Raw genomic sequence first — 53,488 nt, 5'->3', positions numbered from 1 at the left:
CACCCGGAAAGACGAGAAGAAACCCGCCTTGTTGCAAAAGCTATGTGGACTCTTTTGAGAAGACATCAACCAGGAATTATCACAAGAATAGCCTGGTATCTTAAAAACGAATGGACGCAAGATTGCAATCCAATTTTCACTCCTGCAAGGAAAAAGAAAGCAAAGTGGTTTAGGGAAAGTTTCCTCAAGGAGGTGCTGGCATGAAAGTATTAGTTCCACTTCACAGCGACCCTGCAATAGGTGAAAAGATAACTCTCTACGAGAACGGAAAAGAGAGAACCTACCTGGTGGCAAAGAAAGTGCCTAACAACTCTGAAGTTCTCTACATCCTGCCGGACGATTTCCCTGTCTGCATGGTCAAGGTTCTTTTTGGAGCGGAGGCAAGGATAGAAGAACCACCTAAAAGAAGAAAGAAGTGGCAAACAAAAATCACTGTGGAGGTATGAGATGGAAGTGAAGGAAATTAGCTACGGAACAGAGAGAACCCCTAAAAGGAGGGAAGAGGTGGCTTATTGTGATGAAGGAGTCAGGAAACTTTTAGAAAAAACACCGACCCCTGAAGGGATCGGCAGAGTAGAACAACAACAAATAAACCTGACTGACCTAATTAATGAGTATGAACAACTTGAAGCTCAAATTCAAGAGCTAAACGACAGAAAACAACAAATCAGAGGAATCATCTACGGAGAGCTTGTAACCCAGAACGTTGAAGAAACTTCAGTTATTACAGGGAGTGGAACAAAGTTTGTTCTCCGAATCCAGAAAACCCGTAGAGAAAGGGTTGATGTAAAGCTCCTTCGAGCAGACTTAGGAGAGAAAGCAGAAAAGTATATCACCGTCACTGAGTCTGAATTTCTATCAATCAGACCTGCTAAAAAGAATCAGAAGGAGTTGAGATGAAGTTCCTCAGAATTAATGCTATGAGGCTTCTTGAACTTAAACTTAACTCTTTAAAGGAATGTTTAAATCCAACAAGTGGAATCAGAAAAATTACAGGAGGTGGAAAGATGAAGGGTTTCGAAACACTTGAAGAGGCTGTAAAAGTTTGTAACGACAATCCTGAACAGAAGTTTACAAAGCTTGGAGAAGCAGAGAGGAACGGGAAGAAATACCACCTTGTTCTCACTCCCGTTACAAACGGAGAATACTTCGTAGAAGTTTACGTTGAAACAGAAGAGGGATTCGTTCCCTACAAACACTACCTTCCGCAAGAAGTGACAATGGCTCTCATCTATTGGGAGGAGAAAGGAATAGAAAGACTGGAAGATGAAAAGTGGAAAGATTACGAACTGAAAAAGCTCGAAGAAGAAAACAAATGGATAACTGAAATTCAAGACGATGAGGAGGAGTAATCATGGACAACAAAGCTATTGTCGAAAGACTAAAGCAACTTGGACTCCAGAAGGACATTCACTGGGTAATCCTGGAGGAAAACGGCAAACCCTATGTTACCCTTGACGGACTTCTCTATCTATCTCAGAACCATCCTGAACCCCAGAAAAGAACGAAAAGTATAGATGCAGAAGTTCTTGATCCGAAACTTCCAATTGTGAAGGTAACAGTAACTCTTAACGATGGTTCTACCTTTTCTGGACTTGGCTCAGCATCAGATGGAGAAGATACAGAAAGAAAAATTGAGCTTGCCGAAGGAAGAGCCACATCCAGGGCTTTAAGAAAAGCTTATGCCCTTGGAGTTCCCGTAAAAGAGCCAGAGGAGAGCAATGCCTGATAGAAAAAACCTGGCAAAGATTCATATTGCCAAAAGAGAACTTGGACTTTCAGATACCGAATACAGACGGATACTCCGCCTATGTTTCGGAGTCTCAACCTCAAAAGATTTGAGGGAGGAGGAGGCTACCGACCTCCTCTCCCTCCTCCGGGACATGGGATGGAAACCCGGAAACACAAGAAAACGGAAAGGGAGAGTGGAAAATGATTGATACCGAGAGAATTTTATCCAAACTCAACGGAGCAGAAAGAGACGTCTGTATAGGTCTTGAAATCATCATCAGAAGCCACTGTCGGCTTGACATGGCGGAAGAATCCTTAATTAGAGCGAAAAATGCCATTGTTGAAGCTAAGGAGCTTCTCATTGAGGCACAGAAGTTTCTGGAGGTGAAAGGTGAAAGTTAAATTCAAAGTTAAATTCATTCCAGAATCCATTTTTAGACGAAGATACGGAGTACCTCCATCAACTTTTTTCCGAAAAAAGAAGAGACTCACAGTTTTTTCGGTTAAGTTAAAACAAAGATTTGTTTTAGTCAGGGAAACCAGAGAAGGGAATATCGAACCCGTTCACATAGACGAATTGAAAGGATATCGTCTGCCTTGAAGTGGTAACCTTACCACCTGCCATCTTCCTTTGCTCTATACTGAAAAAAACCTGTGTTGCGAGGAAAGGGAGATGGCAGAGTTCTTGCACGGAGTAAAGGTCAAAGAAAAACTAAAAGGCGTAATCCCCTTTGTAGAAGTTCCATCTGCAATAATAGGTCTTGTAGGAACTTCTCCACTGGGAAAGAAAGATGAAATTTTTGTAGTAAGAAATTGGGACGAAGCCCTTGAAACTTTCGGAGAACCTAACTCAAACTCAACAATTCACAAAGCCTTAAGAGCCTACTTTGACCACAAAGATTGCACCTGTTTAGTGGTAAGCGTTGGAGAAAATCCTGAAGAGACCGCCGACACAGATGTAACCGAAGGACTACAACTTTTTGAAAAAGCGAAAAGCACCTTCGGATTCTTTCCGAAAATTCTTGACGTTCCCGGCTTTTCCGATAAAACCACCGTAGCTCAAGCTATGTCTGCTTTAGCAGACAAGATAAGAGCTGTAGCTTTCATCAACGCACCCGCCGATGCCTCCCCAGAAGAGGCACTTAGCTTTAAAAACAACTTCTCTTCAAAGAGAACTTACTGTCTCTATCCGAGAGTTAAAGTCCTTGACCCCGCAACGGGGAATGTAATTTACGACTGGCTTTCAAGTAGAGCTGCCGGTTTGACAGTCAAAACAGACTTTGAAAAAGGTTTCCAGGTTTCTCCATCAAACAAAGAACTTAAAGGAGTCGTAGGACTTGAAAGAATCCTGACCTACGTTCCAAACGATCCATCAAGCGAACTTCAATACATAAACAGTCAAGGAATAATCTCCGTCAAAAGAGATAGAGACGGCTTTAGACTTTTCGGAAACTGTTCAACAGCTTTTCCAGCCCATACCCATCCGGCAGAAGTTTTTATAAACTGGGTAAGGGTTTCAGACATTCTTGACGAAACCATTGAAGACAACCTCGTTCAAACCCTTGACGAAAACATCATAGACAACCCCAATGACCCTACAACCTCAATCGTTTACAGAATAAGGGAATCCGTTGACGATATCCTAAATACCTGGAAAGCAAAAGGAATAATCATCTCTGGAAGTGCCGAAGTTCCTCTTGAACTTAACACTCCCTCAGAACTTGCCCTCGGTCAGGTTCACTACCGCATAAACGACTTTGCCGTTTCCTCACCGCTTCAGGGAATCACGATTGAAAGGGTAGCCAACTCCGACGCAATAGCAGAAGTGTTCCAAAAGCTATTTGGAGGTAACCAGTAATGGGAAACAGAATTATCTCCTTTGACCAAAATAAAGCTTGGGTTAACGGCAATGAGTTTTTCGGACTTGTAGAAGAAGGAAGCGTAGAAGCCAAAAGAAAGATGCTTGATTACGACGGTTTTGCCTTACCTGCGGGCGTTAAAGTTCCGGGAGGAAAGTTAGAGCCGATAACTGCAAAGCTTAAAGTAAAAGTCAACGACCCACTGGTTTTGAGGGAACTCAACAAAAACAGGGGATTCATACAGCTAAAGCTAAAGGGAAGAGCCACCGTTTACACCTCCACTCAAGGTGTAGTTGAAGACCAAGACGTTTCTACACGAATTAACGGCTTTTTAGAAGAAGTTCCCACTCCCGATTACAAAAACGGGAACGAAATCTCCAGCATGGAACTAACGATTCACGTTCACTTCCTTGAAGTAGCAGTTAACGGAACTGTGGTTCTTAAAGTTGACACAACGAGTGGAGAAGTAGTTCCGAGAGACCTTATCTAAGGGGTGAATGAATGGTTAAGCAAGGCGTCATAATCGTTTGTGAAGGTATAAAAAGAAACGGGCTCGTGGTAACAGAAGAAATCATAGACCAAGTAGTAGAGACCTTTTCTTCCCTTAACTACAAGCCCCCGATAGTTCTTGGGCACATAAACCAGTATAAAGACGGAGACCCGGCAGCTGGACGGGTTCTCGCTTTAAGAAAAGTAGAACACAACGGAAAAGCCTGTATCTCCGCAGACCTCCTTATAGCCCCATGGATAGAGCGGAGCGTTGAGTCCGGTGAATACGATGGGTTCAGCGTAGGTATTTACGTGGACCCAGAAAGCGGCAAATACTACCTCCACCACTTGGCTCTTCTTGGAGCAGTTCCGCCGGCAGACCAGTCTGCAGGGCTTTCCGCTGGAGAAGTGAAACTCTCTGTAAAGCCAGAAGACCTGATAATCCTTGACTTTCAAGGAATGAAACTTTCAACCTGCTGTGAAGGAGGAGAAAAGATGGACGTTAAAGCGATTGTCACCGCACTCGTTGCAAGTGAAGAGTTTAAAAAGGAGCTTGCCAAGGCGGCACAGGAAGCCGTCAAAGTAACCCTTTCGGCTTCCCAAGAAAAACACCAAAAAGAGCCAAACGAACTTGAAAGACTCTACAAGGAAGAGAAGATAGGGAGAATCAAAGAGATTGCTCTATCCGTTGGAATGAGTGAGGAGGGTGTAAAAGCCCTTGAAACCTTAGGTAAGTTATTCAAGCCCGTAATTGAGCTGTCAAGCGGAGAAAAACTCTCTCCCTTTGACCTTCTTGAAAAAGCTTTAAAAGAGATAAAGCCACCAGACAAAGACCTCTTAAAGCCTATAACCCTCTCAGCTTCAGAGCAAAAAGAAACCGACATCTTTGACCCGTCAATCGCCAAAGTCTTTACCGTAGGAGGTGAAAGATGAATGGAAAGATTGCTACATACGCAACCCAAGAGGTTACAGTAGTAGCAGAAGTTCCCCATAAACCTGTAATCCTCACAAAGCAGCTCAAAGCCGACCAGGGCGTTTTAGAAGCCGGAAGCGTAATAGCAGAAGATGCGGACGGCAATCTCGTCCTATACGACCCTTCAAACACAGACCACAAGGTAGTTGGCGTTCTAACGGGAACTGTTGACACGAGCAAAAACGTTAATGCCCTCGTCCTCGTTCACGGAGTTGTAAACGGCAGATTCCTTAAAACAGTTTCCGGCGAAGCAGATGAAGCCACCATAAAAGCCCTTGAAGAAAAAACGATTTGGACGATTTAGGAGGTAAGAGATGGGATTTCAGATTGACCTTTCAAAGTTTTTAACCCCTGCAAAGGTTAAGGATTACATCAAACGTTCCCCTGTCAATCCGAGAGTTTTCACAAAAGAACTCTACTCAAAAGACGTTGATACACATCCCTCTCCCGTTTACAGCATGGCTGAAATTCAAGAGGTTACCGGGAACGTTCCTCTCGTTGTGAGAGGCGGTGAACCCGTAAACGTTGCCGGAGATAAGCTTGCCTTTAGCTTGATTGAACCGCAACCGATTGACATTACAGACACTCTGAGTGCCGTTGACGTTATGAACATGATGGCTCTCGGAGACGTTGCGATTGAAAAGCTGATACAGGAGAAAGTCAACAAGTTCAGAAGGATTGTCCTTAACACCGTAGAAGCCCTTGCGATAGACTCCCTTGACGGGAAAATCAACTACAAGATGAAAGTTCAAGGAGGCTACGACACCTTTGAGGTTAACTTTGGAAAAACAAAGAGGAAGGATGCCTCCGCAAAACCTGAAAAGCTTTCTGAGTTTTACAAGCTATTAACCGCTATGAAGCTGGAGCTCCAAAAGGACGGCTACGGTAACAACGTAGTTACTTATGCCGGCGTGGACGTCTACGGACTTCTCCTTGACCTTTCAAACAACTACACAGGAAAAGCCATAAGGCTTGAAATGGCAAACGGTGGAATCATGGTAGGCGATGTTCTCGTTAAACCCGTTAACTCTGTCTATACCGACCCCCAAACAAAAGCCGTTGTGAAGGCAGTTCCTGACGACCAGATGGTGATGATAGACCTTGACGCACCATTCAGACTCAGATATCTCGCAATAGACGACTTAAGAGCTTTAAAACAGGCAAGAACCGCAAGCGCAATAGCTACTCCTCTCTTTGTAACCTATAACGACAAAGGCAAGAACATAGAACTTGAAGCCCAGAGTAAACCTTTTGTCATTCCTGTTCCGCAAGCCATTTGCTGGAGCAAAGTAATCGTATAACTTCCGGGGGCTTCCCGCCCCCAGTTTTAAGGAGCTCCCATGACGGTAGAGGAACTTAAAAGCCTTATTACCGTAGAAGAGGTAAAAAGTTACGTACCCAAAGACATTTTAGAGAGCATAACCTTTAGCAGTGAGTCTTTTACTGTTGACGATTCCGTCATAGAAAGAGCTATCAACATTGCCGCTCAAAAGCTTTTTCTAAAACTTAGAAAATGCGGAAAATCAGAACTTACAAGTGACGAAAAAGAGATTGCAAAACTTTACTTGCTAAAGGACGCCATTTACCAGCTTTATGCAATGAATGAAACGGAAAACATCTCAACAGACAAACTTCAAGAAGCGCGACAAATCTTAAAAGATTGGCTCGGAGACTGCGGAAACGAAGAGCCAAAAAAGATTACTACCATCAAGGTGGTTCGCTATGAAAGAAAATCCCCTTTCTGATAAAAAAGTTAGCAATATAAGGTCTTTAACAAAAAAGCTAAACATTGGCGACGTTCTTTTTGTGAAAAACTTCATAGAAGCACCTGTCAAACTATTTGAGAAGCCTGCAACCGAAGAGTACTTTGACCTTATAGAATACATGCTACTTGATTATCAGATAGAGACAGCCCTTGAAACAAGAAAAGCAGCAGTTCTCTCCATTCCCCACTTTTTTGACGGAGATGAAAACGCTGTTGATGTTGTAAAGAAAGCACTTGAAGATATTGACTTTGAACAGGATTTAAAACTCTTTTTAGACTTTCTACCCTACGGCTGTTATTTCTTCATAGTAAACTGGAAGCTTGAAAATGGCTTCTACAAAGTTTCTTCAATAGACCCAGCCCACCCAAGGTATTTCGCCTTTGATAGGACTACTGGAAAACCTGTCTTAAAAACGCTTTTGGGTTATAAACTTTTGCCAGACCGCCGTATTCTCTACTTCCGCAGAAACCCGACGCCCGAAAACCCGTGGGGACAGAGCATTTTAAGAGCATGCTATCCTATGTGGAAGCTAAAGTATGAAACGATTTACCAGCTCTACCTATACCAAGACAAATTTGCAAACCCTCCCGTTGCGGCAATAAAGAAGGAAGGAGACATCCCGGAAGATAAGATAGAACAGCTAACGAAAGACTTGGCACAACTTCAAAGTGGAGCTTCTGCCTTCTTCCAAGGGGTAGATGAGGTTATTACAATAAACCCCGGTAACACATCAGATTTCTGGACAACAATAGAGAAGTGTGATGCCGCAATTTCCAAGGCTATAACAAAACAGACTCTTACGATGAACAATGCAGAAGTGGGAGCTTACAGCCTCGGTAAGATTCATCAGGAGACCTTAGAATCCGTTGCCATACTTGATGCCCAATATCTTGCCCGTAAACTCAACATTACTCTAATAAAGTGGATACTTGAACTCAATAAAGTAAAAGGAGAATGCAAACTCAAATTTGAAATTCCTAACGAAGCAGACCTCAAAGATATTTTTGAAGCGATAGACAAAGGACTAAAAGTTCCAGCAAGTTACCTATACCGTCGCCTTAACATCCCCGAGCCTAAGGAAGGAGAAGAGGTTATAACTACTATCCCACAACCTATTTCTCTCTCAGGAGGTAAGCCCGTAAATTTTTTTTAAGTAACGAAGAGAAAAGCCCTCTGGAAATCCAGGGGGAACTTGTAGATAACTTCCTCTCCATAGTCAATGAAATCAAAAAAGAAAATACCGACTTTCTAACAAAAATCCTTAAAGAAAGGCTTGAAAATCCACATATCAAGGAAAAAGAAATTCAAACATTTACCGATTTTCTCCACATAGTTATGACCCTTTCCTTTCTCCTTGGACACTACCACGGAGCAAAACTTACAGGAGAAATAAAGCTATCAGACCACTTCACTCTTCCCTACAAAGAAGCAATTACTTACCTTCGCTCAATGATTCCAATGACAAGAGAGGAATTTAACGAGCTTAGTGATCACCTTAAATTCAGAGCTTTCACAATCGCCTATGTTTCTTCTGAAGACCTTATCAACAAACTAAAAACCATCTACGAAAAAGGACTAAAAGAAGGGAAAACAAAAGCCGAAGTTCTTCAAGAAGTTAAAAAACTCCTACCAGACCTTACCTCTGCACACTTATCTACTCACTATAACACAAATGTAATGACAGCCTACAATGCAGGTAAGCAGAGCTATTTCAGGAATAGCAAGTCCGTTCACTATCTTATGTATAACGCCATCCTCGATGGACACACCACAAAACTCTGCAGGAAACTCCATGGGACCATAAAACCGAAAGACGATCCGTTCTGGGACAGGTTTTACCCACCTAACCACTACAACTGCAGAAGTACCGTTTACCCTGTCCACCGAGGTGAACTCGGAAAGAAGTTTACCACCGTTGAGTTTACAAAAGATGGAAAGCTCCGTAAAAGAGAAATTGTTTTAAAGCCCTCAAAGCTAACTGGTAAATTCAAAGACCCACAGATTCTCAAAGAACACCAGTTTAAAGGAAATCCAGAAAAAGCAATCTACGAAATTCCAGACTCATTAATAGACAGAGCCTTAAACTACGGCATCTTAGAAGACCTAATAGAAACGGCAAAAGGTATATTCCAAGAACTTACTGAAGAGAAGCTTAAACAAGCCTTTGGATTTACTCAGCCTAAGACCCGTGAATTTATGAACTGGATAAAGAAAATAATAAAAAGCGATTGGAAACCTAAGGGAGAACTTAAAAATGTTGGTTGGATAGAAAAGGAAATACGAGAACTTGTAGAAAAGCTGACAGGATTTAGAATTAAAACTCCAGTGATAACTGTAAACGACAAAGGAATTCTCCACATGATAAGAAATGCTAAAAGTAGCCGAGGAGCAGCCATTTCCGTTAAGGATCTCTATCGGATACCTAAAACCCTTAATTCTCCAGAAGCGATACTTCTTGATACAAAAGATAAATCCGGAAAACCTGCTCTCCTTTTTGTGAAAAGTGTTCCTGGTAAAAAAGCTAAGTTTGTAGTTAAACTGGAGACTCCTGTAAAGATTAAGGTAGAAGGAAGGCGAAAAAAGATATTGGTCAATCTACTCAAAACTGCAGGACTCGTGGAAATTTCCGACTTAAAGCATTCTCGCTATCAACTGCTAAAAGGAAAGCTGGAATAAAGCGGTGGTGGGAGGACGCCCACCCCCTCCATAGATGCCACTCCTAAAAGGAGTGCCACCAGCCAGCCAGGGCGACTTTCTGGCTTTCACCACCGCTTACTAATGAAATTTAACCTGAATTTGACAGGATTCAACTATTAGCATAGCCTAACAAATTTCTCAACTTTTTCTTGAAAAGTAAAGAAATAAATGAGAAATTTCCGAGAACAGCCAAAAATTTCTCATCTTTTTCTTGATTTTTCCTTTTACACCTTTTTACGTTTCCTTACGCCTTCTTACGTTTTTCTCATTTTTTTCTTTATCATTTCTCATCTTTTTCTTTACTCCAGACAAAGGCATATCCAGAGTTAGTAAATTTCAGGTCATCAGGAAGCGAAAAAAATTGGTCAAATTTTTTAGCAAGGTTTTTTTGAATAGATGTGAAAAAGGAAGCAAAAGCCCCAAGTCCCCAGGGAACATTTTCTACAAGAGTTTGAGTATTTTTAATTTCATCTCTCACAATAACATCTACTCTCGGAGTGTAAAGAATTCCTACAATTAAAACACCTGCGATCCAGGTCTTCCACGGAATTGAAAAGTTGTTTCCCTCCCAAAGTGCATGCCAAAAAGAAACGAAAAGGCTCAGAGTAATAACAAGAGTAATCAGTCCTTTATAGCCAACATCATCCATAACTCCTTTAACAGCCATAATTATTTGTGTAAGAACATCTCCGTTTCCAAATGTGAAAACTTCCCAGGCCATTACTGCCCCCTCTCCATCCTAAGCTGGAACAAATAGTTATGCAGGAGATTGTGCTGTTTTAAAGCTCTATAAAGAGCAAGCTTTAGTTCAAGTTGTTTCTGGAGAAACGAACCATACTCAGATCTTACTTTGTGGAGTTCATCTGTGTATCTCTTATACGCTTCTCTTTTGAGTTCATCCATTCTGTTTTTCAGTTCTTCAAAGTAAGGTTTTGCTGCTTCTGGTAGAACCAGCTTACTGACCTGATTCTGATAGTTATCGAGAAGTATTTTTGCAAGCTGGGTTATCTTTGAAAAAGAGAGATAAGCTACCTGTAAAGCTACAACATTTGTAAGTTTACTTAATGTTTCTTGATAAATATCATCTTGATCAAGAACAATTGAACTTTTCAAAAACGAAATTATTGGAATATCTATGTTGTTTATCAAACTAATTTCTTCATCGCTGAGAGAAGTTCCTGTACATCCAGACGGTGGAACTGCTTCTCTTCCAAGAGATAGCTTCATCTTATAGCCTATGCAATCTATCTTGTTTTTTATTCTTTCGGTAAATGACTCTCCAGAAAACGGTTGACAGTCAAAAGGCTCTCCAGTCGTTTCATTGATATTTTTAACCCAGTAACTACCCTCAAGAAGCCTGTCAAGAAGTTCTTTTGCATCAGCAGTTGCTTGAGGACATGCATTAATACGTGTTGGTGATGAAGTATTTTCTTCTGCTGCTTGAGTTTCATACCAATCCCCAACTAAGGCTCTAACAAACGGCTCTAAATAGGTATATGCCCCAGCTTTCTCAAAGGCGTTATGAAGAAGAGAAGGCTGGAAGGAAAAGGTAGCCTCAACATCTCCACCATCATACAAAGCAGAATATCTGTTTATGAAGCTTCTGGTCTCATTGTTAAAGTTTTCAATAGCATCAGAAATCGCTGAAAAGAACCCATCACTTTCTCCTCCCGATTGCTTTTTGGAACTTATCCATCCAAGTTTTTGACCAACATATCCTGCCAACGCTTTTGCAGTCTGACACTGATTCAAATTCATTTGGTTTATCTGGTTAGCAAGGTTATCCAACGAATCAAGAATGTTTTTACAATCTTTACAGAGTGTTCCCAGGGCAAGCTCAAATGCAAAGGCAGGAGCAACCTGAAGAATTTGCTGGAGCTTTTGAACAAGGTAGTCAAAGTTCAGGTATGAAAAACCACCCATGATTATGTCTATCCCACCGCAACCTGCTTTGAGTTGTGGCGGAGTAAAGGAAAAAGGCTGGATATTTTCATTCGGAAACCTTATAGAAGCAGAACCACCTATGAAGTAACCCCTTTCCTGTCCCTGATAGGCATGAGGAGTTATGGTGGTCAGGCTTTCCATCGTGTCTTCCATAAATTCGAGCATATTTCCAGCTGGAGCTGAACTTGTTGATAGAAAAACCACACTCAATATCCCTGCTATTTTCTTCTTCCACTTCATTTCTTACCCCTCAAAACAATGTCTTTTTCTTTTTGAAGTTCCTCATCATCAAAGAGACTGTTGATTTCCCACTTCCCTGTTTTGAAATAACGAAGATAAAGGAAAATTCTCTTGAAAAGCCTTTCTTCTGTAACGAGTCCAGAGGCTATCTTGGCAAATTTTGGCTGATTGTTCTCATCCCTGTAAACGAGAACAATTGTTGGAGTTGTCTCAACTCTAAACCTGTCAAACATTACAGGATTGATTGAACAGTTGGGGAAAGAAGGAATACAAGCATTGTTGGTAACTGTCTTAACAGCTATACCGTAATCTGCCGAGAGAAATTTCAAGATTTTTGATTGCTCTTCGCAAAAGGAACATCCAGCAGAGGCAAAAAAGTAGAGTCCAATGTTATCTGCATTGAGTTTTATGTATCTTTTCATTCGTTCTTCTTTTTCAAGAGAAGCTTTTCTCCAGCTCCATGATGTAGTTCCTGAAACACGGTTCATGTCGTATTCTGGATGCTGGAGGATATAGTTCTGATAGGCATAGGCAAAATTGAGGGATTTCTGCCTCATAAAATCTGTCAGATAGACAACAGCTCCTATGTTTTGTTCCGTTGGATTCATTACAGCAATGCCTTTAACTCTTTCATAGAGCTTTCTGAAATCTTCTGCGGTTAGGTTATTGAGATACTTAGGCTTCAAAACTTTAGGATTAACTACAAGTTTCTTTTCAGGTTTTTTCTTTTTCTTTTCCTCTTTCTTGGGATCTTCAAACCAGAACCAGCCTCTTTTTGAATCATCGTAGTAAGTTTTAACCTTTTCAGCATAGGCAGTTGAATTTACCAGAATCAGCAGAACAGCGATTATTTTCCATTTTAAGCAATTTCTTCCCTTTTTAAGCATGTAACCTTTCTTTTCTCTTTGAACTCTTTTCAAAAGCCAAATCCTTGCACGAGGAAGCATCTTTTACCTCAATTCATAGGATTTATTTCGTCAAAAGAGGAGGAAATTACATCTGCAACAGCTTGCTCCTCTACATAAGAATCGTTAGCAGGTTCTTCAAATGGATTAATGACTGCCTGTTCTATTTCCTGCTCAACCTGTTTGAGTTTTCTCTCCCTTTCTTCTGGTGAATCGTTTATCGTTACAGCTCCTTCCACTTCTCCAAACTCTTCTGTAAATCTCCTGAGAAGCCTTAAACCTTCTTCACTATCCCACTCATCTCCACGCTTTTTAACAGGGATATAGTCTTCAAGCCTTCCTTTCATGTTTCTTGCAAAGAAAAAGGCTTTTCCTTTTACTCCCCATAAAGGAGTCCCTCTAACAGCAAGAAGCCCCTCTCCTACTTTCATTGCTTTGATTTCTTCTGGTCTTACAACGTAGTCATACTTTTCAGTTGTTAGTTCTGTCCAATGTGGAAAAAGCCAGCTAACAGGTGAGAAGACAGGGTTTTCTCCGGACTGCCCTTTTGTTTTGAACTTCTTTAGCTCCTGTCCTAAGAATTCAGAGTAGTATTTGGCTGTTTTATCATCGCCAGCTCCAAGAAGGAGTTTTACACGGCAGTTGTTGAAAATGTTGTCAAACATACCTTTCTGAATTCTCTCAAACTGGTCTATGGATTGATGGGCAACTACAACTCCTATCCCTGCACCACGAGCCATCTCGAAAACCTGCTGAAATTCCGGAGGAAGAACCTGAGGAGCTTCATCTATAACGACTATGTCAGGCATGTTTTTGACTATGTTGTTGGCATACTTGTAGGCAGCATAAGCCTGTAAGTCCATAAGGACCATTTTTCCAACGTCAAGGGACTCTCCAGAAGGGAAGTTCAAAGCCCTTAAAGAGAAGTAGATAACCTTTCCTTCCTGAAATGCATCTGAGATAACAATATCTGGAGTGTAGCTATTAAGGAGATTTGGATCCGAGAATCCAAAAGCATAAAGAGATAAATGTTGCTGGAGTCCTCTCAAATAGTTCTTATATTGAGGATTGCTTGCAACATCCTGAATTATGCTCTTTAACCAGAGTTTGGATAACTCATCCTTATCCTTACCGGATAGCTCCTGAGAGTAAGTTTCAAGGAGATAATCTATAGAACCAGAAATATATCTACCCTTATCGTCCCTTTTTCCAATCAAATATGCAAGGATAGCGTAAAGGTCAATGAAATTTGCCATCTTCCCTGTTTTGGGAAGAATAGAGAGAAGTCTTGCCATAGCTCTGGTAAATTCGCTCTGAACCTTTTCATAAAAGGTTGCAGAACCGCCAGCTTTCGGCATTGTTGCTATGATTAAAGAAGCCATGTGCTGCATATTTCCCGTTTTCATTCCCATATAAAACGGGTTGTAAGTGTTAGAAATTGCAGGTTTTACAGGATCCCAGAAAAGGAAATCATCAGGAAATCTTCCCTGATCCTGAAGGTAAGCTATGTGAGCCATTATGTACTCGTTATCTCCTTTAGGCTCAACTTCCAGAAGTCCTAATCCTTTATCCATTGCCTGCTGGGATAGTGGACCAAGCTGGGATTTTGTTTTTCCAGAACCAGAAGGAGCAAGAATGTGCATGTGTTCATTAATCCATTTCGCTGCTATTTCGGTATGAGGTTTGTAAAAAACTTTGAACCTGTCAGTTACTTTTTTCACATAGCCTATAGGTTTTGAATACTTGGCTTTACTGAGAATGTATTGAAGAAGTTTCCTGGAAATCTGGAAGTAAAAACCAAGATAAAGTAAAAGGATAAGAACCGAAAGAAAAATTGCCGTATGCCAGGGAAATATAGCTAATGAAAGTATAATCAAAGGAACAGCAAAAATAAGGAGAGAAATGACCATCAGGTAAGCCCTAAGAGTATTTCTACCTTCGCTCTGTTGTTGAGTAATCTTTTTGAGGTAATTCCTCAACTTTCTTATCAATAGAATAAGGTAAAACAGGAAAAGGAAAAACGGAATGGAAAGAGCAAGAGGCAGAATAATTTGATTATTGTAAATAGCAAGTAAGTCTATTAACTGCATAATCTCTCCTTCTACTTTTCGGAGAGATTAACAGGAAGAATCAAGTTTTGTGAAGGGACTCATGAGGTGTTAAATATTCTTTACATCTGGTGAGTCCCTCGGCAACGGGAAAGAAGCCCCCTTCTTTCAAGAATACGAAAAACTCTTTCTCCTGAAAGGTCTAAAAGGACTGCTATCTTATCAATGGGGTAATTTCTCTTAAACAGCTCAATAAGAGTTTTCTCTTTAGATTTTGTCAAATAATTTGAAAACCGAAGGGGTTTGTAGTCCATCCTTTCTTTTACTTGCCTTACAATAAAAGGAGTTACTCCGAACAGACAGCATATAGTCCTGATAGAAGTCCCTACCTGAAGAAGTCTTGCAATATAAATCTCCTCCCTCAAGGTAAGTTTTTTCTTAGCCATTCCGCCTGATCCTCCACAATTCTTGGTCTTTTTATGCAAGTAAAAAAGTCTTCTATGATTTGAAGAGCAGTCTCCATGTCTATAGGTGTTTTATATGCACTCGGGTTAAACTCTTTAAGAAGTTTTAAAAACTCAACAGGATAAGAAGTTTCTCTAAACACATAAATTCCTAATTCACGTAGATTCTCCCTGTTTATGTTATAAACCCTTGCAAGCTTTAAAATGCCATTTGCAAGTGCCATTACACCTTCTGTTTCCAATCTTGCAAGGAAAATCTCCATTTCTTTATCTTTTTCAGATTCGAAACTCAAAGAGAGCATTAACTTAACCTCCTTAAAAAGTTGATCATCGCAACCGCATATATAAGAGGTACTGAAACCATCTCTCTTTCTCTTTGTGATACCATTCCAAATCTGATACGGACATATCTCTGACTGGAAGGCTTTACTACAAGATAGCCGCCAATTCCCTCTATCTTTCTTGCCTCTTTTAACGCCCCAAATTTGAAGAGATCCAATGCTGTTGTGAATTGATCTATCCCAAGACCTGCAATCCGAAACGAAATTGTGTAGCCTTTACCCGATACAAGGGATAAACTTATTAAATCCTTTTCAACGGGAACTATTTCAATGACATAGTTCATTCCATCTTTAACCAGCGGTAAAGAAGCCTTTTCAGAGGTCGAGGAGGGTAAATGTCTTGTTAGGTAAGAGGCTATTGACCCGCACTGGAAAGTGTTAAGCAGAGTAAAAAGTCCATCTTTATTACCTTCTCTTACGAGAAGTCTTATTGTTGGCTTCTGTTTAACCAGACCAGAGATTTCAACTTTTCCACCTTGTGCAGGAATTGACTCTCTGCACAAAAACACTTTTCCGTTAATCTCCTGTTTTTCACACTTAAACAGCTTCCCCAAGAAGCCGAGCTCCATTCCTGCAGTGAACATGTCTTTTGCTATACCGTCAAGAACAGCCGTATTTTCAACCCCACCTCTGTTAATAGAAACTCTTAAACCACCGTTTACGTTTATCGTCAAAATGTTCTCTTTGGAGGGAAGTATCAGCTTCCCTCCAGTTTCAATAATTCTTCCCTCAGACACGCCATGCCTCCGTTAAAGAGTGAAAATGAGCCTGACTTTCTCAAAAATTTCATCTTCAAGAGGTATGTCAAAACCAGCAACGGTTAGAATCAGCTTTCCTGTTGATTTACTCTTCCACAGGGAAACCACTCTATCCCTGCTTTCCACTCTCCTCTTACTGTAAGAAACTGCTTTAAATCCTTCTGGATCTGAAAGAAACTTCGAAATTGCGAATTCAAACTTCCCCACCTGATTTTGAGGAATTACGTAGCTAACAGGATATGTAATTTCTACTCTGTCAGGATGTCTCACGAGATGAATCTGAGGAATTCTCTCAGAAGACACATCAACATGCTCCTGATCCAGTAAAACAACACCATAAGAGGCATTCTTCTTCATCTCCTTTACAAACTGATATAGAGTAGGTTCTCTAAGTGAAATTCTTGACCTTTGCTTTGAATACTTATCAGTAACAAGGAGATAAGCTAAAACACCTGCTATTTTCGTCTCCTGTGGTTTGTAAAACTCAACCATAACACCATCAAGGTTGTAAATAACTCTTCTTCTACTTTCCGGAACTGGTTTTCCAGAAAGAATGTCCCTTGCAAGAGAGAAGATTTCAAAAATTTTCCAAGGAGAAAGATTAACCTTACCGTTAAACGGTTTCCATTCTTTCCTTTCCTCCTCTGATAAACCTGAAGGTGCAAGAGGATAATTACCTTTCACTTCTAATGTAGTTCCTGAAATGTTTACCATCCCATCTCTTGTAGTTATCACAGCCTTACCTCCTATCTGTTTTTTCTCGATTTTTTGTTCTTTCTCGATTTAGACTTTGAAAGGTATTCTTCTGACAGCTGACCTATAAGATGATTGATGGCAAAGCTCATTGGTCTTAAAGGAGCTCGTGTTACAAGTAATTCCTCTTCTTTACTCTCCTCCTTGCTTGGAAGGTTTACAGTTAATTTTTTGTTTCGTTCAGATTCCGAAAGATGTTCCTTCTTGAGTTGTTTCCACTCAAAAGTATGAAGAATAAAAGAACTCCTTGGTTTTGGACCAGAAGCCACAATCCAATGAGTTCCTTCTGTGTTTCTCAGAAATTCAGCTTCTAAAATTTCCTTTTCCCTGTATTCAGTCTCCTTATTCATTTACCTTTTCCTCCTTCTTTTTCTTTTTTTTCTTCTTTTCCTCTTTCTTTTCCTTATCAGGCTTTTCATTAGCCTCTTCTTCTTCCTTCTGGTAAGGAAAGACAAGATAAGCATTTTCAGCTATGATCTTCGTTAAACTCCTTTTCTGTCCTTCTTCATTTTCCCAGCTCTCCTCTTGAAGTCTTCCCTCAATGAGAACAAAATCTCCTTTCCTAAATTTCTCCTTCACCTTCTCGGCAAGTCCGTTATAAGCTTTAACCCTGAAAAAGCTTGTGCTCTCCTTCCAGTCCTCGCTCTCCTTCGGCTTCCATCTGCGGTTGTGAGCAATAGTAAATTCTGCAACACAACCGCCTTTTTCGCCCTTCTCAAACTTCGTGTAACTCACAGCATCAGTGAGTCTCCCGGTAATTCTGACTTCGTTGAGATAGACATAACCTTTTCTTTCTTCCATCTAAGCCCCCTCAATCTCTATGTTTTCAGACTTCAAAAACTCCTTAAGAAAATCCATAAAGTTTTTAGAAACATAATCACTCGTTATACTGTCTTTACACTTCACAACCCACTTACTACCAACCTTCTCTAAAGCCTTAATGCCATTTTCTATAAACATTGTGTAAATGGTTTTCTTATCTTTTAACTTTTTCTTGAAGAACTCTTTCAGGTCAGAAAGAGATAACCCGGGTTCTGGTTGTTCTCCTTGTTGTTCCTTCTCTCCTACATTCTCAACCTTCTGAAGTCCTAATCCAAAAACTCTCCTGAATTTCTTGTAGAATTCCCAGAAATCAGATGAAGAATCTTTTAAAGCAAACGAAATTAGCAAACCTAAGAAATTCTTATTGACTTTCCTTGAATAGCCGTATTGAGGAGCTTTTCTATTAAACAGCTCATACATAACGGCTAAAGCTAACCACTCATCTCCGTAAATTCTTTTCAGTGCTGGAGCATATAGCTCTTCAAATATCTTCAGATTTTCTAAAGTAAAAACTTCTGGATAGGCTTTTCTCAGCTCTGGAAGTAACCTTTTCAGAGTATCTCTTATCTTTCCAAGTTCTTTCTTATCCAGACGTTCGGCAAAATTAGGCTTTACTAACTCGCCCGCCTTTTCTTTATTTTTAAAGCCGTTAGGCTTTTTATAGGTGAAATCGCTCTTACTTTTTGTTTTACCTTTTGACTTATTTTCTTCTCTTTCTCTCTTCTGCCTGTTCTTCCTCTTTTCTTTCTCGTTGCCGTTGTCCTTGCTTTGAGGTTGAACGTTGGTTCTGGTTTTTCCTAATGACTTTAATAGCTCAACGAGATTCCAGAATTTTTCGCCGCCGCCAATATATATGTCGTCGTATTCCATATTTTTAGTCTTATTCCTTTCTATACTCTTAGTCTTATTCCTATCCTTAGACTTATTCCTATGTGTCTCCCTATTGGAGAATTTTTGTCTCCCTATTGGAGTTTTTTCGCCTGTGTTCGTCTCCCTATTGGAGAATTTTTGTCTCCCTATTGGAGTTTTTTCGCTTGTCGCCTCATTGGAGGTTTTTTGTCGCCCTATCGGAGATTTTTCACCTGTTGCCTCGTTTGGAACTTTTTGGGGATTTATTGGTTCAACCGGGAATTTCCAGTTTTTGATAAATGGATGTCCTTCCCAATTGCGTAAGATGTTAAGAAGGATTCCTCTGTTCCATTCATCCAGCCTGGTTATTCTGAATTTAAGTCTTCTTCCGTTATTAACTCTTTCTATTACCCTTGCTTCTTCTAATTCTAAAAGGTAGCCCTTGATCCTTCCTTTCCCTACTGCAAGAACTCTGGCAAGTTCTCTTGCGGAAACTTCTGATTCTGCTTTCCCATTAAGAAGACTTCCATTCCTCGCTTTTCTATGGAGATAGAGCAGGATCGCTTTTGCCTGAGCAGAGATAGGAAGTAGAAGAGCTATGTTATAGAAAGCGAAAGTTCCACCGTGACTAACTTTGTGTCTAAAAGATTCAGCTACTATTGTTTGATCTATTAAATAGCATTGAGTTCCGCCTTTTCTTCCTTTTCGTGTTATAAATTCTCCTCCGTTAAGGAGAATTCCTGTGTTTTCTGCTTCTGTTCTAAGCCGTTCGAAAAGCTTATTGACGTTAGTAATGAATAGATTAACAGTGTTATAGCTGTTAGTCTCTAATATTTTCATTAGCTCTTTTTGTGTCGTTATTGCTTTTTCTTTGTTAAAGCTAAGAGCATATAAATAGGACAATCCCACTATGAATCTTGTTTTCCAGCCTTGAATTCCGAGCTCTTCAGGAATGTGAAAGAGAGCATCAGGCATTCGGCAGAAGCCAGATGTAAATTGATTAATTTCAACTTTTTGGGAGTCGAAATTATTGAAATCTTGATTATTAGGACATATAATATCCTTACGCATGGTAGAGACTCCTTTGTGTTAAGTGTTCTTGTAGCCCGGTGGGGTTGCCAGCCCCACCAAAAAATTTTCTCATTTTTCTTTCAATTGTCAAAGAGGCCAAGCCCCTACCTTCTTTTTTCTTTTGTGTCGTTCCTTTTTTCTTAATTCGGAGAATGGAGATAGGAAGGACGCTTTTTGTTGATAGTGAGTCTAAGAATTGAAGAAGTGAATTTGAATTGATAGTATACTTAGACTGCTGTTTCCTCTTCCTCAGACAGTCAGCCGTAGGCATACTACTCCTCCTGTGAGTTTTTTGACTCAAAAGAGGCTTTACACCTGAACCTGAAAAAAGACTGACTGCCTGAGGAAAAGAAAAACTTAACTGACTACCTATTTCAGTCCCATACTGCTCTGGGTTATCGGGACTGAGTAAAAGTTTAATTAACAGCCTCTGAACAAAAGTATATAATCTTTCTTGATTTGAATCAACTGTCGAAATCATAGTAGTTCCTCCAGAAAGGATCAACTTTACCCGAAAGACCTGCCTTGTCTATTGTTATGAGGATTTCTTGAAGAGTTTTTCTGCTTTTTTCGTTTCTTCGTGTAGTTCCGGGAGGAAATCCATTATAAATCCATCGTAAAACACTACTGTAAACAAGATTTTTTTTCTTGCACCAATCTTCTAATTTTTCTCCCTCGATAAGGAGAGCTGCAAAGAAGATGTCTCGTAGTCTTTGTAGCTTGCTCCTACTCATAATTTTCCTCTGTGTAATAATTGATGGTAGTGCTAATAAGATTTTATGCTGTTTAATCAAGTGAGTCAATTGTAGGTCAACTTATTGTTTTATAAACATACCTTGAGTAAAAGGAGAGCCCGTTGGGAGAGTTCAGTCAGAAGGCTCTGGGAAGGAGAATTGCTTACCTGCGTAAGAAGTTAGGTTTGAAACAGAAGGATTTAGCTTCTTTCTTAGGTAAGACTGTTGCTGCTGTCGCAAGTTGGGAAGTAGGAAGGAATCTTGTTCCTACAGATGTTGTTGCTAAACTTGTGAAAGAGTACAAAGTCAATCCTCTTTGGCTATTTTTTGGAGAGGGACCTATCTTTTTAGGAGATATTCTTTCTGCTACTGAGAAAAAAGAAGAGCTTACTGATCAAGAAATTCTCAAAATAATAAAAAAGCTTGATCTTGAGTCGGTTATTGATGACCTAATAAAAGGGAGTGAATATTATGCCAGAGTAGGGATTAGGTTGAGGGAGATATTGGAAAAGATAAGGACGGAAGAAGATTGAGGAGGTTACAGAGGAGGTTACAGTTGTGAAATTGTTCTATAAATTCAAATATCTATCACAAATTTTGCAATTGGTTGGTTTTTTAACATTGCTGTTATTTGCAGCATCTATTTCACTGGCAGAAGATGTATATAAATTGGCTGCTAAAGAATTCAAGAATAAGAATTATGAAAAAGTAATAGACCTCTTTTATCCTTTGTGTAAAAAAGGAGATAAGGTAGCTTGTGGTAATATCGGTATAGCTTATGAGTATGCCAATGACACTTGCAAAGCAATCTCATTCTATAAGAAATCGTGCAATATGGGATTTGGAGAAGCGTGTTATCGACTTGGAGAACTTTATAGAACTAAAGGAAAGTTTAATCGCTCACTAATATTTCATGAAAAAGCCTGTAATTACAATAAATTTGAAAGTTGCTATATCGCAGCATCATTAATTATATACAATAATGAAAAGAAGAAAGTAGATAAGAGTGACATAAAAAAAGCACTTAAAATGTTTAAAAAAGCCTGTAATAATAAGATTTATGATGCTTGCTTAGAAGAAGGTATACTTTACATGAAAAAAGGCGAAGATGAGGATGTAAAAACTGCTTCTTACCTGTTTGATTTAGCATGTAGAAATAATATTGCAGAAGGTTGTTTAAATTTGGGAAATTTATATCTAAACGGTAAAGGGGTTAAAAAAGATCCTGTAAAAGCTTTTAGTTTGTTTAAACGGGCATGCAACTTGAATTTTCTTCCAGGATGTCTTCTTCTTGGGACCATGTATGAGAATGGAATTGGGGTACTTCCAGATATGTTATTAGCAGAAAAATACTACACAATGTCTTGCAATGGTGGTTTTATACCTGCTTGTGTGGATCTTGGTTTGTTCTATTCAAGAAAGAAAGAATTTAGCAAAGCATTGAAGTTGTATAAAATGACCTGTGATAACAATGTAGCTCTGGGTTGCAGGAATTTAGCAATAGCTTATAGGTCTGGAGAAGGTATCTCTCGTGATATGGATAAAGCAATAAAACTTTATAAGAAAGCATGTGCATTAGGGGATAAAGGAAGCTGTAATTACATAGAAATATGGGCTTCTGAGCCAAGACTTTTTGATATGCCGATAGGGGCGACCACAGAAAAAGAATTTCTCTATGTTGCAAAACAAAAGCATTGGAGACTTAAGAAAGAAAATTGGATCATCGCAAATGGCATAGTCAATCCAGAAGTTACTGGTTATGCAGTGTCTGGAATAAATCTTAGGTATCTTTCAAAGTCAACTTTTTGGTTTGTTCGGGTTCCACCATCTTCTCTTGATGAGAGTATTCTGTGGAAAGTTAACTATAAATTTGATGGTAATCGCTCTGCATGTAGCGAGTATGCAAAAATTTTAAAATCAAAATATGGAACTCCATCAGAAGATTACATTTTGAATAAAACAAGAGAGATTACTATATGGGATTTCAAATATTCCATGATTGTGCTGTCTTGTCCACTTAGAGAGAACCAATTCGATTTAATCTATCTTAATAAAGAAATCAGGGATTATGTAAATAAAAAGGACGAATCTCTGCTGAAAGTAAAATCTCGCTCTTATGAAGGGCTTTGATTACATTTAATTAGAGTAAGGAACAGAAACTGTTAAGAAAGTTCGCACTGCAAAAGGTAGTGTACGATAATTTGTGTAAGATGAAAAAAAGAGGGAAATTAACAGTTCTGCTGTTTCCCTATGGGAACTTTCCTTTCTCTGCTGTCCCTTTATGGGAACGTTCACTGTCCTTCCGGAACCTCTTTTGCTTCGGCCCACTATATTTTCAAATGCCAATCGTTTCTAACGTTTCTTTCGTCTATATGGAGGGTAATTGGCTTTTGGGGATCTTTTTCGAGATAAGAATTGCTTTTTGTATTTTTCAAATGCATTGAAAGCTTCATGTGCACGTTTGATTGCCCTTTCTGCAGAGCGTTTGATAACAGGAGAATGGCGATGATAATCAGCTTTCTCACGTAATCCCTTTAGTTCTCTTAGGCACTCTCCAAGTTCTTGAGATTCCTCTTCGAGAAAAGTAATTAACTTGTCGTGGCTTCCTTTATATTCTCGTTTAGGATTGTAAGGTAAGTTATTTTCTTTAAAAAAGTCTTCTATTTCTTTGAAAATACTGTAGTAAGAACGGCTGCAGATGGTCCTGTAAATAGCTTCTTTCACATCTGAATTTTGACTATCTTTATTTTCATCATTCGGATTTGAATTAGGATTAGTATCTTCTATATCTAACAACTTTTCAGAAAATAGAAGATAATCTTTCCAGTTGAACATTCCTATTCCTTTTCTATGAAATCTGCAGCTATGTTAATGAAAGTTAAAGTTTCAAAAAATTTATACAAAATCTTGTAAGCTTCGCTCATTTTCTTATCTATTATTTCATCTGGAACGTTCATTGGAAACTGGATATAAATGAAGATATTGTTGTCTCTAATAAGTAGTTCTGCACGTAGTTTGTTCTTTTTGAGCCATATATCAAAGTCTTTTATAAAATGTGATAGAGTAAGTAATTCTTCAAGATTTAAATTTTTAGCATAATTTATAAGTTCTTCTTTAAAGGAGATATTTTCAGCTTTAAAAATTTTAGATAGGGTTTTTATAGATAACTGAGGGGTAGATTCTCTTGATTGGAGAACTATCCATTCTTTTTCTACTTTTGGGACTATATCAGCTTTTTCTTTATCTATTGATTTCTTTGTTAGAAAAACATAAGGCTCTTCTGCTAAGAAGTAAGCAACGGGTTTTCTTATCAGGTGATACCTTATGGGTGAGATAATTTTCTCTTCGGATTTGTTCTTCATAAACACCTCCTCTGCGGTCGGAAACCCTGCTTTTCAAAGCAGAGAGGAGACCGCAAATGTGTTAAAATAACTTTGACCCCAAAGGCACTCTCCGCTAAAGCGGAGAGAAACGGTTTCGGGGTAAACGAAAGTAGTTAGCACTATCCAGCATAAGCTGGGAGTGGGAGCGGTATATCCCTCCCAGTGGGGCGCTGTCAACCGTCCCAATGTAGCGGTGCTATCACAGTGTAGCATCAGCTACAAGCCTCCAGCTTTAGTCGGAGGTAGTTGACAAGGAAGCTCCTTTAATTACCTTGTCCAACAGTGGCAACTTTTACAAGGCTTTCGTAGAAAAATTATTAATTCTATTCAACCTTGACAACTCTTTCTATTCAGCGTTAAAATCTAACTAAGAGGTCTTTGAAAAGTGAATAAGGTTTCTTAAGGTGGTATAGCTTAAAACAATTTCAGCTGTGCCGATTTAAATGTAGAAAATTTGTGAACTGTTAAATGCTTCTATGGACTTGTTTTAGCTATGTTAATGGATTACTGAATATCAGATAAGCTTTACGAATATGCTTTAAAGCTTTTGAGCATAAAGAGCTTGCAAGCTGTGTCCAGTCAGTAACCCCCCCCTATGTCTAACACGGAACTGCCTGCATTTCCTTCCTTCTGGAGGGGAATTAAGGCATTTCTGCCACTATGTCCCGTCCTTTGCTGTGTCCCTCCCTCGCTATGTCCAGTTTTCTCTCTTAATTCCAGGTGTTTCGCTGTGTCTGTGGTTTCTTCTGAATGCTCAGGGAGTAGTCTATTCTTTTTTCAACTTACGAAAAAGTTAAAACTTCCTTTTGGTTAGCTGGATTACGCCCAATCTGTTTCACTTTCCGAATCCCTTTTCTTTCAAAGGTTTCTCCCTGCTCATTGAGGAGAAACCACAGGCATAGGAGGATTCGCTATGAAAAAGGCGGTATCTCCAAAGAAAATCAAAATAATCTTTGATTGTCCTGAATGCGGGGGAGAGGGCTATGTAGAAGTTCCTTATAGAAAAACGACGGGCTAAAACCTTGCTTTTTAAAGCGGGGATACAGCCCGACACCCCGAAGGGGGTGTTGACTATGGTGAAATATAAGCATCTTCCCTGCGTTCCCGATGAAGCCTGCGGGAAGGGTGAAAGCCCCGCCATACGGGCAATGCCCTTAAACTGCCTGTAACAAGGTGGGTATCCCGTCACTGGCAAGCAAGTCCGAAGCAGGTGGAGGGTAAACAGCCAAATAGCAGGGAAGACAATAAGAAAGTGTCGGGATGAACATCCAGACACAGCGTGCTGAAGGAAAGTATCTCCGAATCTCTGCTGTATGCAGGGATAGGAGTATGTGGTGGAGTGAACCCACCACGAGGGATAAGGACAGGATAGCCTGTCAAACTCTCTCAGAAGCCTACGACTTCAGTCGTAGGTAGTTCACGGCAATGGAGTTGCAGTCATCACTCTTGAGCATCTACTACGGATAGCTTTTCCCGATGCATGTTTTGGGGATAAGGTTTTCTACAAGGTGAAATTTCCAGAAAGCAATGAAAATAAACCAAAACTCTACTAAGAAAGGGGGAAATCGCTATGAGAAAGTTTTCTGCTGTGAAAAAGGTGGAAAGAGATAGGCTTGCAGATGCTTTGCTTGAGGAGACATCTCTCGAGTTTATGTGCTCCTTGAGGGACTATAAGCGACAGTTGATGAAGTGTCAGGGGGAAATCTTAACGAGGGGAATAACCTGTGAAGAACTTGCTTCAACTTCATTCCTGTTTAACCTCTATGCTTCTCTAAAGGGGGAATCTCAAGAAGAGGTGAAAGTCCTTCTTCATCTTCTCCAGTCTGCCAGAGAATCAGCTGCAGGATTGGACGATGATGATTTCTCCTTTCTTGTAGTCTGGTTCCTGGAAGGTGGAGATGAATCCCGTATATGGTGGAAACACTATGAAAGAAAGGTTTTCCTTCGGAAGTATAGAAAGAACAAATTTCTGCAGTTCTTGAGAAACATGAAACCTAAGAAACTTTAAAACAAACTATGTAAAGGAGGGATTAGCTATGGCAGTAAGGAAGAACGAAAGCTATGTAGAAATCATCAAGGCTGTGGATGAGATCCTTGACAGCTATGGAGAGAAGGCGATACAAGAAGTGCCTTCTCGTGGTAGGGTTCTTCACGGCTATGTTCCTCAGTTTGTTTTCGATGCCCTTAACGAGGTTATAGGGGCTGGAAACTGGGGATATGAAATTCTTAACAGTAACTATGCAAAGGAGGTACGTGAAAGAAAGAACGGAAAAAAGGAAGATGTCTATGTTGCTGTGGTCCATGTCCGTGTCTGGATGATGGACAAAGGCAATTGTAAAGAGGCATTCGGTGGTTCAGAAAACTATACAGCTGCCGATGCCTTGAAGGGGGCTACTACTGATGCCGTTCAAAAGGCACTGGCAATGTTCTCCATAGGGCATAAAGCCTATCGTGGGGAACTTGCACCAGCTAAAGAGGACGGTAAGAAAGGAGATAAGAGCTATTTACAAGAAGAGACTGGAGAACCAGCTTCCGAAAAACAGAAGAAACTCATCAAGAAACTGGCTAAGGAAAGGGGGATGAGTACTGAATCTCTAAAGGAGATTGCTCAGGAGCTTGGATTCGAGCTCAACAGCGAGACGCTTACCAAGTTCCAAGCGAGTCAACTCATCGAGAGGGTAAAGAACTTTCCAAAGGTTTCTGCTTGATTGTGCGGAAGGAACTGTAAATAAGGAGGAAAGAGCTGGGCTTGATAGTGAAGCTGTGTTCAAGGTATAAGCTGGGAAAAAGTTGGAGTTACGGTGGAAAACTGTGTAAAGGGAGCTGACTGGGAGTTAGGAGGAAGGAACTGAGTGGAAGGTAAGAGCTATGAAAAAGGACGGGTCTTTTGCTCGTCCTTCAATTTCAAACTAAAACTTTTTAAAGGAGGGAATAGATATGAACAAGGTTATTCTACTCGGAAGACTGGTAGCAGATGCAGAGATTAAGCCACTCAAGGATATAAATCTAATTACTTTCAGAGTGGCTTACAACGAAAGGTGGAAATCTGGGAATGAATGGAAGGAAGAAGCTTACTTCTTTGATGTGGACTTCTTCACAAAGTATGAGGATTATATTGAGAAACTTACCAAGGGAGCTCTCGTTCTACTGGAGGGAAAACTAAGACAGGAAAGGTGGGAATCTGATGGTAAAAAGCACTCAAGGGTCAAGATAAGGGCTGAGAAGGTCAGGATTCTCTCTGTTAAAGCAGATGAGGTTCCTGATCCAGAAGATATTGAATTTTAATTTTTTTGATTTTAAGATTCAAACTCTGCTCTAATGGAGGTTTTTGCACTGTGAAGAGTGCAGAAATAGCACTTGATAAGATGTGGAACATTCTCATAGCTTTAGTGATAGGAGAAGTAACAACCGCCTTTCACTATGGTTATGAGAAAACAGGTTGGTTATTAATAGGATTTGCAACATTTGTTGTATTAGTGTTGGTTATTGCTGGGCTGTCTTATAAGTTGGCGGTAGAATCTAAGAGATAAAGATTAGGGTTGAATTTTAGGAGGATTTGCTATGTTACCTAAAGTACTAATTATTTTGATGTTTATCATTTTGGCATTGCTTGGAATCTTTATTGCTAATCTTGACAAGTTTGTTAAGAAAGAAGCTTAGTTTTCTTCAGGTTCAGGTAGTCAGTTTTTATGCAAGGTCAGGAAGTTAGTCTTTATCAGGTAGTCAGTTAAGTTCAGTATGAGGGACGACCCTCACTTTCCCTTTAAGGGATTGTGAGTTTTCCTGGTCTGTCCCTCCACCCATGTATAAATCCCTTTCATTTCTCCAGTAAATTCCTGTGGTTTCCCGAAAGGGCATAGCCTGTGAAGGATTTTTCTGTGCTTTTTCGGGAAATCACAAAACTAAGGGGGTAAGAACTATGAAAAAAGAGAAAAAACTAAGAAAAAGGATGTCTCTCTACTTTGTAAAAAGGCTTTCAGAACTTCAGATGAAATTTCTGTCAGATGTTTACCGAGAACTTCTGAATCCTCTCTCAAGAACATCCGAAGAACTGAAACTCATCCTCTCTGCCGTTGCAGATACACTCGAAGAATTCTTGAAAGAGAAAACAGGAAACAGATGTATCGTTACCGTTGTGGTAGATGCTGACGAGGAAAACAACGAATTTGAAGCAGTTTTCTGTGTCAATAGGGAGCCTCTCCTCTATGAAACGGGGGATTTTCTGATTTTCAAAGACTCAAAGAGAAAAGAGATAGAGGAGTATATCTCTGAACTTGGAGAGAAACTCTTATCAAAACTTGAAAGGAGGTAAGAGTTATGGCAAGGCTGGAATCTAAGGCAAAGGCTGGATACTATCCGACTCCAGAAGAAGTGTTACCTCTAATCTGTTCCCACATTAGACCTGTAAAGGAAGGAAACAGGATTCTTGATCCGTGCTGTGGAGATGGGAGAGCTCTCCACTTTTTAACCTCTCATCTCAAAGGAATTCCCTATGGAATAGAGCTTGACCTTGAAAGAGGAAAAGTAGCTGCTGAGAGGATAGGGAAGGGAAACGTTCTAATAGGAGATGCTTTTACAGCGTCTCTAAGTTACTCCTTTACCCTTCTCTACCTGAATCCACCTTACGACTGGGTCAAAAAGGTAAATCCTGAAGGAGAGGAGATAAGCACAAGGCTGGAGTATCTCTTTGTCAGGGAATTTACTCCAAGACTGATTCATGGAGGACTCCTTCTTCTCGTGGTTCCTCATTACTCCTTCCTTCACCTTAAAGGGGAGCTTGCTAAATACATTGCAAGGCAGTATGAGAATGTTGAAGTTTTCCGCTTACCCGATGAAGTAGAGGAAAAACAGAAGTTCAAGCAGGTTGTCCTTTTCGGGAAAAGGAGACTCTTAAGGAAGACTTCTCCTGATCCAGAAATTCTCAAACGACTGCTTGAAGTTGGAGAGGACCTTCAAAAGGCGGAAGTCATAGGAACTTCTGAAAAGGTATGGGAACTGCGGGAGCAACCACCTGTCTCAAGGTGGACGTTCAAGCTCAATGAAGTCAAACCTGAGATACTCCAGTTCTATGCAAAAGAATCTCCTCTCTATGGAGAGCTCTTCTCTAAAGCAGTGGAGAAGAGAAAGAGACCGATTATGCCTCTTAGAACTGGTCATTTAGCAATGCTCATGGCTGGAGGCTACCTTGACGGTAGGGTTCAGAAAGAAGGTTACAACTATGTGGTAAGGGGGAAAACTGTCAAAACAACTGTAACTATGGAAGAAGTAGAAGAAAAGGCAAGAGTTGTAAGAGAAGTAGAAAGGATAGACGTATCTATTGAAGTTCTTGACCTTAACAGAGGAGAAATCTTTGAAATCCGATAAGGAGGTAAGAGCTATGGTTGTGGTCCAGAGTGGTGTTAAGTGCTATGCAGATGTTGTTGTTTGTGATCTGGAGAATGGAGAAGTACTCTTACTCTCTCTATTAGGATTGAAATCTCAGGTAGATGTTTTATCTGCTAAAGCTATAACGAGAAAGGCTATTACAGTAATTACGCCAGAAGGAAACGTTTTTGAAGATTTCCAGTTTAGCTATGTCTCTACGGTAAAGGGGGCTCAAACCACTCTTCCTGCTGGGCTTGCTCATGCAGTTGTGAAATCTCTTGATGACTACATAGTTGTTCCAACAGGAGCGGAATCTCTTGCGAAGAAAATACTTGCTATGAGAGCAAAAGAGAGACTTCCTTTTCTACTTGAATGGAAAGACTGGCTATGGGACTACATGCTGGAAGAAAGATACTTACGAAAGATTTACTCCTATGGATGTCTGGCATTCAGGTTCTCGTTTCCAGAGAACTTCAGAGAGATAGTCTGTGAAGCTGTAAAAACTAAGGAACTTCAATAAGGAGGGTAGAGCTATGGAAAAGAAGGCAGTTATTAGACTCATTGAACCTTTAGGAATTGATTTCCAGGTGGAATTTCAAGGATTAGAGGAACCAGATGAAATAAGCGGTGCGAGAAAGATTTTTGAGGAAGCTTTAAAACTTGCTGGGTTTGAAGTAGTGTATGAATACGACTTAGGAGGGTAGAGCTGTGGAAATGATAGGACTTGGTTCTTTTCTGATGGTTCTTTCTCTGATTCTCTATGTTGTGAGAACTGTAATTCCTCAACTATGAAAAAGGGGGTAAGCTATGAGCGTGATGGTAGAAGAGTCCAAAAAAGCAGAAGCTACAAAGTGGACTCTTTCTGAGTTTATCAAGGAATTCGGGGGAATTCTCACTGAAAGGGTTAAAGAGGAATTCAAACCTCTTTACACTCCTTTACCTGCAAAGGAAGCTATGAACAGGTTTTCCCATCTTTCCCGAAAACCTTTTCTTGCTCAGGCTCATACAGCTCTTGGAGTATATGAGGCTCTAAAGAAGCAGAACAGCGTATATCTCATCGGGGAGATGGGAACAGGAAAGACCTTTACAAGCCTTGCTGTGGTGTCTCTCTTTGAAAAGCCTAAAAGGGTGCTGGTGCTGTGTCCGCCTCATCTTGTAAGGAAGTGGAAGAGGGAAGTTGAGGAAACAATACCGGGTGCAAGAGCTGAGATTATCTCTTCTATTTCCCAGCTGGAGCAACTGAGGGAAAGAAAGGGAGAAAAAGCTGAGATTCACGAGTTCTACATTGTTTCAAGAGAAAAGGCTAAACTGCATTACGGATGGAGACCTGCACTTTTAAAGAAAGATGGAAGCTATGTATGTCCTTCCTGTTTCTCTTCAAGGACACTTATTGAAGAGGAATTGGGATATGACCCTTTTAGAAGGAAGGCACAATGTCCCTTTTGTGGAGAGCAGCTGTGGCAGGCAGACAACAGCAGGATAAGGCGGTATTCCCTGGGAATGTTCATTAAGAAATACCTGAGAAGCTTCTTTGACATATTCATTGCCGATGAGGTCCACGAATACAAGTCAGGGAGCTCCATTCAGGGACAGGTCTTTGGAATGCTTGCTTCTGCTATAAAAAAGAAGATTCTCCTCACCGGGACTCTTATGGGAGGTTATGCTCACAATCTCTTTCATCTCCTCTGGAGAACTCACACTAAGGAGATGAAGGAGCTGGGATTTACTTACAAGTCAGAACAGGAATTCCAGAAGAGATACGGCTTTGTTGAAAAGGTTTTTAAGCTGAGAGAGGATGATGATTATGACTATGGAGTAAGAAAGAAGAAAAGGCAGGTAAGGATGAAAGCTCTGCCTGGCATTTCGCCGGGTCTCTTCCCTGAACTTCTCCTTTCCAATGCAGTCTTTGTAAGGCTTTCAGATGTTGCTGAAGCCTTACCACCTTACAGGGAAGAGGTTCATCTGATAGAGATGGACAGGGAACAGAAGGAAGTGTATCAGGAAGTAGAAGGTGCAATAAGTAGCGAGATAATCGCTTACCGGAAAGGATTTATGAAAAACCTTTCAACTTTACTCACAGCTCTTTTACTGCTTCCTGATGCCGTTTACCGCGAGAACTACTGGGAGTTGGAAAATGGCGGAATCGCCAACCCAGTAGTAGAAGGACTTATGCCAAAGGAGGAAAAACTTTTAGAACTCTGTCTTGAAGCTAAAAGACAGGGAAGGAAAACTCTTGTCTATGTTACCTTTACAGGGACAAGAGATATATCTCCAAGAATTCAAGAGATACTTGAAGGAGCTGGGTTAAAAACGGCGGTTCTATACTCAACCGTTCCTGCTGTTTCAAGAGAGGAATGGGTAGAAGAAAGGCTGAATGAGGGGGTAGATGTCCTTATTACCAATCCCAAGCTGGTAGAAACAGGACTGGACTTAATAGCTTTTCCAGAAGTTGTTTTCTACCAGACGGGATATTCCATTTACACTCTACGGCAGGCAAGCCGTAGAAGCTGGAGAATAGGACAGAAACAAAAAGTAAAGGTTCATTTCCTTGCCTACAAAGATACCTTGCAGGAAAAGGCTTTAGGACTGATAGCCAGCAAGATGGACACTTCTCTGATGGTAGAAGGGGAGCTCTCTGATAAAGGACTTGCTGAGCTATCTCAGGCTGAAGGTTCTATGATGAAGGAGCTGGCTAAAGCTCTTGTGGGAGAGCTAAAAGTTGAAAGTCCACTTGAGAAGTGGAAGAGCTTTAAGCAAGTTGAAACCATATCCGAAGCTGAAGCCTGGATTCAAAAATTCTCCTTTAAGAAGGAGAAAGACGGCTTTAGCTTTGGATGGAACAACAAAGGCTATGGACTTGCTATAAACATTGAAACAAAGGAGCTTTATGGGCTTGTGATTGTTAAAAGGAAACCTTTTATGTTCAAGGTGGAAGGAGCTTCACCAAAGGAGCTTGTCCTCTATGCGAAAAAGATAGCACTCAATAGAACTGCTATCTGGAGAATTTCTAAGGTCATAGATAGTGTTTATAGGGACTTAGACAGGACGACTGAGTTAGCAAAGCAGTTTTTAAATCTTGAATCTGAAAGGAGGTAAGTACTATGAAAGCAGGAGTTTTGTGTCCGATCTGCGGAAAGTTTGCACGATGGTATTCAACGGGATTTTCGGATTGGGTAGCAAGAATTCGCCTACCCTTCACCGTTGAGTTAACCGGAGGAGCGGTAAGAATAGATGTAAGTAGAGAGAAAACGGAAATAGGAAAAATAGTAATAGAACATGGTTGCGGATTCCGTGTAGGTGGACACTGGATTGACGATTTTGAAATCGAGTTTGGATTTGACCCACAAAATCCCGACAAAGTTAGATTCAAAGGAAAGTATTTTCGTTGGATTGTTCCGTGGGAGGAATGTTATATATACAAGGCTAAGGATATTTTCTTTGTAAGTAAGAAAAGGATAGAAAGACTAAGGGAGTTAGAAAAGAATCTGGGAAAAGAAGTTTTTAAGTTTGAAAGACTTGAGGGATTATCTGGAGTTCCTTATACAATCTTAGGAAGGTAAAGGCTATGGAGAGGAAACAGATGATACCTTCCGGACTCTACGGCATAAAACTACTCACTTAGGAGGCAAGAGCTATGATAAAGGAGTTAGTGCTTGAACAGTTGAAGCTAAGAGAAGGAAAAGGGATAAAAAGGGAGTTCATTAGAGCTTCTGAAATTGGCAACTGTCCTCTGGCAGTTGCCTTGAGATTAAAGGGGATAAGACCTGATATTCCAGAAGATAAGCTAATGGTTCTGGAGATAGGTTCTAAACTTCACTTAATCTTTCAGGAGATTTTAAAGGACCATCTCACAAACATTGAAAAAGAGCTTGTTGATGAAGAGCTTAAGCTGTCTGGACACATAGACGGAACTATGGAAGTGAATGGAGAGCTGTGCATAGTAGAGTTTAAAACCATATCTCCCTATGCACTGAAATATGGCAATGTTCCCTATGAACACCATATAGACCAGCTTCATGCCTACATGTATCTCTGGAACAAAACTCAAGATTCCAGGATAGAAAAAGGCTTACTGGTCTATATGGATAAGTCATCGGGGAACATTTACGAGTATGAGATTCCTTATGATGAAATGAGGATGGACTTCCTGTTGGATAAGATTTCAGAGATAAGAAATCTTACAGCTAAATCTCTTTATGAGATTGAATTTCAGCCTGATACCTCAAAGTGTAAGTGGTGTTTCTACAGGTTAGGTTGTCCGTCTTACGGTAAACTGGTTGAGGAAGTGAGTTAATTTCAGGGGGTTAGTTAAGTTGAGTATAGGGGGAATTCCCAGTTGCGGGGGTTAAGCCCTGTGATTTTGGAGAATTCCTCCTTTTTGTTTGATGGTTCAGTTTGCTAATTTTTTAATGAAATCTAACAAGTAGTTTTTACCTACGAAAAACTTTTCTTCTTCATAAACCTTGCCATCAAAACTATAGACAAATACAGCATCGCATTCGAATGGAAGAATTATTCTCCATTTCCTTCTTTTTTCTGGTTTCTCAGGGTTGTAAAGTTCTTGATCCACATCAGGAGTTACTAATATATATTTGAAGTCCTTGTTATGTTGCTTAACTTTGACTGCCCAATATGCAGTTTGTCCTCCTCGTTCTCTAAAAGATTTTTTCACAGAAATTACACAAACTAATCTTCTGTCGGATTTTCTGACAATACAAATATCAGCATCGATTAACTCCTTTTGATTGTTGTACGGAATTTTTAAATCTTCTTTGTTTAAAAAATCGCTGGAAAGTTTTGATGGACGATCTATAAGAAAGTTTTCTCTGATAAACTCATCATTAAGTAATAATTCTATAACTTCGTCTTCTTTCTGCTTTCCTGCTTCTGATACTTCTCGTTGTCTTTCTATTCTTTCATTTTCCATACATAAAGTGTATAATACCTTTGGGATTTATTTAAGCACCTAAATTGTGGGGGCTAAAAATGGAGTATCTTAAGGGTCCTTCCGTAAAAGAGCTAAAGATTCGCTTGAGACAAAGTGTTTACGAAAAACTAAAGGAACTACAAGTCTGTAGAGATAAAAGCTTGAATAAACTTATTAATGATTTATTAGAAGAAGTGCTTTTAAGTGAGAAAAGTAAAAGTTGGGACTTGCAGTATTTTTTTTCTGAAAAACCAATAATAGCTTTTGATAAAGAGAATATTTGTCTTTATAACAACGACTTTATAACTGTTGATTTAAATAAGTATAAGGATTCAGTTGATTTAATTGTAACTTCACCTCCTTACAATCTTGCTATTGAGTATGGTAAGCATAGAGATGATGCTTCTTATGAGGAATATTTAGGTTTTACCGAGTTATGGTTAAAAAAGGCTCTTTTTTTATTGAAAGAAGGTGGCAGATTATGTCTAAACGTACCGTTAGACAAAAATAAAAATGGTTTAAAGCCTGTGTATGCTGATATAGTTAAAATTGCCCGTGATGTAGGCTTTGGCTATCAATCCACGATTGTCTGGAATGAGCAGAATATATCACGCCGAACTGCATGGGGAAGCTGGTTGTCAGCGTCAGCTCCTTATGTTATCGCACCTGTAGAAATGATCGTTTTACTTTATAAAGGTCATTGGAAGAAAAAAGAGAAGGGAGAATCTACTATTACGAAAGAAGAATTTATCGAGTGGACGAACGGCGTTTGGACTTTTCCAGGTGAGAGCAAGAAAAGGATAGGGCATCCTGCTCCTTTTCCATTAGAGCTTCCACGTAGGTGTATTAGAATGTTTTCTTATAAAGGAGATGTTATTTTAGATCCTTTTGTTGGAAGTGGAACTACATTGATAGCTGCTTTTCTTGAAGGAAGAAAAGGCATTGGTATTGAGTTAGATGAAGATTACGTAAAGTTAGCTGTTAGAAGAATCTCTGAAGAGATAAAAGCAAAATGTCCTGTTTGTTAGGAGTTAGAGATGGCTGAGCTTAGGGAATTTATTGACAAAGACAGACCTGTTATGAGTAAGTATTATGACCTTATGGAGCGAGAGCATTCAATGAAAAGGTCAAGTGTTAAAAGAAGACTCAGGCAGTTGATAAAAGAAGACCCCGATTTTCTGGATACCTATCTTTCTCTTTACTGGATTTTGCTTGAGGAAGGTAAAAAGGAAGAAGCTGAAAAAATTTTAGATGAAGCATATCGTAGAGCTTTAAATCTTATAGCTGATAAAAAAGGTAGATGGCCTGATCTTCTTGAATGGGGATGGCTTGAAAACAGGCACATTATAAGGACTCTTGTTAATAAGGGAGTTTCTCTTTGGGATGAAGGTAATACAGAAGAGGCTTTGAAAATATTCAGGAATCTCTTGAGGATGAATCCCAACGATAATCCTGGAGTGAGATACTTTATTCTTGCTATCAGAATGGGAATGTCTTTAGGGGAATTTGAAAAAAAGTTTGATAAAGGTGGTTATTGGACTTCTGAAATTGTGGAATGGTTCGATACCAACTATAAACTGTTCCCTGAAGAGTTTGAATGGTGGGAAAAGCTATGGGAAGAGTAATAATTTAACCGATGAGCTTCTCTACTGCTTCCTCCATTATACTATCCACTACCTTAGAATAAACCATCGTCGTAGCGGGACTCGAATGACCAAGAAGCTTTTGGATAACCTGAACAGGCACTCCTTTAGCCGTTAATTGAGTAGCAAAGAAATGTCTTAACCGATGAGGATAAACGTCTGGATCTCCACATTTCTTTCCATAGTTTTTAAGAAACTTCCTTATAGAGTTTTCATGCAGATTTAACGGGAATAGCCTATCTTTCCTCTCCCACAGCCAATTTCCATATTCTCCAGCTATTGGAACTATTCTGTCCTTTCTACCTTTTCCTTCCCTAACGATAACTTTTACTTTACTTCCTTCTTTAACAATATCCGATGGTAGAAGCTGTAAAGCTTCCTGAATTCTTAATCCTGCTAAGCCTAAAAGAATCAAAACTGCTTTTCTGTATGGGAATTCTTTTTCTTCTTCCTCAGCTAATTTCATCATTTTCCAGAAAACTTCTTCAGATATTGGGTTGGGAAGTTTCTGCCTTCCCTTTGGACGGGCATAAGAAGGAACTTCTGGAAAAGGAATATCAAGGTCAGAAAGAAATTTTCTGAAGTTTGTGAGTGCAGCTGCAGTCTGTTCTCTGACTGATTCGGAAGTCAGTTTCCTGATAAACTCTCCCAGATGTTCTTTTCTCAGTTCCTCCGGGTAGTAGTCTCCATATTCTGAAATAAAGCCTTGAAGCCTTCTTTCGTAGCTTTTCACTGTTTTCATGCTGAGTGAAAGAGGAGCGTTGAGCTTCCATTTTTCAAAGAGTTCTTTCAAATTCAATACTTACTCTCCTCAGACTTTTTAGTTAATAAAAGTGTAGATAAGATTCATTATCTACACCCCTATTTTACGGTGAAATGAGGGGGTTGTCAAGTCAGTTTTCTCTGTAAATGTTTTGTAGCTACTATAAAACTGATATAAATTATTTGTTGGAAATAAAGGAATAATGTTAGATGTATCTTTGTAGTTGAAGAATAAAAACAAGAGATATAAAATTAGACTAACAGCCAAATTTTAAATTCAGGAGGTTCTAATGGAGTGTCTGATTCCTTTATCAGTGCTTGCTAAACTACAGAGATACGGTATCAAGCCTCATAAACCTTACAACGATGCAAAGAAGCTTTTACCTGAGAAATACGAGCTGTCTATTGTAGAGGATCAGGAGGTAGGTAAGGCAATCAGGATAGAAGAAGATGACGAATTGCTCAGATTCTTTTCTTACTTCGTAGAGGAACTTCTTGGTAGAGGAGAAGTTGTAGGACAGAGGGTAACCTACGAGGGAGTGCCGTTTGAAAAGTATGAAGCTCTTATAGAAAGAGTAATTGAACTGGAAAAGGATAATTCTGCTAATTGGGAAAAATTTGTAAATTGTGAAAAGCTTACCAAAGTTCTGGAAAAAGACCTTGAAACCTGTAAAAAGGAAAATGAATCTCTGAAAGCTAAGATAGAAGAATTGCAGTCTAAACTGAAGTCCTTAGAAGAGGAAAAACGTAAGCAAGAAATCCTCAAACAGATTAATAAATTAAAAGAAGTAGCAGCCAATTTACCAAAGGGAAGTCCTGAAAGAACTGCCGTTGAGGAAGCTGTTAAGGCACTGGAGAAGCAGATTTAAACATTTGCTTAGAGGCTAATTATGAAAGAATTAAAACCAACAGAAGAACAAAAAAGGGTTATCAGAAGAATAGGAGAAGAAAGGTATCTCAAAATTGAAGCTTTTGCTGGAACTGGAAAAACTACCACTCTGGAGTTGGTAACAAAAGCATATCCTTTTAAACGCTTTCTTGTTCTGGCATTCAATAGAGCTGTTGCAGAAGAACTGCAGGGTAGAATGGGAAGAAGGGAGTGTCCACCCAAGTGTGTAAAAATTAAACCTAAAGGAGGGTGGACACATGAAACAGAAATATGATCCAGAACTCATTAAGGATGATCTTAGGAAGCTCATCCAACAAACATTAAAAGAAGCATTAGAAGCAGAGCTTGAAGAGTTCCTTGGCTATTCAAAGTATGAGCGTACTAATTCTAACAACTCCAGAAACGGCTATATCTCCAAGACTGTTAAAACCGCAGCTGGAGAAGTAGAGATTGAAACTCCAAGAGATAGAAAGGGAGATTTTGAACCCAAAATAGTCAAAAAACGCCAGACAGTCCTTGAAGACCTGGAGAACAAGATAATAGCCCTATATTCAAAGGGAATGACAGTAAGAGACATTCAGGAATTACTCTCCGACATGTATGGAATGGACATAAGTCCTTCTTTGATTTCAAAGATTACCGACAGACTAACTCCGAGAATAGAAGAGTGGCAGTCAAGACCACTTGAAAGAATTTACGTTGTCCTCTACATAGACTGCATCTTTTACAAAGTACGACAAGATGGCAAGGTAATAGATAAAGCAGTTTACGTGGTCATAGGGGTAAATAAAGAAGGACGAAAAGAACTCCTTGGTTTTTGGATAAATGAGAGCGAAAGTGCCAGCTTCTGGTTCAAGGTACTAAATGACCTAAAGAGTAGAGGAGTCAAAGACGTTTTGATATTTAGCGTGGATAATCTGTCAGGAATAGGGAAAGCCATAAAAGGAGTATATCCTCAAGCAGAAATACAAAAATGTGTAGTTCACCAGATAAGGAATTCATTAAGATATGTATCGTGGAAAGACAAAAAAGAATTGTCATCAGATCTCAAGAAAGTTTATGGAGCAGCTACACTTGAGGAAGCGGAACTTAGGATGGACGAGTTTGAAGAGAAATGGGGGAACAAGTATCCTCACGTAATAAAAAGCTGGAGAACCAACTGGGAAGAGCTTATGGCTTACTTTAAGTATCCGCTTGAACTCAGGAAACTTATGTACACGACGAACATCATAGAAAGTGTTAATAGTAAGTTCAGGAAGGTAACAGATGGAAAGAGGGTATTTCCGAGTGATATGTCTGTTCTTAAGAGCCTTTATTTAGCTGCTCTGGAGCTTGAGAAAAAATGGAACAGAAGTGTTATCAAGGATTGGGGTATTATTTACGGGCAGCTGTCAATAATTTTCGAGGAGAGATTAGAGGCATGATAGAATTTACACAGTTCTATGGACACTCCCTGGGAAGAAATGTGTATGCTACTACAATTCACTCTCTTGCTTTTAAGTATCTCAAAAGATACGACTTGTTAAAGGGCAATCTTGTTTCAGATAAAAGAACCCTTCTGTCCTTTCTTGTCGATACATTCGGTTTAGAAGCAGAAGACTATGCTTTTTTGAGGCTCGTCCTTGATTCCTTTGAAGCTTTCTGTAACAGTTCAGTTTCAATTTCTGAACTGAATGAGATTTCTCTATCAAAGATAGTTGCAGAAAACAGAGAACTTCTCAAGAGATTCCGTTCATTTGCCAATGGGAAACACCTTTTTTCTGAAGTTGCAGAATTTGTTTCTACCATTTACAAACTAATGGTGGAAGGAAAAATTCCCTTCACTCATGGTTTTTACCTGAAGTATTTTTCTGAGCTTGTGGATGAAGAATCCTATCAGTGGTATGATTGTGTTCTCCTTGATGAAGCTCAAGACGTAAATCCTGTTCAGGTAAAGATTATAGAGAAGATAAACCCTAAACAGTTTATTCTCGTTGGAGACAGGCATCAGTCTATCTACGGCTGGAGAGGAGCTGTAAATTCTATGGAAAGATTTAATTTTCCGACTGAGTATCTGACACATTCATTCAGATTCAGAACGGATCTGCCTGCCGTTCTGGCTAACAGATTGCTTGGTCTCTGGAAAGGGGAAGAAAAAAAACTTGTGGTTGCCTCTTCAAAAAAGAGGTTAGACACAACAGCATGGATTTTTAGAACGAATCTTGAACTTATACTCAATCTTGCTGAGAAGGACTGTGTTTTTAGAACAGTAAGACCATTAAGAGAACTATTTGGAGAGTTATTTGTTGCGGACAGAATAGTAAAGTTTTTTGATACAAGGAAATGGGAACTACTTGATGGAGTTCCATATTATCTTAAAAACCTTATCAGAAGAGCGGGAAGTTTCTCCTACTTTAAGTATCTTCTTTATGAAGTAGATAGCGATTTATTGAGGGCAATAGAAGCTGTTGAAGACATAGATGTTCAGACACTCTATGAGGAGCTATTAAAAAGACAGAGAAAAAATGAGGGAGATTTTTATCTTACTGCACATACATCAAAAGGACTTGAATTTGGAAGAGTAATCATTGCTGATGATTTCCCCTCGGTAACTGATCTTATTTTTGATTATGTTCGTTTTCTTGTAGAGAAAGAGAACTTACTGATAAAAAAAGACAGGATTAGAAAGGAACTATCCATTCTTAAAAGAGGAGGGGATAAACTTCTTACCGAACTCATACAAAACATTAGAAATCGGAATGGAGAAGTAAAATTTATCTCTGATGAAATAAACCTTGTCTATGTAGCGGTAACCAGAGCTATAGAAGAGTTACATTTTGAAGGAGAAGAGAACAATCCGATTATTGGGCTTTTAAACCCTTTTAAGATGCAAGAATACTACACGAAAGCTATAGAAAAGAGAATGTACGTCCTCAGAAACCAACTTGAGATGGCTAAGGTTTAACTAAAAATACGCTCTAAGTCCCCTTCCGTAAGGGAGGGGATACAGAGCGACGCCGCAAGGCGTTGTTGACAAGCGTCGGTTCTGACTATAGAATAAAAGCATGGAATACAAGCTGGACAAGGGATGTCATTCTGTATATTCACTTCAGTTCCACCTTGTATTAGTGGTAAAGTATAGGAAAAAAGTTCTTGTAGGAAAACTTGCGGATAGGCTAAAAGAGATAGTTGTGGAAGTAGCAGAACACTTTGGTATTGAGATAATAGAACAGGAGACAGATAAAGACCACATTCACATTTTGTTTTCCGCAAGACCTACGATTATGCTTTCAAGATTTGTGAACTCGCTCAAATCAGTAACCTCAAGGAAACTTAGGAGAGAGTTTCCAGAAGTTATGAAAAGAGAGTTGTGGGGTGGGAAGTTTTGGTCTCCATCCTACTTCATAGCGACAACTGGACAGGTCAAACTGGAGGACGTAAAGAGATATGTCCAGAGTCAAGGAAGAAGATAAGTTTTTGCTTACTTATAAGTTCAGAGCTTATCCTACAGCGTTACAGGAATACAAACTGGAAAACTGGCTTTTTGCTTTATGCTGGCTCTACAACCATGCACTTGAAGAAAGAAAAAGAGTCTGGAAGGAAGAACAGAGGACTGTAAAGTATTCGGAACAGCAAAACAATCTACCTAAGCTCAAGAAAAAAGAACCGATACTAAAACTTGTCCACTCTCAGGTTCTCCAGGATACACTCAGGAGAGTAGATAAAGCATTTCAGAAGTTTTTTCAGGACATAAAGAGAAAGAAAAAAGGAGAAAAGGTTAAGGTAGGATATCCCAAAAAGAAACCGACAGCGAAATACAAGTCCCTCACATTTCCACAAGTCTGGATGAAACAGAAAGGGGAAATAGTTCCTATAATCAAATTGGAAAAGAAAAACAACCGATTTGCATATCTCCACTTACCTAAAATAGGTAAGCTCAAAATAAGACTCCATAGAGAAATAGACTGGACGAAAGCAAAAACAGTAACGATAAAGAAGGAACCATCGGGAAGCTGGTATGTATGCGTGAGCGTAGAAGTTGACCTTGACCAGATACTCAAAGAAGCTGAAGAAAGAGTGAGGGAAAGAGAAAAAGCAATAGGAATAGACTTAGGCGTAAAACATCTTGCGGTAACGAGTGAAAAAGAATTCATAGAGCATCCTAAGTTTTTACAGAAACTTGAAAAAAGACTAAAACGACAGCAGAAGAAACTCTCCAGAAAAGAGAAAGGAAGCTCAAACTTTGAGAAGCAGAGAAAGAGAGTAGCTAAGGTTCACGAAAAGATAAAGAACGCAAGGAAGGACTTCCTTCACAAGCTATCAAGATACCTTGTTGACAACTATGACTTGATAACCTTTGAAGACCTTGACATACCTGCACTTGTAGAGGATAACAGATTAGCAAAACTGATACTTGATGCAGGATGGGGAACTCTTATTGCCTTTGCTACCTATAAAGCTGTAATGGCAGGGGCAAGGGTAGTAAGAGTGAATCCTGCATACACGAGTCAAAAGTGTAGTGTATGTGGACACAAAGTTCCGAAGACCTTAGCAGACAGGATACACAAATGTCCTATTTGTGGAGTAGAGCTTGATAGAGACTACAACGCAAGTGTAAACATACTGGAAGAAGGGCTCACCCACCTTACGGGTGGTAGGGTCGGAGCGACCCGAACTTACGCCTGTGGAGAGGGCACTGGCGGGGTCTCCTCAAAAGAGGGGATTAGCTATCCCTCGCTGAAGCAGGAATCCCAAGCGGGTCTTCTGGGTGGGAGTCCATCCCTACCAGAAGCTCCGTCCGTAAGGGCGGAGTAGTTCACGAAGGAAATCTGAGTTTTGTAGCGAGTAGGAGCTTTTACAGGAGAAGTTCCTCGTTAACTTTTCTCCAATGGTCTATTATCTTCGCCACCATCTACTTAACACACTGTAAACTTTATGAGAATAGCTTTTATTAAGCTCTGGAGTGCAAGAATGATAACATCCAACAGCTTTCCAGTTATATCCATATTTCGCTATACATCTATTCAAAATCCAAGCTCCAATATGAATATTCAAGCACGGATCTTCCAGCAGTTCCTTTTCTCTTATCCCGTATTTTTTTAGCTCTTTCAACCAGATAGTATTAATCTGCATAATTCCCAAATCCTTTGTGCCATTACGATTATGATTTATCGCCTTTGGATTCATTCCAGATTCTACTTCTGCAATAGCTTTCAAAATCAAAGGAGAAACTCCGTAATAAGCTCCTGCATGCAGAAAACAAGCCTCTAAGTCCTGAGCATTAGCTTGGACTGCCAGGGCTGTGAAGAGGATAATTTGGAAGATAGATACTTTTCTCCTTTTGCTCATCCCTCAATCCTCATTCCTAAAATCTTGGAATGAATCATTCACAATAAAGAGAACGTATCTCCCCCAGAAGTGCCATTTCCCCGTCCTCGTCACGTAAAAGTTGAAATTCGACATTTCCTCTCTTCACTCTTGCTTTCACTTTTCCACTTAATATTCCATAACATTCTCCATACGGGGCATATTGAAAACATGCTTCGTATTTATCTGGAGCAATTTTTCTAAAGTTTTCAAGTTCACCCGCTGATGAAAACATTTCCTTTAAGAATTTATCCATCCTGACAAAGATTTCGTAATCATAAATAGAATCATAAGGACTTCTTTTTTTCAATCTTCTCTCCCGGCATTAGATGTGCCAATTCTATGAAGAAGATACTCCAGAGAAAGCCTTTTCTCCAGAGCTTTCGCATACTCTCTCGGAAGGTAGATAATCTCCCTTCTCTGCTCATTTCCAAGCCTCACCGCAACATTGGGAACTGCATTTCTGAGTTCATTAAAAATTACCACATATCCATTAGTTCCCTGACATGTAACCTTATTCAGACTTTCCCTTCTATCGCTACTTGGATTCTTCTTCAACACTCCAAAGAATCCCAGCTCCAGAGCTGAAAGAAACTTAAAGGCTTCGTCTCCTACAAGTTCAATACTTAAAGGATTTCCATAACCGATAAGAGTTACTACCAGAGAATCCGTATCCTTCCATCTACAGGTAAACTGTTTATCTGCAATGTTCAACTTTACCTCTCTATTTTTTTCTGAATCTGATTCCCGAAACTTCAAAGATATAGTCTTTAAGTTCATTTTCGGATTTCAGTTCCAGTCTCTCTCCAGTTTCTGTGTAAGTTACTACTTTGGGAAGCATATGTCCGTAAACATGCAAGAGATTACAGAAGCCAAGGACAGCATCTGTTTTGTCTTTCTTCAGGTTTAAAGAAAAGCAGTCAAGTTTCTTTTTTTCTATTTCCAGCTTTCCCTTATATTTGAAGGGATCAATCCAGAAAGAAAAGTCATCAATATCTGTTATTCCTTCTACAAAGAGAAGTAAATTATCTTCGGCTTTCTTCAAGTACCACATGGCAGTAACCTCTATATCCCTTACTTTATCCCTTACTTTTCCTGATTTAACCACATGTGAAAATTTGATGATTGAGGAACATTAAGAAAGAGCTTTACATTCGGATTTTCTTTCAAGCTTTCAGCTATCTTTTCCTGAACGTCAAGTTCTCTCCATTTTAGAACTTTTGGAGTAATAGACTTTGAAAGCATTTCATTGGCTTTAGCTTCAGCTTCTGCCTTCTTTAATCTGGCTTCGGCTTCCGCTTTAGCCTGGATAACCTTCCTTTCAGCTTCAGCTTGAGCTTTGATTACTTTTTCAATCTTTTCAGTTTCAGCTTTAATCTTCTTAACTTCCTGCTCTCGTTTTGCCTGTTCCTCTACGTATTTCATTCTTTCAGCTTCCTGCTTTGCTATCTGAACAGCTTTAATCCTGTCCTGAATCTCTGAAGGTAAAAGAATGTTCCTGAGCTGAACTCCTACAACCTGAACAGCTTTTTTGGACTGTTCGGTTATCTCTCTTCTGATTCCTTCTTCTATCTTTTTAGCAATCTCAGGTCTTTTGGTAGGAATTACCTCTGCGGGATAATCTCCAATTACGTCCCTAACTACTTCCCTACAGATCGGGTTAACGAGCTTTTCTTCCCAATTCTCTCCCCATTCCTGCAATGTTTCGGAAACCTCATCAGGAAGGAGTCTATACTGAACGGTGAGCTCTACTTCTATTGGGAGTCCTCTCTGGTCAAGAACTGTAATAGCAGGTTTATTTATTACTCCCTGTTTGTCTTTAAGGTCCCTATTTCCCTTGTAGTTGATGGCATGCACTTTAACATCAACTTCTTTTATTTGCTGGATCACTGGAAGTTTAAAGTGTAAGCCAGGTTGAAGTTCCTCATTGTCATACTTTCCCAGCGTAACCTTAACTCCGACATTTCCTGATTCGATCGTTTTAAATGGCGAAATAATACCGATAGTTGAAATGAGAAAAACGGCTGTTACTCCAGCTATAAGCAGTTTTTTGGACTTTTCTGGCACATTAGGAAACGATTCTTTCATAATTACCCCCGTTTATAAATTCTCCTTATCCTGAAAGTTTTGTAGCTATCTTTTCTGCCTTCTCTGCTGAAGTTTGTGGATCAAGTCTCAGCATGAGAGTTCTTATAAATTCTTTGTCTCTTGTTGCTTTGAGAAATAAAGAAGATATTTGGTCAAGGTTCTTCTGGCATATATCTACATTGTGGTTAATTAGCCATTCTACAAAGGTTTTAGCTGTATCGGCGGAGCTAAGTTCTGATAGTAAATAAAGATAGTAAAGGTTTTCTTGCTCTTTACACATTTTCTCATGTGTTCCACTACTGCAAGCCTTTACAAGTTCATCATTGCATTCTGCCTTTGCTCCATGTAATCCAAACAATAGTCCAGCAACTGCTAACATTAGATGCTTTTTCATCCTTAAAACCTCCTTAATGATAGAATCTCAGATAACTCATTTTCAATAACTACTAAAACCAACCTTCCCTCAAACCTTCCTTAAAACCTGAAATCCTTTTTAAACCTTGTCTTTCAAACCTTTCCCTTAAACCTTTAAATCCTGAATAACTTTAAAAATTGAATAACCTCAGAATCCCAATAACCTTAATTATCCTTTTCAATAACATTCCTTTTAACCTGTTTATCTTTCTGAATTTCTTTTATGAGTTCATCTATCTGTAATCTGGAGCTCCCATCTTCTTCCGTAACAAACTGCTCCTCGGATAGTAAGATTTCAGTTTTTAACTGTCCTGCTGGTCCAAAGGGAAGAAGAAACTGGTAAAGCACGGCTGAAAACAGAAGAGGGATAAAGAACTTCTTTAAAGCCTTTCCTTCAAAGTCCCTTTCATCTATGCTGTTTGTAAAGCTGGAAAAAGTAGGAATGATACGTTTAGCATTCCACACAAAAGCTATTCCAGGAATTGTTAACACGGTACCTAACACGATCTCATCCGAAAGAAAAAAATCTTTCAGAACACAAAGGAAATAAGCAAGAGCTAAAGTTTGAAAAGTTTTGTCTGGAATAATTTTCCTGAAGAGAAGGATAAGTGCCGTGCCACTTAAAAGGATAACTAAGAAATAAATCAACGGTTTTCCCGTTAAAAGCTCTGGAGCTGATTGTGGAAAGAAAACTGTAAAGCTGACGACTATGAACAGGTAGAACCAGGGAGAAAATCCCTGGTCTTTTTCTTTCCATTCAGAGACTGTTCCCATCAGGATACATCTCCATAACAACGTCTTTCATTTCTTTCTTTACGGAATGGATCTTTTTCGCCCTGTTCCAGAAATCCAATTTTTCCATTTCTTCAGAGTTAAGAAGTGGCTCAAGGCTCAGGAAGTTCTTGTAAGCTTCCTCAAGATGTCCTACCACTCGCTTGAAAAGGAAAACTTTTACTTCATCGTTCACTCTTGACCTCCTCTTTTAAGGATTCTTTGTAAACATCACTTACACTTCCGCAATATCCTTTCCCAACACCTTTAGCACATAAAGGTTGTTCCTCGTAGGGAAGCAAAATCTTCGTAAAAGAGCAGCTTGAAGTGACTACTGTTATAAGAATTAACAGCAGGATCTTTTTCATTTCCCTTCTCCGAATTTGACTTCTGACAGAAATACAACGTCAACTTTTCTGCCAGCATTAACTTCTATAACAGGAAAGGTTTGATCCACCAGCTTCATGTAGAAATCGGCGAGCTTTTTGGTAGCACCTGATAAACCCTGAACTGCTGCAATCTGAGTTGCTTTTGAAGTATCTATGGTTTGGGTCTGTCCTAAAGGAGACACGGAAACGACTGTATTTTGCTGAGCAAAGGCTTTAGCCATTCCTTCAAGGAATCCAGCCACTAAAGTCCTTGCAAGTAAAGCTCCCTGTTTACTGACAACTCTACCTTTTAAGCCTACTTTTCCATCTTCCCCGGATACATAAGCCTTTATCTTTTTCTGGTAGGTCTTTCCGCTCTCTGTAACACAGGAAAGAGTATGAACTCTTATGAATACTCTCTCCGATGAAAGCTCTCCGATTCCTTCACCTATCATAAAGCAGTCCTTTATGTCTGCCTGCCACTTGTTTGGAAGAATGCTTTTATCAATTACTCTCAGGAGAACTGGATAAGGCATTGATTGAGCTTTACCACCGGTTGGAGCATCGAGTCCAGAAAGAAGAATCGCTTTTACAAAAGAACCTGCGGGAATTTCGATAGTGTTTGTTTCCTGTTTTTTCTGCTCTTCCTTCTTCTCTTCTACTTCCTGAACTTCCTCTTTTCCAACAACGGCTATAACGTCAGTTAGAGGTCTTGGTCCTATGTTTCCCTTTTTGTTTTGATTCTGTCTGGAATAGTTTTGAGGAGGAGGTGGTGGCGGTGGATAACCGTAATTGAAACTACTGCTACTCGCCTGTAATTTTTGAGTTTTTGGAGCTGAACCTTTCTTCTCTTCAGGAACAGATTGAGTGGACTGCTTTTGAGAATGCTCCAACTGTTGAAGCTGATTCTGGAAGTTTTGCGATTGTCTCTCTTTCTTCGCTTCCAATAACTGCTGTTGAAGTTCCTTAACCTGTTTTTTTAAAGTGTCAATTTCGGATGAACCTTTTGCAAGCCACGTTTCCTTTATAACGTCAATGTTCTCTGTCTCTACCACTTCCTGTTTTTTGGGAGGAGGTGGTTTTTTGATTTTGGTTCTGCTTGACTTTTGAATTCCATACGCCATTGCAACAATTATTCCTATGCCTGCAAGAATGAAAATGAACACAAGTTTTTTTCTCTTCAGTTCGTCAAATTTCAGAGGATTCTTTGGAGTTTTTTTCTCACTCATTTCAGTTCCTCGCAACTATGAGAAGTCTCGTAACTTCGCCTTTTGATAGGGAAGGCTTTACTATGGAAATAGCTAATGGACTTTTGACCAGCTTCAAGAATTGTGCTTCTGTAAGGTTAACAGGCAATTTAGCTGTAAGGATATACTCGTAAACTTTAAAAGAATCTCCTATGTAAACTCTTTTAAGGGCTACTTCAAGGTTCTGATAATCCTTAACTATTTTGTTAACTTCCTTTGCCGTATAACCGGGAGGGATGTCCTCTTTGTAGGCGTATTTAATTAGCTTCAAAAGAGTTTCTTCATAAGGATTAGCCTTTTCAAAGGATTCTGCTTCTTTCCTGTCAGTCTTTCTTATCTTGAGGACAACTGTTTCAGCAGGTATATCTTTTGGATTCAGGATAAGAGAGAAAACCTTTCCAGAGCAGTAAGCATACACTTCGGTTGGCTTTGCCCTGTAAACTATTTTTTTTCTTCCAAAAGGATCTGTTTCTTCAACAGGAATCACTTTTACGTAGAAATCGCTTCCTACCTGCTGAATCATGATTCCTTTTTCTTTTGAGTAGATAATCTTTGACAGCTTTCCTCCACTGCAGGTGATTCTGTTAAGGTCCCTGAGAGACACATTTACTACCTGATAATCCGAAGACCCTTCAACAACCTGCAGGGCATAGGAATCAGCCGTTATTAGAAGACCTATTAGTGTTATAAGCCACTTCTTCATATTTCAGCACCTCGAATTTTCCCTGATTTATCTTGAAAGAAATCTTTATTTTGACAGGTTTTTGTTCTGCTAAATGTTCTCCAGCGTATATCTTCTTTATTCCAGTTACAGTTGCAGTATTTCCCTTGACAAAAACTTCCTTTGGGAAAAAGACCTGAGAAATCTGATACTTAATAAGCTCGTTAGCTGTGTTCATTAACTTTTTTTCTACCTGCCTGTAGTATTGAGGCGCAATTAGAGAAAGAAAAGCTTTAAAGTTTTCTCTGACTGTTTCAGGAGTGAAGTTTTCTTTGAGATAGATAGTTTGGCGTATCATCATTTCTACATATTCCGGGGATGCTGTGTCTCCTGTTATTGAGAACTTTCTATCTACATTTATGGGAACTACTATCACTCTTTGTTTATCCATCAGATTAAGCATGATTATGCCTTCAGCTACAATTGTTGTTATAAGGGCAACTATTAAGAATCTAAGAAAGTTGTTGGTAGCTTTCGTATTCTTAAACTCACTTAAAAACTTCTTGGCTTTCACTCGTAGAACCTCCGAATGTATCCTGGAACCAGCTTTTTTGTTTTTGAAGAGAGAATGCCTTTTTTATAAAGCCAATGAATGACAAAGTTCTCCATGTATCTTTCTTTTGCTTTGATATAGATATTTGAGGCTATAATGCCTATTACGAGAGGAATATAACTTCCTGTAGCGAATGTTATAACCATGCCTATGATGCTCCATGCTATATCATCTACTTCCCACATGAGGAAAAGCATTTGTCTGTCAACAGTTCGAGGCACTTTGCTTTCCATAGTTACTCCTTAAACTGGAGGAGCCGAAGCTCCTCCGATGAATTAAAAGAGAGCTCCACCTGCGTTATTAGCAATGTCAGGCAAGATGAAGATTGCAGCTGCAGCTGCAGAAGAACCGAAGAAGAAAAGAGGTCCTGCACCGGCAAAAATGGATCTATAAAGTCCAACAACCAGAATTCCAAGAGCAAAGATTTTTCCTGGAACTCCTTCCACATACCCTACAAGCTTGTCCCATAAAGAGTTGAACTCCGCTCCTGTTGCGTTACTTGCCAGTGCAGAGTTTGCCGTTGCCAGGACAATAGCCATGACAACCAGCATAAACAGGTTAAGTCTCTCCCAGCTCTGCTGTAGCTTCTTCACTTTTCACCTCCCTTTAATGTGGTTTAACGCTGGAGAAGTTTTATTCTCATTGGACTTACAGGCAGTTCCAGATTTTCAGGTCTAAACACAAAAACAGCATTGAATCTCGCCTTACCGATAACTGCATCAAAAAGCTTTAAGTCATCCGCCTTTATGCCGTTCCATTCTTCAATGAGAATTCCCTCAAGAGCTTCAGCTATGAGATAGTTCATAGAGTGAACTTTCATTTTTGAACTGTAAGAGTTATCAACTATTTCGATTCCTTTCTCTTTAAGGACCTTGTCTATTCTGTCAGCAAGTGCCCATGAGAGAACAACCGCTATGTCGCCGTTAAACCAACCTTCGTATTTCTCAGCTTCCCTACCGTGCCACCTGATTTCTGATAAAGCAGAAAAGAAGGCTTCTCTTATTTCCTCCTGATATAGCTTTCCGAGATGTCTCATCTCCTCGCCAGTTACTATGGAATCTGCTTTTTTCACGAATTCAGCTATTTCGGGTTCTTCTTTTATGCCAAGAAAAGCCTTTACTATCCTGTTATTGCTTTCCTGCGGAACGTCCAGCTTCTTCCAGAAGTCGTAGGCAAACATTTTGTCTTTTATTCCAAACCTTATCGAGGAGATGGAGAAAGGCTTTTCATAAGAAAGCCAGAGAATCTTTCCAAAAGGAAGAGGAAAAGCCTGTTTAACAGTAGTTTTCATTTTTCCAGAGATGGCATCTGGAGCTGGAGATCCGTCAACCTTTTTCCATATCCACTTTGTATATCTCAGCTTTCCAAGATCATGAGCAAGTCCAAGAAGGTAACCTTTCAGAAGTTTTTCTTTATCTTCAATTCCACTGTTTAACATTAATTCAACAGTTTTCTCTGCAACGGCTTTACTATGTCCATAAAGTCCATCTTTCCTGTTATGGTGATAAAGAGAAGCTGGAACGTTGTTAAACCTGAGAATCAGGTTAAGATGGAAAATCTTTCTTAAAGTTGGATTTCTGAAAATCCTTAGAGGATTTATTTCTGGAACATCAAGGTATGTCGAAATGAATCTAACGGTATTAACAAAGAAGGAGTAAACAAAAAAGACTCCAGGAATTGCCAGTGGGAACAGAATTATCCATGAAAGATTCAGCAGTTTTAAAGAGACTCCTGCAATAAGAGCAAGAGCCAGTAGATAGTTTGCTATCATGTAGTTCCATAAAGGTTTAAGGTACAGCAAAACTAATCCCGGGTTATCTAACACCTGCCTGATAAAAGATACATCTGGCTTGATATTTCTATTGAGTTCTGAAGAGAGAAGCAGTGCCTCTTTGACTCTGTTAAAAGATTCCTTGAGTATGGGAAAAAGGTATCTGCTTTCTTCTTCAAAAATTGACAGGATGAGTCTTTCCCTCTGAGCAAAAGTAGCTATGGACTCGGAAGAGAGATTGAATGTAAATATGAAGTAAATGAGAGCAAATATTCCGAGCCCCGTGCAGAAAACCAAAATGTCCATTAAAAAGTTGTGTTCTTTCTCTGTTAGCTTTTCTTTTCCCATGATAGGGAGAGAATAAAGAAGGAAAAAGAGGAAGTGAAGGGACTCATGAGGTGTTAAATATTCTTAACATCTGGTGAGTCCCTCGGCTATTGTTGGTAGTAATCCTGTATTGTTTGAGCAGCCCCCTCAATTTGAGATTGGACGTTAGATATTGTGTTACTTACATTTTGCTCAATTTCAGGGAGCCATTCACTAAAATCTATCTTTGAGAAGTCAATCTTCTGGAATTCTTCAGGAGTGAATCCCCTGCAGTTAGGATGTTTTGCATCTCCCCAGCCTATACCAAGTTGAGGTCTTCCCTGCTCCTGAATTATTCTCGCAAGGACAGAATTGAAACAGCAGTAAGTCTTTTTCCTTTGTAAGCAGACACCAAGAACTTTTACAGCACAATAACTACCTATGTAATGGCATTGTCCATCAAGTTGTCCCCATGAACGTAGCTTGGCAAGAATTTTTTCACTTTCCTTACACATTCCTAAACCAAACCATGTGGTTGTCTTTCTACAACAATCTGAACCACCAGTCTGAAGTCCGGGAGGACGGCAACGTTTATCCCTACCATTGAATATGTATATAGTTCCCAAGCAGTTACCGTTTTCGTCTATCTCTCCATCTGCCTGTTTATCGTTTATTCCTTCTGGAGTGTCATCATATTCCAGGGCATCACTCCATCTCTCACAAGGATTAGGAGAACAGTAGTTTTCCCCACCTATTGGTAAACAGGGATAATCTCCAACTGGACATGTTAGGTCTCCAACATAACAACCGTCTGTTTCAGGAGTATAAACTCCGTTGGCACATATAGGAACGAGCTCGCATTTCAGAACATCTTTATTCCAGGTGTAAACGTAAGTATCTCCAGATGGACAGATGTGTTCTGCATCTGAAACACATTTATCAAGAACAGAGGAATAACTGATAGTATCACTCAAGGAAAAAGAACTATCCGTTGGACACTCTATTTCCTTTATGCAAAGCTGATTATTTTCAGAAGAAAGACTGTAAGTTCCACAGTTTTTGCCAACGGTTGCTATACATTGATTGTAAGAACTATCATAGGAGTTGTCCTCACAGTAGTTATCCAGCGTATAGCAAGTTTTTGTAGAGCTATCGTAAGTATATCCCCCACAATCTACTCCTGTTATAGCAGTTTCACACATATCTCTTTCAGTATTTAGAGTTCCTCCATTTCCACATTCAGCAGGCGTATAGCAAACATCATTATTTCCGTCAAAAGAAAAGCTTCCACAAAGGTTATTTCCAGCATCGCAAAGATTAATGTCTGCATTATAGGAACCCGGAGACAAACAGGTAGGAGTTAACTGACAGATAGTTCCACTAAGAGAGTAAGTGGATGGACAAGTTAAAGTATAAGCAAGTTGACACACATCGCTTGTGGGATTTAGAGAACCGCTACCACAATCAGGAGTTTTATAACAGCTATTGTAGGTAGAGCTATAACTGTAACCTGTTGGACACGTGAATTGAGCTTCAGCTTTACAGTAATCTATTGAAGTATCAAGAGTCCCTTCTGAACATTGAGCTGAAATGTAACAAACATCTCCCTCTAAGGTAAAACCAGAAGCACAGGTAGGCGTGGAAGCAAGCTGACATTTATCGATAGAGGTATTTAAAACTCCCAACTGACAGTCAGCACTTGTATAACAAATGTCATTAGAAGAATCAAAGGAGAGGTCTCCACAAAGATTTTCGGAAACAATACATAAGTTTGAAGAAGAACTGTAAGAACCCGGTGAAGAACAAACAGGATTAGCCTGACATACATCTCCAACACGAGTATAACCACTCGGACAGCTTGAATCAGTATAGAAATAAGAACTTTCGCATTTATCGGTTAAAGAATTGTAAGAACCAGGTAAGGGACAAGATGGAGCTTTATAACAAGCATTATAGGTTGAACTGTAAGTAAAACCATCAGGACACACGAAAGTTGGTTCTGCTACACAATAATCAATATCGGGGTCTAAGGTTCCTTGATAGCAGTAAACAGACTTATAACAGATGTTTCCTGATAACGTGTATCCAGATGGACAGGAAAGAGTATCTTCAGCTTCACACTTATCAGTAATAGTATTAAGCGTTCCCTCTCCACAGTAAGCATTGGCTACACAGTATCCAGAAGAGCTGTCGTAAATTCCTACCGAGCAAGAATAAGACGGATTGGTATAGCAAACATCTGCATTTCCGTCAAAAGTTCCTCCAGATGGGCAGGAAGGGTTGGCTATACAAAGACTGCCAGATAGAGTAGAACCAGAAGGACAGGAATATGTAGTGGAAGGATTCGCTTCACATTTTCCTGTTGAAGAATTATAAGTTGTTCCTGTTGGACATTTAACACAAATGTTGGAAGAGGTATAGTGGGTATAACCTATTGGGCAACCACTACCGTTGATTTCAAAAGTTCCACGGCAGCCACTATTAACCCAGA

70 protein-coding genes (2 of these 70 only partly in view) are annotated in these 53,488 nt (G+C 39.6%); 37 read left to right on the top strand and 33 right to left on the bottom strand.

Features of this window, described 5'->3' with window-relative positions:
- The 16 genes from ACYQ3A_RS01475 to ACYQ3A_RS01400 all read left to right on the top strand — a co-directional run.
- On the top strand, window positions 1-204 hold the end of the coding sequence (locus tag ACYQ3A_RS01475; RefSeq protein WP_459894954.1) for a hypothetical protein. 507 nt of this gene lie to the left of the window's left edge; the window shows 204 of its 711 coding nt (coding positions 508-711); its start codon lies beyond the left edge, outside the window; the stop codon is at window positions 202-204.
- A complete protein-coding gene (locus ACYQ3A_RS01470; protein ID WP_459894952.1) occupies window positions 201-446 on the top strand; it encodes a hypothetical protein in 246 nt (81 codons plus the stop codon). Before ACYQ3A_RS01475 ends, ACYQ3A_RS01470 begins: the two co-directional genes overlap by 4 nt.
- A gap of 1 nt (window position 447) precedes the next feature.
- A complete protein-coding gene (locus ACYQ3A_RS01465; RefSeq protein ID WP_459894949.1) occupies window positions 448-900 on the top strand; it encodes a hypothetical protein in 453 nt (150 codons plus the stop codon).
- Window positions 897-1,352, top strand: coding sequence for a hypothetical protein (locus tag ACYQ3A_RS01460; protein WP_459894946.1), 456 nt, complete (start codon window positions 897-899; stop codon window positions 1,350-1,352). The genes ACYQ3A_RS01465 and ACYQ3A_RS01460 overlap by 4 nt, the downstream gene beginning before the upstream one ends.
- Window positions 1,353-1,354: 2 nt before the next feature.
- On the top strand, window positions 1,355-1,729 hold the full coding sequence (locus ACYQ3A_RS01455; RefSeq protein ID WP_459894944.1) for a hypothetical protein: 375 nt from the start codon (window positions 1,355-1,357) through the stop codon (window positions 1,727-1,729).
- Window positions 1,722-1,940, top strand: a complete 219-nt coding sequence (locus ACYQ3A_RS01450) for a phage protein GemA/Gp16 family protein (protein WP_163328814.1) — start codon at window positions 1,722-1,724, stop codon at window positions 1,938-1,940. The genes ACYQ3A_RS01455 and ACYQ3A_RS01450 overlap by 8 nt, the downstream gene beginning before the upstream one ends.
- The gene (locus ACYQ3A_RS01445; RefSeq protein WP_459894941.1) at window positions 1,933-2,133 is read left to right on the top strand and encodes a hypothetical protein; all 201 of its coding nucleotides are present in this window, start codon (window positions 1,933-1,935) and stop codon (window positions 2,131-2,133) included. Before ACYQ3A_RS01450 ends, ACYQ3A_RS01445 begins: the two co-directional genes overlap by 8 nt.
- The gene (locus ACYQ3A_RS01440; protein ID WP_163328818.1) at window positions 2,123-2,332 is read left to right on the top strand and encodes a hypothetical protein; all 210 of its coding nucleotides are present in this window, start codon (window positions 2,123-2,125) and stop codon (window positions 2,330-2,332) included. Before ACYQ3A_RS01445 ends, ACYQ3A_RS01440 begins: the two co-directional genes overlap by 11 nt.
- A 72-nt stretch (window positions 2,333-2,404) precedes the next feature.
- Window positions 2,405-3,589: a phage tail sheath family protein gene (locus ACYQ3A_RS01435; RefSeq protein WP_459894939.1), complete on the top strand. Its 1,185-nt coding sequence runs from the start codon at window positions 2,405-2,407 to the stop codon at window positions 3,587-3,589.
- On the top strand, window positions 3,589-4,080 hold the full coding sequence (locus ACYQ3A_RS01430; RefSeq protein WP_459894936.1) for a phage major tail tube protein: 492 nt from the start codon (window positions 3,589-3,591) through the stop codon (window positions 4,078-4,080). Before ACYQ3A_RS01435 ends, ACYQ3A_RS01430 begins: the two co-directional genes overlap by 1 nt.
- Window positions 4,081-4,091: 11 nt before the next feature.
- Window positions 4,092-5,012 (top strand): hypothetical protein, encoded by a 921-nt coding sequence (locus ACYQ3A_RS01425; RefSeq protein WP_459894934.1) that lies wholly within the window; start codon window positions 4,092-4,094, stop codon window positions 5,010-5,012.
- Complete coding sequence (locus tag ACYQ3A_RS01420; protein WP_459894929.1) at window positions 5,009-5,356, top strand: head decoration protein; 348 nt, start codon at window positions 5,009-5,011, stop codon at window positions 5,354-5,356. The genes ACYQ3A_RS01425 and ACYQ3A_RS01420 overlap by 4 nt, the downstream gene beginning before the upstream one ends.
- Before the next feature lie 10 nt (window positions 5,357-5,366).
- Window positions 5,367-6,353: a major capsid protein gene (locus ACYQ3A_RS01415; protein ID WP_459894926.1), complete on the top strand. Its 987-nt coding sequence runs from the start codon at window positions 5,367-5,369 to the stop codon at window positions 6,351-6,353.
- Between the two features lie 39 nt (window positions 6,354-6,392).
- Entirely contained in the window at window positions 6,393-6,797 is a 405-nt protein-coding gene (locus ACYQ3A_RS01410) for a hypothetical protein (RefSeq protein ID WP_459894923.1), read from the top strand.
- Complete coding sequence (locus ACYQ3A_RS01405; protein WP_459894920.1) at window positions 6,775-7,971, top strand: phage portal protein family protein; 1,197 nt, start codon at window positions 6,775-6,777, stop codon at window positions 7,969-7,971. The genes ACYQ3A_RS01410 and ACYQ3A_RS01405 overlap by 23 nt, the downstream gene beginning before the upstream one ends.
- A gap of 182 nt (window positions 7,972-8,153) precedes the next feature.
- On the top strand, window positions 8,154-9,494 hold the full coding sequence (locus ACYQ3A_RS01400) for a minor capsid protein (RefSeq protein WP_459894917.1): 1,341 nt from the start codon (window positions 8,154-8,156) through the stop codon (window positions 9,492-9,494).
- A gap of 301 nt (window positions 9,495-9,795) precedes the next feature.
- On the opposite strand, the gene ACYQ3A_RS01395 is transcribed toward ACYQ3A_RS01400, so the two are convergent.
- From ACYQ3A_RS01395 to ACYQ3A_RS01335, 13 genes are all read right to left on the bottom strand, one after another.
- A complete protein-coding gene (locus ACYQ3A_RS01395) occupies window positions 9,796-10,236 on the bottom strand; it encodes a conjugal transfer protein TraG N-terminal domain-containing protein (protein WP_459894914.1) in 441 nt (146 codons plus the stop codon).
- A complete protein-coding gene (locus ACYQ3A_RS01390; protein ID WP_459894912.1) occupies window positions 10,236-11,699 on the bottom strand; it encodes a conjugal transfer protein TraH in 1,464 nt (487 codons plus the stop codon). The genes ACYQ3A_RS01395 and ACYQ3A_RS01390 overlap by 1 nt, the downstream gene beginning before the upstream one ends.
- Window positions 11,696-12,646, bottom strand: coding sequence for a conjugal transfer protein TraF (gene traF, locus ACYQ3A_RS01385; protein ID WP_459894910.1), 951 nt, complete (start codon window positions 12,644-12,646; stop codon window positions 11,696-11,698). The genes ACYQ3A_RS01390 and traF overlap by 4 nt, the downstream gene beginning before the upstream one ends.
- An 8-nt stretch (window positions 12,647-12,654) precedes the next feature.
- The gene (locus ACYQ3A_RS01380; protein ID WP_459894907.1) at window positions 12,655-14,694 is read right to left on the bottom strand and encodes a type IV secretory system conjugative DNA transfer family protein; all 2,040 of its coding nucleotides are present in this window, start codon (window positions 14,692-14,694) and stop codon (window positions 12,655-12,657) included.
- An 80-nt stretch (window positions 14,695-14,774) separates the two neighbouring features.
- Window positions 14,775-15,098, bottom strand: coding sequence for a hypothetical protein (locus ACYQ3A_RS01375; RefSeq protein WP_459894905.1), 324 nt, complete (start codon window positions 15,096-15,098; stop codon window positions 14,775-14,777).
- Window positions 15,074-15,418, bottom strand: coding sequence for a hypothetical protein (locus ACYQ3A_RS01370; protein WP_459894903.1), 345 nt, complete (start codon window positions 15,416-15,418; stop codon window positions 15,074-15,076). Before ACYQ3A_RS01370 ends, ACYQ3A_RS01375 begins: the two co-directional genes overlap by 25 nt.
- A complete protein-coding gene (locus tag ACYQ3A_RS01365; RefSeq protein WP_459894900.1) occupies window positions 15,418-16,194 on the bottom strand; it encodes a hypothetical protein in 777 nt (258 codons plus the stop codon). Before ACYQ3A_RS01365 ends, ACYQ3A_RS01370 begins: the two co-directional genes overlap by 1 nt.
- Window positions 16,195-16,206: 12 nt before the next feature.
- Window positions 16,207-16,950: a hypothetical protein gene (locus tag ACYQ3A_RS01360; protein WP_459894897.1), complete on the bottom strand. Its 744-nt coding sequence runs from the start codon at window positions 16,948-16,950 to the stop codon at window positions 16,207-16,209.
- Window positions 16,951-16,961: 11 nt separating this feature from the next.
- Window positions 16,962-17,318 (bottom strand): hypothetical protein, encoded by a 357-nt coding sequence (locus ACYQ3A_RS01355; RefSeq protein WP_459894896.1) that lies wholly within the window; start codon window positions 17,316-17,318, stop codon window positions 16,962-16,964.
- Window positions 17,311-17,769: a single-stranded DNA-binding protein gene (locus ACYQ3A_RS01350; RefSeq protein WP_459894893.1), complete on the bottom strand. Its 459-nt coding sequence runs from the start codon at window positions 17,767-17,769 to the stop codon at window positions 17,311-17,313. Before ACYQ3A_RS01350 ends, ACYQ3A_RS01355 begins: the two co-directional genes overlap by 8 nt.
- Complete coding sequence (locus ACYQ3A_RS01345) at window positions 17,770-19,710, bottom strand: hypothetical protein (protein WP_459894891.1); 1,941 nt, start codon at window positions 19,708-19,710, stop codon at window positions 17,770-17,772. It lies immediately after the preceding gene.
- Window positions 19,703-20,191 carry a hypothetical protein gene (locus ACYQ3A_RS01340; protein ID WP_459894888.1) on the bottom strand — a complete coding sequence of 163 codons (489 nt, stop codon included), beginning with the start codon at window positions 20,189-20,191 and terminating at the stop codon, window positions 19,703-19,705. Before ACYQ3A_RS01340 ends, ACYQ3A_RS01345 begins: the two co-directional genes overlap by 8 nt.
- Complete coding sequence (locus tag ACYQ3A_RS01335; RefSeq protein ID WP_459894886.1) at window positions 20,175-20,444, bottom strand: hypothetical protein; 270 nt, start codon at window positions 20,442-20,444, stop codon at window positions 20,175-20,177. The genes ACYQ3A_RS01340 and ACYQ3A_RS01335 overlap by 17 nt, the downstream gene beginning before the upstream one ends.
- A 122-nt stretch (window positions 20,445-20,566) precedes the next feature.
- On the opposite strand from ACYQ3A_RS01335, the gene ACYQ3A_RS01330 reads away from it, so the two are divergent.
- Together ACYQ3A_RS01330 and ACYQ3A_RS01325 are read left to right on the top strand one after the other, a co-directional pair.
- A complete protein-coding gene (locus tag ACYQ3A_RS01330) occupies window positions 20,567-20,977 on the top strand; it encodes a helix-turn-helix domain-containing protein (RefSeq protein WP_459894884.1) in 411 nt (136 codons plus the stop codon).
- Between the two features lie 25 nt (window positions 20,978-21,002).
- Window positions 21,003-22,574, top strand: coding sequence for a tetratricopeptide repeat protein (locus ACYQ3A_RS01325; RefSeq protein ID WP_459894881.1), 1,572 nt, complete (start codon window positions 21,003-21,005; stop codon window positions 22,572-22,574).
- A gap of 222 nt (window positions 22,575-22,796) precedes the next feature.
- Here ACYQ3A_RS01325 and ACYQ3A_RS01320 read toward each other — a convergent pair whose 3' ends face one another.
- Entirely contained in the window at window positions 22,797-23,279 is a 483-nt protein-coding gene (locus ACYQ3A_RS01320) for a HEPN domain-containing protein (RefSeq protein WP_459894879.1), read from the bottom strand.
- Between the two features lie 2 nt (window positions 23,280-23,281).
- Complete coding sequence (locus tag ACYQ3A_RS01315) at window positions 23,282-23,806, bottom strand: hypothetical protein (RefSeq protein ID WP_459894876.1); 525 nt, start codon at window positions 23,804-23,806, stop codon at window positions 23,282-23,284.
- Between the two features lie 1,591 nt (window positions 23,807-25,397).
- On the opposite strand from ACYQ3A_RS01315, the gene ACYQ3A_RS01310 reads away from it, so the two are divergent.
- From ACYQ3A_RS01310 to ACYQ3A_RS01260, 11 genes are all read left to right on the top strand, one after another.
- Window positions 25,398-25,835: a hypothetical protein gene (locus ACYQ3A_RS01310; RefSeq protein ID WP_459894873.1), complete on the top strand. Its 438-nt coding sequence runs from the start codon at window positions 25,398-25,400 to the stop codon at window positions 25,833-25,835.
- A gap of 28 nt (window positions 25,836-25,863) precedes the next feature.
- Window positions 25,864-26,535: a Rad52/Rad22 family DNA repair protein gene (locus ACYQ3A_RS01305; protein WP_459894870.1), complete on the top strand. Its 672-nt coding sequence runs from the start codon at window positions 25,864-25,866 to the stop codon at window positions 26,533-26,535.
- A 229-nt stretch (window positions 26,536-26,764) separates the two neighbouring features.
- Entirely contained in the window at window positions 26,765-27,112 is a 348-nt protein-coding gene (locus ACYQ3A_RS01300) for a single-stranded DNA-binding protein (RefSeq protein ID WP_459894868.1), read from the top strand.
- A gap of 50 nt (window positions 27,113-27,162) precedes the next feature.
- Window positions 27,163-27,357 (top strand): hypothetical protein, encoded by a 195-nt coding sequence (locus ACYQ3A_RS01295; protein WP_459894865.1) that lies wholly within the window; start codon window positions 27,163-27,165, stop codon window positions 27,355-27,357.
- Window positions 27,358-27,746: 389 nt separating this feature from the next.
- On the top strand, window positions 27,747-28,139 hold the full coding sequence (locus tag ACYQ3A_RS01290; RefSeq protein ID WP_459894862.1) for a hypothetical protein: 393 nt from the start codon (window positions 27,747-27,749) through the stop codon (window positions 28,137-28,139).
- Window positions 28,140-28,144: 5 nt separating this feature from the next.
- Window positions 28,145-29,191 (top strand): DUF6094 domain-containing protein, encoded by a 1,047-nt coding sequence (locus ACYQ3A_RS01285; RefSeq protein WP_459894860.1) that lies wholly within the window; start codon window positions 28,145-28,147, stop codon window positions 29,189-29,191.
- A gap of 13 nt (window positions 29,192-29,204) precedes the next feature.
- The gene (locus ACYQ3A_RS01280) at window positions 29,205-29,711 is read left to right on the top strand and encodes a hypothetical protein (RefSeq protein ID WP_459894858.1); all 507 of its coding nucleotides are present in this window, start codon (window positions 29,205-29,207) and stop codon (window positions 29,709-29,711) included.
- Window positions 29,712-29,724: 13 nt separating this feature from the next.
- The gene (locus ACYQ3A_RS01275; RefSeq protein WP_459894856.1) at window positions 29,725-29,895 is read left to right on the top strand and encodes a hypothetical protein; all 171 of its coding nucleotides are present in this window, start codon (window positions 29,725-29,727) and stop codon (window positions 29,893-29,895) included.
- Window positions 29,896-29,998: 103 nt separating this feature from the next.
- A complete protein-coding gene (locus tag ACYQ3A_RS01270; RefSeq protein ID WP_459894853.1) occupies window positions 29,999-32,287 on the top strand; it encodes a DEAD/DEAH box helicase family protein in 2,289 nt (762 codons plus the stop codon).
- Window positions 32,288-32,292: 5 nt separating this feature from the next.
- Complete coding sequence (locus tag ACYQ3A_RS01265) at window positions 32,293-32,751, top strand: hypothetical protein (protein WP_459894850.1); 459 nt, start codon at window positions 32,293-32,295, stop codon at window positions 32,749-32,751.
- Window positions 32,752-32,825: 74 nt separating this feature from the next.
- The gene (locus ACYQ3A_RS01260) at window positions 32,826-33,485 is read left to right on the top strand and encodes a CRISPR-associated protein Cas4 (RefSeq protein WP_459894848.1); all 660 of its coding nucleotides are present in this window, start codon (window positions 32,826-32,828) and stop codon (window positions 33,483-33,485) included.
- 96 nt (window positions 33,486-33,581) lie between these two features.
- Here the strand turns inward: ACYQ3A_RS01260 and ACYQ3A_RS01255 are convergent, their stop codons facing one another.
- Window positions 33,582-34,118: a BsaWI family type II restriction enzyme gene (locus ACYQ3A_RS01255; protein WP_459894846.1), complete on the bottom strand. Its 537-nt coding sequence runs from the start codon at window positions 34,116-34,118 to the stop codon at window positions 33,582-33,584.
- Window positions 34,119-34,177: 59 nt separating this feature from the next.
- Between ACYQ3A_RS01255 and ACYQ3A_RS01250 the strand changes: the two genes are divergently transcribed.
- Both ACYQ3A_RS01250 and ACYQ3A_RS01245 read left to right on the top strand, forming a co-directional pair.
- A complete protein-coding gene (locus ACYQ3A_RS01250; protein ID WP_459894843.1) occupies window positions 34,178-35,146 on the top strand; it encodes a DNA-methyltransferase in 969 nt (322 codons plus the stop codon).
- A gap of 9 nt (window positions 35,147-35,155) precedes the next feature.
- Entirely contained in the window at window positions 35,156-35,743 is a 588-nt protein-coding gene (locus tag ACYQ3A_RS01245) for a tetratricopeptide repeat protein (protein ID WP_459894840.1), read from the top strand.
- Window positions 35,744-35,747: 4 nt separating this feature from the next.
- Here ACYQ3A_RS01245 and ACYQ3A_RS01240 read toward each other — a convergent pair whose 3' ends face one another.
- Window positions 35,748-36,560, bottom strand: coding sequence for a tyrosine-type recombinase/integrase (locus tag ACYQ3A_RS01240; RefSeq protein WP_459894837.1), 813 nt, complete (start codon window positions 36,558-36,560; stop codon window positions 35,748-35,750).
- A gap of 253 nt (window positions 36,561-36,813) precedes the next feature.
- Between ACYQ3A_RS01240 and ACYQ3A_RS01235 the strand changes: the two genes are divergently transcribed.
- The 6 genes from ACYQ3A_RS01235 (at window position 36,814) to ACYQ3A_RS01210 (ending at window position 42,206) form a co-directional block, all read left to right on the top strand.
- Window positions 36,814-37,392, top strand: coding sequence for a hypothetical protein (locus ACYQ3A_RS01235; RefSeq protein WP_459894834.1), 579 nt, complete (start codon window positions 36,814-36,816; stop codon window positions 37,390-37,392).
- Window positions 37,393-37,413: 21 nt separating this feature from the next.
- Window positions 37,414-37,686, top strand: a complete 273-nt coding sequence (locus ACYQ3A_RS01230; protein ID WP_459894831.1) for an AAA family ATPase — start codon at window positions 37,414-37,416, stop codon at window positions 37,684-37,686.
- Window positions 37,670-38,836: an IS256 family transposase gene (locus tag ACYQ3A_RS01225; RefSeq protein ID WP_459894829.1), complete on the top strand. Its 1,167-nt coding sequence runs from the start codon at window positions 37,670-37,672 to the stop codon at window positions 38,834-38,836. Before ACYQ3A_RS01230 ends, ACYQ3A_RS01225 begins: the two co-directional genes overlap by 17 nt.
- The gene (locus ACYQ3A_RS01220) at window positions 38,833-40,356 is read left to right on the top strand and encodes a UvrD-helicase domain-containing protein (RefSeq protein WP_459894826.1); all 1,524 of its coding nucleotides are present in this window, start codon (window positions 38,833-38,835) and stop codon (window positions 40,354-40,356) included. The genes ACYQ3A_RS01225 and ACYQ3A_RS01220 overlap by 4 nt, the downstream gene beginning before the upstream one ends.
- A gap of 100 nt (window positions 40,357-40,456) precedes the next feature.
- Window positions 40,457-40,864, top strand: coding sequence for an IS200/IS605 family transposase (gene tnpA / locus ACYQ3A_RS01215; RefSeq protein WP_459894824.1), 408 nt, complete (start codon window positions 40,457-40,459; stop codon window positions 40,862-40,864).
- Complete coding sequence (locus ACYQ3A_RS01210; RefSeq protein ID WP_459894822.1) at window positions 40,839-42,206, top strand: RNA-guided endonuclease InsQ/TnpB family protein; 1,368 nt, start codon at window positions 40,839-40,841, stop codon at window positions 42,204-42,206. Before tnpA ends, ACYQ3A_RS01210 begins: the two co-directional genes overlap by 26 nt.
- A gap of 81 nt (window positions 42,207-42,287) precedes the next feature.
- Here ACYQ3A_RS01210 and ACYQ3A_RS01205 read toward each other — a convergent pair whose 3' ends face one another.
- The 16 genes from ACYQ3A_RS01205 to traN all read right to left on the bottom strand — a co-directional run.
- Window positions 42,288-42,740 carry a lytic transglycosylase domain-containing protein gene (locus ACYQ3A_RS01205; protein ID WP_459894819.1) on the bottom strand — a complete coding sequence of 151 codons (453 nt, stop codon included), beginning with the start codon at window positions 42,738-42,740 and terminating at the stop codon, window positions 42,288-42,290.
- Window positions 42,741-42,774: 34 nt separating this feature from the next.
- Window positions 42,775-43,068, bottom strand: a complete 294-nt coding sequence (locus ACYQ3A_RS01200; RefSeq protein WP_459894816.1) for a hypothetical protein — start codon at window positions 43,066-43,068, stop codon at window positions 42,775-42,777.
- Window positions 43,065-43,472, bottom strand: coding sequence for a hypothetical protein (locus ACYQ3A_RS01195; RefSeq protein WP_459894813.1), 408 nt, complete (start codon window positions 43,470-43,472; stop codon window positions 43,065-43,067). Before ACYQ3A_RS01195 ends, ACYQ3A_RS01200 begins: the two co-directional genes overlap by 4 nt.
- Window positions 43,473-43,482: 10 nt before the next feature.
- Complete coding sequence (locus tag ACYQ3A_RS01190) at window positions 43,483-43,812, bottom strand: hypothetical protein (protein ID WP_459894810.1); 330 nt, start codon at window positions 43,810-43,812, stop codon at window positions 43,483-43,485.
- Between the two features lie 32 nt (window positions 43,813-43,844).
- Complete coding sequence (locus tag ACYQ3A_RS01185) at window positions 43,845-44,846, bottom strand: prohibitin family protein (RefSeq protein WP_459894807.1); 1,002 nt, start codon at window positions 44,844-44,846, stop codon at window positions 43,845-43,847.
- A 25-nt stretch (window positions 44,847-44,871) separates the two neighbouring features.
- Window positions 44,872-45,240 carry a hypothetical protein gene (locus tag ACYQ3A_RS01180; RefSeq protein WP_459894805.1) on the bottom strand — a complete coding sequence of 123 codons (369 nt, stop codon included), beginning with the start codon at window positions 45,238-45,240 and terminating at the stop codon, window positions 44,872-44,874.
- Window positions 45,241-45,425: 185 nt separating this feature from the next.
- Window positions 45,426-46,034, bottom strand: a complete 609-nt coding sequence (locus ACYQ3A_RS01175; protein ID WP_459894803.1) for a hypothetical protein — start codon at window positions 46,032-46,034, stop codon at window positions 45,426-45,428.
- On the bottom strand, window positions 46,018-46,227 hold the full coding sequence (locus tag ACYQ3A_RS01170) for a hypothetical protein (RefSeq protein ID WP_459894800.1): 210 nt from the start codon (window positions 46,225-46,227) through the stop codon (window positions 46,018-46,020). Before ACYQ3A_RS01170 ends, ACYQ3A_RS01175 begins: the two co-directional genes overlap by 17 nt.
- Window positions 46,217-46,399 carry a hypothetical protein gene (locus ACYQ3A_RS01165; protein ID WP_459894797.1) on the bottom strand — a complete coding sequence of 61 codons (183 nt, stop codon included), beginning with the start codon at window positions 46,397-46,399 and terminating at the stop codon, window positions 46,217-46,219. The genes ACYQ3A_RS01170 and ACYQ3A_RS01165 overlap by 11 nt, the downstream gene beginning before the upstream one ends.
- Window positions 46,396-47,628, bottom strand: coding sequence for a TraB/VirB10 family protein (locus ACYQ3A_RS01160; protein ID WP_459894794.1), 1,233 nt, complete (start codon window positions 47,626-47,628; stop codon window positions 46,396-46,398). The genes ACYQ3A_RS01165 and ACYQ3A_RS01160 overlap by 4 nt, the downstream gene beginning before the upstream one ends.
- A gap of 1 nt (window position 47,629) precedes the next feature.
- Window positions 47,630-48,349, bottom strand: a complete 720-nt coding sequence (locus ACYQ3A_RS01155) for a type-F conjugative transfer system secretin TraK (RefSeq protein ID WP_459894791.1) — start codon at window positions 48,347-48,349, stop codon at window positions 47,630-47,632.
- Complete coding sequence (locus ACYQ3A_RS01150) at window positions 48,303-48,881, bottom strand: TraE/TraK family type IV conjugative transfer system protein (protein ID WP_459894788.1); 579 nt, start codon at window positions 48,879-48,881, stop codon at window positions 48,303-48,305. The genes ACYQ3A_RS01155 and ACYQ3A_RS01150 overlap by 47 nt, the downstream gene beginning before the upstream one ends.
- Window positions 48,878-49,153 carry a type IV conjugative transfer system protein TraL gene (gene traL, locus ACYQ3A_RS01145; protein ID WP_459894785.1) on the bottom strand — a complete coding sequence of 92 codons (276 nt, stop codon included), beginning with the start codon at window positions 49,151-49,153 and terminating at the stop codon, window positions 48,878-48,880. The genes ACYQ3A_RS01150 and traL overlap by 4 nt, the downstream gene beginning before the upstream one ends.
- Before the next feature lie 42 nt (window positions 49,154-49,195).
- Window positions 49,196-49,513, bottom strand: coding sequence for a hypothetical protein (locus ACYQ3A_RS01140; RefSeq protein WP_459894782.1), 318 nt, complete (start codon window positions 49,511-49,513; stop codon window positions 49,196-49,198).
- Between the two features lie 23 nt (window positions 49,514-49,536).
- Complete coding sequence (locus ACYQ3A_RS01135; RefSeq protein ID WP_459894780.1) at window positions 49,537-50,997, bottom strand: hypothetical protein; 1,461 nt, start codon at window positions 50,995-50,997, stop codon at window positions 49,537-49,539.
- Window positions 50,998-51,125: 128 nt separating this feature from the next.
- On the bottom strand, window positions 51,126-53,488 hold the 3' portion of the coding sequence (traN, locus tag ACYQ3A_RS01130; protein WP_459894778.1) for a conjugal transfer protein TraN. It continues 2,638 nt past the right edge of the window; the window shows 2,363 of its 5,001 coding nt (coding positions 2,639-5,001); its start codon lies off the right edge, out of view — the gene reads right to left on this strand; its stop codon occupies window positions 51,126-51,128.

This window comes from Desulfurobacterium crinifex (genome assembly GCF_054656775.1).
The sequence above is the reverse complement of the archived record's forward strand: the minus strand, read 5'-3'. Positions and strand labels throughout refer to the sequence as shown.

Bases quoted from the DNA above. Each gene is read 5' to 3' on its own strand.
- ACYQ3A_RS01410 (WP_459894923.1), top strand. From the start codon at position 6,393: ATGACGGTAGAGGAACTTAAAAGCCTTATTACCGTAGAAGAGGTAAAA.
- ACYQ3A_RS01450 (WP_163328814.1), top strand. From the start codon at position 1,722: ATGCCTGATAGAAAAAACCTGGCAAAGATTCATATTGCCAAAAGAGAA.
- ACYQ3A_RS01180 (WP_459894805.1), bottom strand. From the start codon at position 45,240: ATGAAAAAGCATCTAATGTTAGCAGTTGCTGGACTATTGTTTGGATTA.
- tnpA (WP_459894824.1), top strand. From the start codon at position 40,457: ATGGAATACAAGCTGGACAAGGGATGTCATTCTGTATATTCACTTCAG.
- ACYQ3A_RS01430 (WP_459894936.1), top strand. From the start codon at position 3,589: ATGGGAAACAGAATTATCTCCTTTGACCAAAATAAAGCTTGGGTTAAC.
- ACYQ3A_RS01350 (WP_459894893.1), bottom strand. From the start codon at position 17,769: ATGGAAGAAAGAAAAGGTTATGTCTATCTCAACGAAGTCAGAATTACC.
- ACYQ3A_RS01425 (WP_459894934.1), top strand. From the start codon at position 4,092: ATGGTTAAGCAAGGCGTCATAATCGTTTGTGAAGGTATAAAAAGAAAC.
- ACYQ3A_RS01225 (WP_459894829.1), top strand. From the start codon at position 37,670: ATGAAACAGAAATATGATCCAGAACTCATTAAGGATGATCTTAGGAAG.
- traF (WP_459894910.1), bottom strand. From the start codon at position 12,646: ATGCTTCCTCGTGCAAGGATTTGGCTTTTGAAAAGAGTTCAAAGAGAA.
- ACYQ3A_RS01205 (WP_459894819.1), bottom strand. From the start codon at position 42,740: ATGAGCAAAAGGAGAAAAGTATCTATCTTCCAAATTATCCTCTTCACA.
- ACYQ3A_RS01395 (WP_459894914.1), bottom strand. From the start codon at position 10,236: ATGGCCTGGGAAGTTTTCACATTTGGAAACGGAGATGTTCTTACACAA.
- ACYQ3A_RS01270 (WP_459894853.1), top strand. From the start codon at position 29,999: ATGAGCGTGATGGTAGAAGAGTCCAAAAAAGCAGAAGCTACAAAGTGG.
- ACYQ3A_RS01310 (WP_459894873.1), top strand. From the start codon at position 25,398: ATGAGAAAGTTTTCTGCTGTGAAAAAGGTGGAAAGAGATAGGCTTGCA.
- traL (WP_459894785.1), bottom strand. From the start codon at position 49,153: ATGGAAAGCAAAGTGCCTCGAACTGTTGACAGACAAATGCTTTTCCTC.
- ACYQ3A_RS01250 (WP_459894843.1), top strand. From the start codon at position 34,178: ATGGAGTATCTTAAGGGTCCTTCCGTAAAAGAGCTAAAGATTCGCTTG.
- ACYQ3A_RS01400 (WP_459894917.1), top strand. From the start codon at position 8,154: ATGACCCTTTCCTTTCTCCTTGGACACTACCACGGAGCAAAACTTACA.
- ACYQ3A_RS01275 (WP_459894856.1), top strand. From the start codon at position 29,725: ATGGAAAAGAAGGCAGTTATTAGACTCATTGAACCTTTAGGAATTGAT.
- ACYQ3A_RS01370 (WP_459894903.1), bottom strand. From the start codon at position 15,418: ATGCTCTCTTTGAGTTTCGAATCTGAAAAAGATAAAGAAATGGAGATT.
- ACYQ3A_RS01390 (WP_459894912.1), bottom strand. From the start codon at position 11,699: ATGAAGTGGAAGAAGAAAATAGCAGGGATATTGAGTGTGGTTTTTCTA.
- ACYQ3A_RS01255 (WP_459894846.1), bottom strand. From the start codon at position 34,118: ATGGAAAATGAAAGAATAGAAAGACAACGAGAAGTATCAGAAGCAGGA.
- ACYQ3A_RS01160 (WP_459894794.1), bottom strand. From the start codon at position 47,628: ATGAGTGAGAAAAAAACTCCAAAGAATCCTCTGAAATTTGACGAACTG.
- ACYQ3A_RS01420 (WP_459894929.1), top strand. From the start codon at position 5,009: ATGAATGGAAAGATTGCTACATACGCAACCCAAGAGGTTACAGTAGTA.
- ACYQ3A_RS01135 (WP_459894780.1), bottom strand. From the start codon at position 50,997: ATGGACATTTTGGTTTTCTGCACGGGGCTCGGAATATTTGCTCTCATT.
- ACYQ3A_RS01415 (WP_459894926.1), top strand. From the start codon at position 5,367: ATGGGATTTCAGATTGACCTTTCAAAGTTTTTAACCCCTGCAAAGGTT.
- ACYQ3A_RS01345 (WP_459894891.1), bottom strand. From the start codon at position 19,710: ATGCGTAAGGATATTATATGTCCTAATAATCAAGATTTCAATAATTTC.
- ACYQ3A_RS01220 (WP_459894826.1), top strand. From the start codon at position 38,833: ATGATAGAATTTACACAGTTCTATGGACACTCCCTGGGAAGAAATGTG.
- ACYQ3A_RS01320 (WP_459894879.1), bottom strand. From the start codon at position 23,279: ATGTTCAACTGGAAAGATTATCTTCTATTTTCTGAAAAGTTGTTAGAT.
- ACYQ3A_RS01155 (WP_459894791.1), bottom strand. From the start codon at position 48,349: ATGAAGAAGTGGCTTATAACACTAATAGGTCTTCTAATAACGGCTGAT.
- ACYQ3A_RS01445 (WP_459894941.1), top strand. From the start codon at position 1,933: ATGATTGATACCGAGAGAATTTTATCCAAACTCAACGGAGCAGAAAGA.
- ACYQ3A_RS01280 (WP_459894858.1), top strand. From the start codon at position 29,205: ATGGTTGTGGTCCAGAGTGGTGTTAAGTGCTATGCAGATGTTGTTGTT.
- ACYQ3A_RS01355 (WP_459894896.1), bottom strand. From the start codon at position 17,318: ATGAATAAGGAGACTGAATACAGGGAAAAGGAAATTTTAGAAGCTGAA.
- ACYQ3A_RS01245 (WP_459894840.1), top strand. From the start codon at position 35,156: ATGGCTGAGCTTAGGGAATTTATTGACAAAGACAGACCTGTTATGAGT.
- ACYQ3A_RS01340 (WP_459894888.1), bottom strand. From the start codon at position 20,191: ATGATTTCGACAGTTGATTCAAATCAAGAAAGATTATATACTTTTGTT.
- ACYQ3A_RS01435 (WP_459894939.1), top strand. From the start codon at position 2,405: ATGGCAGAGTTCTTGCACGGAGTAAAGGTCAAAGAAAAACTAAAAGGC.
- ACYQ3A_RS01290 (WP_459894862.1), top strand. From the start codon at position 27,747: ATGAAAAAAGAGAAAAAACTAAGAAAAAGGATGTCTCTCTACTTTGTA.
- ACYQ3A_RS01235 (WP_459894834.1), top strand. From the start codon at position 36,814: ATGGAGTGTCTGATTCCTTTATCAGTGCTTGCTAAACTACAGAGATAC.
- ACYQ3A_RS01315 (WP_459894876.1), bottom strand. From the start codon at position 23,806: ATGAAGAACAAATCCGAAGAGAAAATTATCTCACCCATAAGGTATCAC.
- ACYQ3A_RS01405 (WP_459894920.1), top strand. From the start codon at position 6,775: ATGAAAGAAAATCCCCTTTCTGATAAAAAAGTTAGCAATATAAGGTCT.
- ACYQ3A_RS01470 (WP_459894952.1), top strand. From the start codon at position 201: ATGAAAGTATTAGTTCCACTTCACAGCGACCCTGCAATAGGTGAAAAG.
- ACYQ3A_RS01300 (WP_459894868.1), top strand. From the start codon at position 26,765: ATGAACAAGGTTATTCTACTCGGAAGACTGGTAGCAGATGCAGAGATT.
- ACYQ3A_RS01210 (WP_459894822.1), top strand. From the start codon at position 40,839: ATGTCCAGAGTCAAGGAAGAAGATAAGTTTTTGCTTACTTATAAGTTC.
- ACYQ3A_RS01305 (WP_459894870.1), top strand. From the start codon at position 25,864: ATGGCAGTAAGGAAGAACGAAAGCTATGTAGAAATCATCAAGGCTGTG.
- ACYQ3A_RS01260 (WP_459894848.1), top strand. From the start codon at position 32,826: ATGATAAAGGAGTTAGTGCTTGAACAGTTGAAGCTAAGAGAAGGAAAA.
- ACYQ3A_RS01285 (WP_459894860.1), top strand. From the start codon at position 28,145: ATGGCAAGGCTGGAATCTAAGGCAAAGGCTGGATACTATCCGACTCCA.
- ACYQ3A_RS01460 (WP_459894946.1), top strand. From the start codon at position 897: ATGAAGTTCCTCAGAATTAATGCTATGAGGCTTCTTGAACTTAAACTT.
- ACYQ3A_RS01190 (WP_459894810.1), bottom strand. From the start codon at position 43,812: ATGTGGTACTTGAAGAAAGCCGAAGATAATTTACTTCTCTTTGTAGAA.
- ACYQ3A_RS01380 (WP_459894907.1), bottom strand. From the start codon at position 14,694: ATGCAGTTAATAGACTTACTTGCTATTTACAATAATCAAATTATTCTG.
- ACYQ3A_RS01335 (WP_459894886.1), bottom strand. From the start codon at position 20,444: ATGAGTAGGAGCAAGCTACAAAGACTACGAGACATCTTCTTTGCAGCT.
- ACYQ3A_RS01165 (WP_459894797.1), bottom strand. From the start codon at position 46,399: ATGAAAAAGATCCTGCTGTTAATTCTTATAACAGTAGTCACTTCAAGC.
- ACYQ3A_RS01375 (WP_459894905.1), bottom strand. From the start codon at position 15,098: ATGGCTAAGAAAAAACTTACCTTGAGGGAGGAGATTTATATTGCAAGA.
- ACYQ3A_RS01230 (WP_459894831.1), top strand. From the start codon at position 37,414: ATGAAAGAATTAAAACCAACAGAAGAACAAAAAAGGGTTATCAGAAGA.
- ACYQ3A_RS01455 (WP_459894944.1), top strand. From the start codon at position 1,355: ATGGACAACAAAGCTATTGTCGAAAGACTAAAGCAACTTGGACTCCAG.
- ACYQ3A_RS01185 (WP_459894807.1), bottom strand. From the start codon at position 44,846: ATGAAAGAATCGTTTCCTAATGTGCCAGAAAAGTCCAAAAAACTGCTT.
- ACYQ3A_RS01265 (WP_459894850.1), top strand. From the start codon at position 32,293: ATGAAAGCAGGAGTTTTGTGTCCGATCTGCGGAAAGTTTGCACGATGG.
- ACYQ3A_RS01175 (WP_459894803.1), bottom strand. From the start codon at position 46,034: ATGGGAACAGTCTCTGAATGGAAAGAAAAAGACCAGGGATTTTCTCCC.
- ACYQ3A_RS01465 (WP_459894949.1), top strand. From the start codon at position 448: ATGGAAGTGAAGGAAATTAGCTACGGAACAGAGAGAACCCCTAAAAGG.